The following is a 57,671-nucleotide window of genomic DNA, read 5'->3' as shown; positions in this document are numbered from 1 at the left end:
GAGCAGGCCCCGCACTCGCCCTGCTCGCAGCCGTTCTTGGCGCCCGCCAGCCCGAGCCGCTCGCGCAGCACATGGAGCAGGCTCTCGCCGATCCAGGCATCGGTGACCGGCCGATCGAAGCCGTTCACGCGCAGCGTGTAGGAGGCGGTGGGCCGCCCGTCGCCCGGCTGGGCGGGATGCATCGTCGGTTCGGTCGCCATCTGGGCGATCCCCTCGGCCGTCACTTCAGTGCCCTCCCCAGCGCCCGGCGGGCCAGCACCGCCACGGTACGCCGTAGCGCCACGGCCGCCGCCGTCGGCCCCTGCGGCGGCAGTCCCGACGCCGCGTCAGCGCCGTAGCCGTCCGGCACGCAGGCGGTGGCCACGTACTCGCCGAAGGCGGCCGCCGCGGCCGGGTCGATGGCCGTGGCGCCCTCCTCGCCGCGCGCCGACCAGTCGATGCAGCCCGCCACCCAGGCCTCCGCCTCCAGCGGGCGCAGCGGCACCGGGGCCACCGCGCCGACCGCGCAGCGCACCCCGCGCCGGGCCGGGTCGAGCACCAGGGCGACCGAGGCGGTGGCCCGGGCCGGGCCGCTGCGCCCGGTGGCCTTGAGGAACACCTGGGGGGCGTGCAGCAGCGGCACCCGCACCCAGGTGAGCAGTTCGCCCGGGCGGATCGGGTCGAGGCCGGTGAGCAGGTGGCTGACCGGCACGTCCCGGGTGCCGCCGACGCCGGCCAGGGTCACCTGGGCCTCCAGTGCGGTGAGCACCGGCAGGGTGTCGCCGGTCGGCGCGGCGGTGGCGATGTTGCCGCCCAGGGTGCCGACGTTGCGGGTCTGCGGCGGCCCGGCGGTGCGGGCCGCGTCGGCCAGCGCCGGGATCAGCGCGGCGAAGTCGGGGCGGTCCATCCGGGCCAGGGTCAGGCCGGCGCCGAGCACCGCGGTGCCGCCGTCCTCGTAGCGCCAGCCGCGCAGTTCGGTGATCCGGCCGAGGCCGAGCAGCGCGGCGGGGCGCAGCCGCCCGGCGTTGACGGCCTCCATCAGGTCGGTACCGCCCGCCACCGGCACGGCGGCGGGGCTGGTGCCCAGGGCTTCGACAGCCTCCGCCAGCGAGGTCGGCAGCATGATCGTCCGATTCACCTGGGTCCCACCGTGCTCCACTCTCCTGGCTGCGCTCGGGTCCGGGCCCAGCCGTACCGGTCGGCCGCCGAGCGGTCGGCCTGCCGCGCACCGCGCTCGCGGTACCGCCCGTAGAGTACGGGCCCGGGCTGCCGAACTGAAGCCGCAGGGGTCCGAAGGGAGGCTGCCCCGCCACCTGATCTTGACGACCCGGTGGTCCCAAAGGTTCCCCGCCGGCCGGACGGAGCGTCAGCGCACCGGCGGCGGCCCGTCGGACGGACGGCCCGGCACCCCGGGTCGCCGCTGCCACGGATGCGGCCCGGCCGGCGGGCGGTAGGCCACGCCGAGCGCGTCCAGCCTGGCCAGGTGGCCGCCGAGCCGCTGCTCGAAGCCCGGCCAGTCCCGCCGCGCCGGATCCCTGGGCAGCTCGGACCAGGCGACCTCGGCGAGTGCAGCCAAACGGGGGAACGCCCGGAAGTCGACGTCCCGGGGCTGGTCGGCGAACTCGGTCCACAGGTTCGCCTGAGTGCCGATCACCTGACGGGCGCCCGGCTCGTCCAGCTCGGGCGGGACCGGCTCGAACCGGTAGACGTCCGCCGCGGTGCGCACGAAGCCGACCGGGATCGGCTCGTCGGGCCCGTCGGCCTGCCGGTGGTCCAGGTAGACGTACTGCTCCGGGCACATCACCACCTGGTGCCCGGCCCGCGCGGCCGCCACCCCGCCGAAGTAGCCCCGCCAGGAGGAGACGGCCGCCTGCGGCGCGAGGCCGCCCTCCAGGATCTCGTCCCAGCCGATCAGCCGCCGCCCCCGGTCGGCCAGCCAGCGGCCGAAGTGCCGGATCATCCAGCCCTGCAGCTCCTCCTCGCCGGCCAGCCCCAGCTCCTTGATCCGGGCCTGCGCGGCCGGGCTGGCCCGCCACTCGTCCTTGGGGCACTCGTCCCCGCCGAGGTGCACGAACTCGGACGGGAACACCTCCAGGAGCTCCTCCAGCACGCCCTCGAAGAAGGCCAGGGTGGCGTCCGACGCGTTGAGCACGTGGGAGCTGACGCCCCAGTCCGTCCACACCCCCAGCGCGGCGGTGTCCACCACGTCGGTGTTGCCCAGCTCCGGGTAGGCGGCGATGGCGGCCTGGGTGTGCCCGGGCAGGTCGATCTCCGGCACCACCGTGATCCCCCGGTCGGCCGCGTAGGCGACCAGCTCGCGCAGGTCGTCCTGGGTGTAGTGGCCGCCGTGCGGCCGGTCGTCCCAGCGCTGCCCGTCCCGGAAGCCCACCATCGAACGGGTCCGCCAGGAGCCGGCCTCGACCAGCTTCGGATAGCGCTTCACCTCGAAGCGCCAGCCCTGGTCGTCCGTCAGGTGCAGATGCAGCACATTGAGCTTGTGCGCGGCCAGCAGGTCGACGTAACGCAGCAGCTCGGGCTTGGGCAGGAAGTGCCGTGCGGTGTCCAGCAGCAGGCCCCGCCAGCCGAACCGCGGCGCGTCGGTGATCTCGCCGAGCGGCAGCGCCCAGCCGGTGCGGCGCAGCGGCGCCCGCCGGAACGCCTCGGGGCCGAGCAGCTGGCGCAGCGTCTGGGCGGCCCAGTGCGCGCCGGCCGGGCCGCCGGCGGTGAGCTGGGCCCGCTCGGGGCCGATCGCGATCCGGTAGGCCTCCGGTGCCAGCGCCGCATGGGGGCACCTCCCAGCCGCCAGGCTGGGGGAGAGCCGCAGCTCGATGACGGGGCGGTCGGCCCGGGGCAGCGCCAGCCCGGTGGCGGCTCCCAGCTCGGTGCGCAGCCAGCGCTCGGCGGCCTCGGTGCCGGGGCCGCCGGCCAGGGTGCTGTCCGGCCCGAGCGGCAGGGTGCGGTGCGGGTCGAGCCGGACGGCCGATGGTGCGGGGATCAGGTCCATGGCGGGCATGCTGCCCCGCACGCCGCCATTGGTACAGACCAATACCGGCCTAGGTGGACCGGCCTACTTGCCCTTGTTGTCGCCGCCCTTGTCGCCGCCGGCGCCGATGCCGTCGTAGATCTCCTTGCACATCGGGCAGACCGGGTACTTCTTCGGGTCGCGCCCGGGCACCCAGACCTTGCCGCAGAGCGCGACCACCGGGGAGCCGGAGAGCGCGCTCTCCATGATCTTGTCCTTCTGGACGTAGTGCGCGAAGCGCTCGTGGTCACCGTCGCCGTTGGACACCTGCGGGACGGGCTCGACCAGGGTGCCGGTACCGAGGCCGCGCTCGGGCTCAAGAGTGCTCATGGGGGCCAAGTCTATGGGGGTCGCCCCGCAAACGGACCCCCGACTTCACCAAGCCCCGGGTCCGTCGGCGTGATCCTTGTCGCCGCCGCGCGGATTGGACACCATCGGCACAGCCCGTCACTCAGCGCTGCCACGACGGCCCAACGTTCCGGGAGGGACGGCAGATGCCGACACGCAACGTACTCATCACCGGGGGTTCGGCAGGGATCGGCCGGGCCTGCGTCGAGCGGTTCGCGCAGGCCGGCGACAACGTCTGGTTCACCTATCGGCTGGGGGCCGACCGCGCCACCGTCCTGGCCGAGAAGCTCAACGCCGAGGGGCCCGGCACCGTCCGGGCCTTCGCCTTCGACCAGGGCGACTGGGCCGACCACCAGCGGCTGCTCGACGAGTTGCCCGGCCCGGTCTGCGTACTGGTCAACAACGCCGCGGTCGGCTCGGCCACGGTCGCCCGGTACGCCGGCCCGAGCCAGCACGAACGGGACGAGGCGATGCTGCGGATCAACGCGCTCGGCCCGCTCTGGCTGACCCGCAAACTGCTGCCGCAGCTGATCGAGCAGGGCTGCGGCAAGATCGTCAACGTCTCCAGCGTCGGCGGCGGGGTGTCCCAGTTCCCCGGCTTCCGGCTGGCCGACGGCATGAGCAAGGCCGCCCTCGGCCACTTCACCCGGCAGCTCGCGGCCGAGCTCGCCCATGAACCGGTGGAGGTCTTCGCGATCTGCCCGGGCGCCGTGGAGACCGGCATGTTCGAGGCCAGCACGCTCAACGCACTGGACCCGGTCGGGCAGGCCGAGCTGGTGCACCGGCTGCCCCGCGGGCGGCTGATCGACCCGGCCGAGGTGGCCGAGCTGATCTTCTGGCTGGCCGGCCCGGACTCCACCCTGCTGCACGGCGCCGTGATCGACGCCTCGATGGGCCTGGGCGTGCACCCCGGCCTGCTCACCGGCCAGGCGCACTGACCCCCGTCAGAGAGGCATCCATGGTCTCCCGCACCGCGGCCGCACTGGCCGCCGCGACCCCCGCCATCGCCGAGGCCCACTTCCGGGCCGAGGCCTACCCCTACCACCCCGAGCGGCGCCCCGACGGCTACCTCAACCTGGGCACCGCCGAGAACCGGCTGCTCGGCGACCTGCTCACCCGGCTGGCCGCCGAGCTGCCCCCGTTCACCGAGCCGGACACCCGCTACGCCCCGCTGCACGGCACCCCGGTGCTGCGCGAGCGGATCGCCGAACTGCTCACCGGCAGCTACCGGGCGCCGGTCGACCCCGACCACCTGGTGCTGGTCAGCGGGGCCAGCGCCGCCCTGGACGTGATCGCCAGCGCGCTCTGCGATCCGGGCGACGCGCTGGTGCTGCCGGCCCCCTACTACGGCGCCTTCGACACCGACCTCGGCGGCCGCTCCGGCGCCCGGCTGATCCCGGCCCCGCTGGATCCGGCCGACGGCTTCGCGCTCGACCCGTCCCCCATCGACCGGGCGCTGCGGCTGGCCCGCCGCACCGGCACGGCGGTCCGGGCGATCGCGCTGGCCTCGCCGCACAACCCGCTCGGCCAGGTGTACTCGGCCGAGCAGCTGACCGGGCTGGCCGAACTGGCCGCCGAACACCAGGTGGCGCTGATCGGGGACCAGATCTACGCCCACTCGGTCTTCGGACCGCGCCCGTTCACCGCGCTGGAGGCGCTGCCCACCACCGCCGCCCGCCACACCGTGTGGGGCTTCGCCAAGGACTTCGGCCTGCCCGGCTTCAAGGTCGGCGTGCTGCACACCAGCGACCCCGAGGTGCTCGCCGCCGCCCGGGCGCTGGCCTACTTCGCGCCGGTCTCCACCGGCACCCAGGCGATGCTGGCCGCCCTGCTCGCCGACCCGGCCGGGACCGCCGCCTTCCTGGCCGAGAACCGCCGCCGGCTGGGCGCCTCCGCCACGGCCGCCGCCGACCAGCTGACCCGGCACGGCATCGCCCACCGGGCGGCCGAGGCCGGCTGCTCGCTCTGGATCGACCTGCGCGACCGGCTGCCGGAGCCCGGCTTCGCCGGCGAGCGCCGGCTGTGGCGCGACGTGCTGGACCGGCTGCGGGTCAACATCCTGCCCGGCGAGGCCTTCCACTCCCCCGAGCCCGGCTGGTTCCGGCTCTGCCACCCGCTGGACCAGGCGCTGGTGGCCGAGGCGATCTGCCGGCTCGGCACCCTGCCGGTGCTCGCCGGGGCCGCCCCGGCCGCCGCCGCGGTGGGCGGTGCCCGATGACCAGTGGCCCGCTGGACCGCTGGTACGAGACCGCCGGGGTGCGCACCGGGGTCCGCCGGATGTTCCACGAGGGCGCCGAGCAGGGGCTGGTCTTCTTCCCCGAGGCGCTGGTCCCGCACCTGGACCACCCGGCGGTGCTGGCCCTGGAGCCGGCCCGGCGCCGCGAGCTCACCGTCCGCCACCTGTACGGGTTCCTGCTGGCCACCACCCACCTGGAGACCCGGGTGGTGAACCGGGCCGCCGAGCGGATCGCCAACGGGCGGACCGGCCTGCCGCTGACCGCCGGCCTGCGCGAGGACGCCTTCAAGGTCTACTGCGACGAGGGCTACCACGCGCTCTACAGCCTGGACCTGGCCGACCAGATCGCCGCCGTCAGCAAGGTGCCGATCCCGGAGCGCGACTACGGGGGCTTCGTCGACCGGATGGCCGACTCGGCCCGCAGGCTGCTGCCCGACCGGCCGGAGCTGGCCGCCCTGCTGCAGGCCGTGGTGTTCGAGACCCTGATCACCGCGGTGCTCAACGAGGTGCCGAACGACGAGAGCGTGGTGCGCCCGGTCCGCGACCTGATGCGCGATCACGCCCGCGACGAGGGCCGCCACCACCGCTTCTTCTCGGCCTTCTTCACCGAGCTGTGGGCCGGTCTCGACCCGGCGGACCGCCGCGCCGCCGCCCTCGCCCTGCCCGACCTGATCCAGATCGCCCTCGGCGCCGACCTCGGCCCGGTGGTGGACTCGCTGCGGCTGGCCGGCCTGGACCGGCAGGCCGTCGGGGCGGTGCTGGCCCAGTGCTACGCGCCGGGCTTCGACACCCGGCGGATCCAGGAGATCGCCCGGTCGACGCTGCGCCTGTGCGCCTCGGTCGGGGCATTCGACCTGCCCGGCGTCCGGGAGGCCTTCGCCGCCCGCGGGCTCTACGAAGTGGACCTCGCGCCATGACGACCATCACCCCGACCCTCACCTACGGCTCCTACCTGCGCCTGGACCGGCTGCTGACCCTGCAGCACCCCCTCGCCGACCGGCCGGGCACCGACGAGGAGCTGTTCATCGCGGTGCACCAGGTGCACGAGCTCTGGTTCCGGCAGCTGCTGACCGAGCTGACCGCGGCCCGCGACCGGATGCTGGCCGGGCAGCCGCGCGAGGCCCGGCTGCTGCTGCACCGCTGCAGCGAGATCGACCGGGCGTTGCTCGCCACCATCGAGCTGCTGGACACCATGGCCCCGCCGGCCTTCCTGGACTTCCGCGGCGCCCTGGGCAGCGCCAGTGGCGCGCAGTCCGCGCAGTTCCTGGAGGTGGAGCTGCTCTCCGGCCCGGCCGCGCCGGAGCGGCTGGCCGGCCTGGACTGGCCGACCCGCGCCGAGCGGAGCAGGCTGCAGCGCCGACTGCGCGAGCCGAACCTGTGGGACGCCTTCCTCACCGTGCTGGCGACAGCCGGGCACCAGGTGCTGACGGCCGATCAGCGGCGGGCCGCGCTGGTCGCCACGGTCCGGGACCCGGCCGGCTCGGAGCTGGTCGACCTGGCCGAGGCGCTGCTCGACCACGACCAGGGCTGGGCGCTCTGGCGGGCCCGGCACGTGCTGGTGGTGGAGCGTCAGATCGGCCGGCGCTCCGGCACCGGCGGCAGCTCCGGCGCCACTCACCTCGCCGACCTTGCCCGCGGCCGGTTCTACCCGGAACTGTGGGAGTTCCGCAGTCGGCTCTGAGTCACCGTCAGCGCGTCAGGAGGCGCCCATGAACAGTCGAGAAATCCTCACCCGCCCGGCCCCGCCGGTCGACCACACCCTGCGCTACGGCCCGCTCCCCGAGCAGGTGGTCGACCTGCGGCTGCCGCCCGGCCCGGGCCCGGCTCCGCTGCTGGTGCTGCTGCACGGCGGCTTCTGGCGACCGGAGATCGACCGCGCCCACACCGGTCCGCTGGCCGACGCGCTGGCGGCGAGCGGGCTGCTGGTCGCCGTACCGGAGTACCGGCGCTCCGGCTGGCCGGACACCCTGGACGACGTCGCGGCCGCGCTGGACCTGCTCGCCGGGCCGCTGCCGCACCCGGTCACCGGCCGCACGGTGCTGGCCGGCCACTCGGCCGGCGGGCAGCTGGCGCTCTGGGCGGCCGCCCGGCGCCGGCTGCCGGCCGACTCGCCCTGGCACGGCGACGCGCTGCCGGACGCGGTGGTGGTACTGGCCGGCTGCAGTTCGCTGGAGCGGTGCGCCGACTGGCACCTGGGTGACGACGCGGTGCTGGGGCTGATGGGCGGCGATCCGGCCCGCTACCCGGAGCGGTACGCGGTGGCCGATCCGGCGGCGCTGCTGCCGCTCGGGGTGCCGGCGACCCTGCTGCACGGCGTCGAGGACGACCGGGTGCCGGTGGCGATGAGCCGCGACTACGCCGCGCTCGCCACGGCCGCCGGCGATCCGGTGGAGCTGCGCGAGCTGCCCGGTATCGACCACTTCCAGCTGATCGACCCGCTCACGGCGGCCTGGCCCGCCGTCCGGGACACCGTGCTGGCCGCCGCCCACCCGGTGCCGCGGCGGCGGCCGGTCAGTTGAGGGTCGGATCCTCGGGGTAGGTGGCGAGCATCGCCAGCGCCCCGGTCTGCCGGCGCAGCACCGCACGCCACAGCTGCTCCGGCTCGGGGCAGGAGATGTCGCCGGGCTCGGCGTCCACCAGGTACCAGGCACCCTCGGCGATCTCCTGCTCCAGCTGACCCGGCGTCCACCCGGCGTACCCGGCGAAGACCCGCAGCGCGCCCAGCTCGCCGGCCAGCACCTGGGGCGGCGCCTCCAGGTCGACCAGCCCGATCGCCCCGTGCACCCGGCGCCAGCCCAGCGGGTCCTGCGGCCCGGGCTCGCCGGGCACCACGGCGACGGCGAGCGCCGAGTCCAGCCCGACCGGGCCGCCCTGGAAGACCACCCGGGGCGCGCCGGTCAGCTCGGCCCAGCCGTCCAGCACATCGGAGACCTCCACGGGGGTGGGCCGGTTCAGCACCACGCCCAGGGCGCCCTGCTCGTCGTGGTCGAGCAGCAGCACCACCGCCCGGGCGAAGTTCGGGTCGGTGAGGACGGGCGTCGCCACGAGCAGCCGGCCGGTGTGCGTGTGGGCCGCGGTCATGCCCACATGATCCCGCAGTGTGCGCCCGTACGGGTACTGGAACACGGGTTCGGTAGCGAAAGCCCGCGCTCCGGTTCGACCACCCGTTCGGCATATGAGATTTTTGTGATTCCACCCGGAAAGAGCATGATCACACTGCGTGGGCGCGGGAACCAGGAATCCTCCTACTACCATCTACCGAAGGTGGCGCCCCGAGCCATGGTTGCAAACCCCGGATTGCGAGAACGATGACCGACGACGTCCTGCTGGTCCACGGCGGAAACCCGCTGGAAGGCGAGATCCGAGTCCGCGGTGCCAAGAACCTGGTACCCAAGGCGATGGTGGCCGCCCTGCTCGGGCAGGGCCCCAGCAGACTGCGCAACGTCCCTGACATCCGTGACGTCAAGGTGGTCCGCGGCCTGCTGCAGCTGCACGGTGTGACGGTGCGCAGCGGCGACGAGGAGGGGGAGCTGATCCTCGACCCGTCGCACGTGGAGAGCGCCAACGTCGCCGACATCGACGCGCACGCCGGGTCCTCCCGGATCCCGATCCTGTTCTGCGGACCGCTGCTGCACCGCCTCGGCCACGCCTTCATCCCGGGCCTCGGCGGCTGCGACATCGGCGGCCGGCCGGTGGACTTCCACTTCGACGTGCTGCGCCAGTTCGGCGCGGCCATCGAGAAGCACCCGCAGGGCACCTACCTGACCGCCCCGCAGCGGCTGCGCGGCACCAAGATCGAGCTGCCCTACCCGTCGGTCGGCGCGACGGAGCAGGTGCTGCTCACCGCCGTGCTCGCCGAGGGCGACACCGAGCTGCGCAACGCGGCCATCGAGCCGGAGATCGTCGACCTGATCTGCGTGCTGCAGAAGATGGGCGCGATCATCTCGATGGGCACCGACCGGACCATCCTGATCACCGGGGTGGACGAGCTGGGCGGCTACGAGCACCGGGCCCTGCCGGACCGCCTGGAGGCGGCTTCCTGGGCCTGCGCGGCGCTCGCCACCAAGGGCGACATCTACGTCCGCGGCGCCCGCCAGCTGGAGATGATGACCTTCCTCAACACCTTCCGGAAGGTCGGCGGCGCCTTCGCCGTGGACGACGCGGGCATCCGCTTCTGGCACCCGGGCGGCGAGCTGAACGCCATCGCGCTGGAGACCGACGTGCACCCCGGTTTCCAGACCGACTGGCAGCAGCCGCTGGTGGTGGCACTGACCCAGGCGGCCGGGCTGTCCATCGTGCACGAGACGGTGTACGAGTCGCGCCTCGGCTTCACCTCGGCGCTCAACCAGATGGGCGCACACATCCAGCTCTACCGGGAGTGCCTGGGCGGCACCCCCTGCCGGTTCGGCCAGCGCAACTTCCTGCACTCGGCGGTCGTCTCCGGCCCGTCCAAGCTGCTCGGCGGCGAACTGGTCATCCCGGACCTGCGCGGCGGCTTCTCCTACCTGATCGCGGCGCTGGCCGCCGACGGCACCTCCACGGTGCACGGCATCTCGCTGATCAACCGCGGCTACGAGAACTTCCTGGAGAAGCTGCGGGCGCTGGGCGCGCACGTCGAGCTGCCCAGCGAGCAGGAGCTGCTCGCGGTCTGAGCCGCCACCGCACACCGCGCTGCGGGGCCGTCCCGGCCGGGGCGGCCCTTCGGCGTTTTCCCGTGCCGCACCACCACGGGCGGCCCCGGACGATCACCCGTCCGGCCCCGGGCATGACGAAAGCAGGGCGGTTCCGAACGGAACCACCCTGCCTCAGGTGACGGCGAAGCCTCAGGCGCCCTTGGCGGCTTCCTTGAGCTTGGAGCCGGCGCTCACCTTGGCGCTGTAGCCGGCCGCGATCTGGATCGGCTCGCCGGTCTGCGGGTTGCGGGCGGTCCGAGCGGCGCGGTGGGTGCGCTCGAAGGTCAGGAAGCCGGGGATGGTGACCTTCTCGTCACCCTTGGCCACGACCTCGCCCACGACCTCGGCGAAGGCCGCCAGAACGGCGTCGGCGTCCTTGCGGGTCACCTCGGCGCGGTCGGCCAGAGCGGCCACCAGCTCACTGCGGTTCATGTGTACTCCTGTGGTCTGTTCGTTGCGGTGCGCGGGGGCCCCATCGGTCGTCCCTCCGGGGGGCACCCGGCCGGGCCGCTGGTCCGCGCACCGTGCTCGTTCAGGCGGCTGGTGGTAGGGGCCCGGCTCGCCCCGGGCCGCGCAGCGTGTCTGTCCTGCCACGTGCCTGCCTGGAGACGAATCCTGCCCTTACCGGCCCTGAGAAAGCCAATCGGGCCTCGGCCGTCCACCCCGAACGGCGCCCTCCCCACGCAGCGATGACGCTCCGTCGGCGTCGGCGGACCGACGTGGGCGGCGGCCGGGAACGACTCGCCGAGCGACCGGGGGACGTTCCGTACTTGTCGGACACGCCTCTCCCGCGCAGGGCTACGGTACGCCCTGACACGGACAAGCCCAAACACGCCCTTCCCCTTGTGTCGCAAGGGATCGGACCCGGTGGGCGCCGAAGGGGGCGGTATTCGGCCAGGTGATCGACCGGATACCGCCCCCGAGGGCTGGTTGTCCTAGAGCTTGACGACCGGGAAAGCCGCGGTGTCCAGCGTGCCGACGATGCCCGGTGTGGGACGGGACGGCGCGCCCGCGGTGCTGCCGCCGGCGGCCAGCGCGGCCTCACGCACGGCCGCGGCGACCGTCTTGGCCACATCCGGGTGGAAGACGCTGGGGATGATGTAGTTCGCGTTCAGCTGGTCGTCGCCGACCACGGTGGCCAGCGCCCGGGCGGCGGCGATCATCATCTCGGTGTTCACCGTGCGGCTCTGCGCGTCCAGCAGGCCGCGGAAGACACCCGGGAAGACCAGCACGTTGTTGATCTGGTTGGGGAAGTCGCTGCGGCCGGTGGCGACCACCGCGGCGGTCTGCCGGGCCACCGCCGGGTCGACCTCCGGGTCCGGGTTGGCCAGCGCGAAGACGATCGCGTTGTCGGCCATCGAGGCGATGTCGTCGCCGTCCAGCACGTTCGGGGCCGAGACGCCGATGAAGACGTCGGCGTCGGCCACCGCCTCCTTGAGGCTGCCGGTGCGGCCGGAGCGGTTGGTGTGCTCGGCGATCCAGCGCAGCGAGTCGTTGAGGTCCTCCCGGCCCTGGTGGACCACGCCGTGCACGTCGGCCACGGTGGCGTGCTCGACGCCGGCCGCCAGCAGCAGCTTGAGGATCGCGGTGCCGGCCGCGCCGGCGCCCGACATCACCACCCGGATGTCGCTGATCTCCTTGCCGACCACCCGCAGCGCGTTGGTCAGCGCGGCCAGCACCACGATCGCGGTGCCGTGCTGGTCGTCGTGGAAGACCGGGATGTCCAGCGCCTCGCGCAGCCGGGCCTCGATCTCGAAGCAGCGCGGCGCGGAGATGTCCTCCAGGTTGATCCCGGCGAAGCCCGGGGCGATCGCCTTGACGATGGCCACGATCTCGTCGGCGTCCTGGGTGTCCAGGCAGATCGGCCACGCGTCGATCCCGGCGAACCGCTTGAACAGGGCCGCCTTGCCCTCCATCACCGGCAGCGCGGCCTGCGGGCCGATGTTGCCCAGGCCCAGCACCGCCGAGCCGTCGGTGACCACGGCGACGCTGTTGCGCTTGATGGTGAGCCGGCGGGCGTCCTCCGGGTTCTCGGCGATCGCCATGCAGACCCGGGCGACGCCCGGGGTGTAGATCATGCTGAGGTCGTCACGGTTGCGGATCGGCAGCTTCGAGGACATCTCGATCTTGCCGCCCAGGTGCATCAGGAAGGTGCGGTCCGAGACCTTGCCGATGGTGACGCCGTCGATGGCGCGCAGCTTCTCGACGATCTCCTCGCCGTGCGCCACCGAGGCGGCGGCCACCGTCACGTCGATCCGCAGCGACTCGAGGCCGGAGGCGGTGACGTCGAGACCCGTCACCGAGCCGCCGGAGGACTCCACGGCGGTGGTGATGTTGCTGACCGCGCTGCCACTGGCCGGGACCTCCAGACGCACCGTGATCGAGTTGGAGACACTGGGCACCGTCGCCATCGACGTCCTTCTTCCTGGTTTTCAACACCGTGCTGGGCTCAACCGCGCAGGATTCAACAAACTGTTGACGCCGAGCCTCGCGCATCCTAGGCCTCGATCGTCGCACCTACCAGGGCGTAGCCAGAAATAATGTTCATTGATTGCACGGTGTCGACAACCGGGACCGCGGCGAAGCTGACACAGCAGCGGAAATCCTCCGGTGGGGATTGCCCTGCGGGGCCGATGGGTTACATTGGACGAGACACCGGCTCGATCCAAGCCCCCGGGCCCAACCTTCGTCCCTTCGAGGGACCACTTGCCGCGAGGCGAGCATGGCGGGTCGGTGTCACCAACGTACGACTGTGGCCCCCACCCGAGGTGGGGGCCACAGTCGTTGACGGGCTGTCAGCCCCGGCGGACCGCCCTACCGCAGCAGCGCCGGCACGCCCGCGCTGTCGGCCAGGTCGTCCGGCCCGGAGAGCACCGTGAGCCGCTGGGTGGCGCGGGTCAGCGCCACGTAGAGCACCCGCAGCCCGGCCTCCGACTCGCCGGCGATCCCGGTCGGGTCGGCCACCACCGTGGCGTCGTACTCCAGGCCCTTGGCCTCCAGGCTGCCCAGCGCCACCGCCCGGTCGCCCAGGCCCTCGATCCACCCGGCCGCCTCGGCCCGGCGGTCCATCGGCACCACCACGGCCACCGTGCCGTCCACCTCGCCGAGCAGCCGGACCAGCTCGGCCCGGGCCGCCGCGCCGAACGCGGCCGGGGCCGGGTCGGCGACCGCGGCGAACCGCGGCACGATGCCGGTCGAGCGCACCGCGCTCGGCGACGGCGTGCCGGGCGCGGCGAGCGCCAGCACCTTGGCCGCCACCTCGGCGATCTCGGCCGGGTTGCGGTAGTTGACGGTCAGGGTGTGGCGGCGGCGCGGCTTGGAGCCCAGCACCTCGTCCAGCGCGGCCTGGGCCTCCTGCGGGAACGGCCAGGAGCTCTGGGCGGGGTCGCCGACGATGGTCCAGGTGGCCATCCGGGCCCGGCGGCCGATCATCCGCCACTGCATCGGGGTGAGGTCCTGGGCCTCGTCGACGATCACATGGGCGTACTCGGTGCGCTCGACCGGCGCCCTCTCGCGCGTGCGCGCGCTGCGGTCGGCGTAGGTGGTCACCTCGTCCAGGCCGGTCAGCAGATCGACCGCGTCCACCTCGCGCACCTTGGGCCGGGCCGGCTCGCCGAGCAGCAGCTGCAGCTCGTCCAGCAGCGCCACGTCGTGGGCGGTCAGCCCGCCCGCGCCGCGGTCGTCCAGGTGGCGCCAGGAGGCGGCGAGCCGCCTGGCCTCCTCGGGGGTGACGGCGCGTCGGGCGGTCCGGTTGGTGTGCTTGGCGTTCCTGAGGGTGGCCAGCACCTGGCGCGGCGTCAGCGCCGGCCACCAGGCGTCCAGGAAGTCCAGGAAGGGCGCCTCGTCCGACACGTACTCGTCGAACGCCTCCTTCTCCTCCTGGCGCTGCTCGCGGCCGTAGTGGTCGGTGGGCTTGGGCAGGTCGCGGATCGCCTCCGCCCACAGCGCGTCGAGCAGCAGCCGGCGGGCACGCGGGCGCAGCAGGTTGAGCGGGGTGCCGCCGCTGCCGACCACATGGCCGCGCACCGCCCGCAGCCTGCCCGCGTCCAGCCGCAGCACCTCGCCGCGGGCCACCACCTTCAGCTCGGTGGGCGCGCGCAGCTCCAGGGCGGCTCGGGCGGTCCGGCGCAGCAGCTGCACCATCCTGGCCGAGCCCTTGATCCTGGCGGTCTCCGGGGTGTCGTAGCGCTCCGCCTCGATGCCGTCGACCAGGCTGCCGACCGCCCGGATCGCCACCTGCCCCTCCTCGCCCAGCGCGGGCAGCACACCCTCGGTGTAGGAGACCAGCAGCGGCGTCGGGCTGACCACCAGGATGCCGCCGGCGTAGCGCCGCCGGTCCTGGTAGAGCAGGAAGGCGGCCCGGTGCAGCGCGACCGCGGTCTTGCCGGTGCCGGGGCCGCCGGTGACCAGGGTGGCGCCGGCGGCGGGCGCCCGGATCACCTCGTCCTGCTCCTTCTGGATCGAGGAGACGATGTCGCGCATGGTGTGGCTGCGGGCCCGGCCGAGCGAGGCCATCAGGGCGCCGTCGCCGATCACCGCGAGCTCCTGGCCGTCCAGGGTCGGGGTCAGGTCGGGGCGCAGCAGGTCGTCCTCGACGCCGATCACCTTGCGGCCCTTGGAGCGGATCACCCGGCGGCGCAGCACCCGGCCCGGCTCCAGCGGGGTGGCCCGGTAGAACGGTGCGGCGGCCGGCGCGCGCCAGTCGATCACCAGCGGGCCGAACTCGGCGTCCAGCACGCCGAGCCGGCCGATGTGCAGGGTCTGCGCCACGTTCTGGTCGGTCGGGTCCAGCGGCGTGAAGGACGGGATGCCGTGCTCCTCCGGGGCATCGGCCTGCTGCAGGTCGATCCGGCCGAACAGGAAGTCCTCGAACTCGTTGTTGAGCCGGTTCAGGTGGGCGCCCGCCCGGTAGACCTGGGCGTCGCGCTCGGCGAGCGCGCCAGGGGTGCCGACCTGGACCCGCTTGGCGGCGTCCTCCAGGACGTACTCGGCCTCGGCGAGCTTCTCCTCCAGACGCTGGTAGACGGTGTCGAGGTGCCGCTGCTCTCCGGCGATCTCCCGTTCCCGCCGGCCCTCGGTCGCGGCCGCGGAGTCGGCGGTGCTGGTGTCGGCTGCGTGCGGTCTGCCGTGCGCTCCCAAGGGTGCCCCTGTCGTACGTCTTGCGATAGGTCAACCGCCATTCGAAGTCGGCGGACAGAAGATCCTACGGCACGGCTGCGGAAACACGAAGGCCGCCCTCCGGATGGAAGGCGGCCCGCATGCACATGGGATGGTGGAGATGCCGGGAATCGAACCCGGGTCCAGTGGAGTGGATTCAGGACTTCTCCGAGCGCAGTCCGCTGTGCTTTTCTCGGCCCTGGCAGTCACGCGGACAAGCCGCCAACAGGCCCAGCTACTGTTTGGTTTCCCAGCCGCCCCCGTAACCGGGGCGGACGGTTCAGTTCCCTAGATTAAGCCAGGATCCGAGTCGGGAACTCCCCGGTCTGACTCCTTGGCTACTCGCTGCTCAGGCAGCGAGCGCGAAGGTCTCGCGCTTAGAATTGGCGATTATTTTTTTGCGACAGATGGTTAACGAGATCATTGCCGCGTTCCTCGGCTCGCTTCTCCTGTTTCGACGTCCCCTGTCGAAACCGATCATCCCCATGTTCTTTTAAAAAGGTACAGCTTTCTGAGAAACAACTCCGGTCGGTGACCGGTGGTGCTGGCCCCATGGTACGCGCCGGGTGCGGGGCGGTCCAGCCGATTACTGCCTGGGGGTGACCGGGAGCCCGGTGGCCTGGGCCGGCTTCGGTGACGGCCCACCGGTCGGCTGGCCCGGGTGCGGCCCGGGGGTGCCCAGCTGCTGGGCCAGCCAGGGCAGCGCCTCGGCGAACGCGCCGGCCGCGAACTGCCAGACGTGGCGCCCGGGCTGGACGGTCAGCTGGGTCCGGATGCCGTCCTTGCGGGCCGCCGCGCTCAGCTGCCTGCCCTGCTCGATGTGGTTGCCCTCCTGGTCGCCGCTCTCGAACCAGCCGGAGGTGTTCTTGTACTTCGGGTGGTGGGCCAGCGCGGTCAGCGGATCGTGCGCGGCCCACGCGGCGGCGTTCCCGCCGTACAGCTTGTCGATGGTCTGCTGCTTGTTGCCGGTGTTCGGACCGAGGTCACCGGATATGTCCTCGAAATGCGCGAAGACATCGGGGTGCTCGACCGTCAGGTCGATCGCGCAGGTGCCGCCCATCGACCAGCCGACCACGCCCCACTTGTGCGGGTCGGTGGCGGTGCCGAAAGTCTTCTCGACATACGGCGGGATGTCCTTCACCAGATGGTCTTCGGCGTTCCCGTTGGGGCCGTCCACGCATTCGGTGTCCACCTTGAAACCACCGGTGGCGTCGGTGAAGACCAGCACCGGGGCGTACCCGCCGTGGGCGGCGGCGTAGGCGTCGGCGGTCTGCACCGCGTTCCCGGCCCGTACCCAGTTGTCGGGGGCCGCGTACTCGCCGCCGATCATCTCCAGCACCGGCAGCTTGGGCCGGGCCTTGCTGCGGAACCAGGCCGGCGGCAGGTAGACCAGCTCCTGGCGGTGGCCGAAGCCGCTCGCGGTGTCGGGGATGTCGACCTGCACGATCCGGCCGGTACTGGTCTTCCCGGTGAGCGAGCCGAGCTGGTCGAGTGTCACCTGCTGCGGCAGCGGCGCACCGGTGAGCTCACCGATCGCGTCGTCCAGGGTCGGGAAGTAGCCGGTGGAGGCGTTCAGCGCGTTGGCGCCGGAGACGACCGCGAGCAGCGCGGCGACCGGCGCCAGGCTCCGGTGCCACCAGCGGGCCCCGCGCCAGCCGAGCACCAGCACCACCAGCGCGGTCACCGCGACGCCCAGCCAGAGCCAGAACCCGAGCGGCAGCGGATCGGTGATGCCACCCGCTGTGACGGCGAGCAGCCCGAGCCCGGCGCTGAGCAGCACGCCCGCGCCGATCGCGATCGGCGCCCGGCGCAGCCGCCAGCGGCGGTCCCGCCAGCCGACCGCGACCAGCAGCGCGGCGGCGGCCGCCAGCTGCACGGTCCACGGGAACCAGCCGTCCAACAGGGAGACATTCATGGTTTTGGATCGTACTGATCGTCAACCACCGATTACCGAGTTCACCCGGTTGGCAGGCGGGCTTGGGACCAACCTGCTACAGACCGTCCACCAAATCCTCAACCCTGGCGGCGGCGGACCGCGGCCACCGCGCGGGCGGTCTCCCGGGCGTCCTGCTTCTCGCGCAGCGCCTGCCGCTTGTCGTGCAGCTTCTTGCCGACCGCGATGGCCAGCTCCAGCTTGACCCGGCCGTCCTTGAAGTAGAGCGAGAGCGGGACCAGGGTGTGACCGGTCTCCTTGGTCTTCGCCTCCAGCTTGCGGATCTCCATCTTGTGCAGCAGCAGCTTGCGCTTGCGCCGCGCCGAGTGGTTGGTCCACGTCCCCTGGAAGTACTCCGGGATGAAGACGTTGTCGATCCACACCTCGCCGCCCTGGGTGTAGGCGTACCCGTCGACCAGGTTGGCCCGGCCCTCGCGCAGCGACTTCACCTCGGTGCCGGTGAGCACCATGCCGCACTCATAGGTGTCGAGGATGGTGTACTCGTGTCGCGCCCGCTTGTTCTGCGCGATCAGCTTCTGTCCCTTTTCCTTTGCCATAGCCCGGTCATTCTCGCACCTCGGCGCGGTGAACGGCAGCCGCTTTACCGGGCCGCCCCGAGCCCGCCGAGCACCCGCAGCGCCAGCCGCTCGGCGGCCGCCGGGTCGGGCGCGGTGACGTCGGGGAGCAGGCCGGTGCCGTCCGGGGAGCGACCGGCCGGGGTGTAGTAGCGGCCCACGGTGCGTTCCAGGACCGATCCGTCGGCCAGTCGGCTGGGCTGCTGCACGGTGCCCTTGCCGAAGGTCCGGCTGCCGACCAGCACCGCCCGGCAGCGGTCCTGCAGGGCGCCGGCCAGCAGTTCGGCCGCGCTCATGGTGCCGCCGTCCACCAGCACCACCAGCGGGGTGCGGGTGTCGCCGCCCGACGCCGCGGTCAACTGCCGTCGCTCGTCGTCGACTTGGTAGGAGGCGACCGGGCCGCCGTCCAAGAAGACCGAGGCCGTGGCGACCGATTCGGCCAGCAGGCCACCGGAGTTGCCGCGCAGGTCGAGCAGCACCCCGTGGTGCGGAGTGCGGCGCAGTGCGTCCCGCACCTCGTCGGCCACCCCGACGGTGAAGGCGCGCACGCTGATCCGCAGCACCCCGGGGGCCGGCTGGTCCGCCTCGACGTCCTGGGAGGCCAGCACCGCGCGGTGCAGCGTCAGTTGGCGAGCCGCCGTGCCGGGGCGCCGCACGGTGAGGGTGACCGCCGAACCGGGGCCGGCGGCCGGGCGGCCGCGCAGCCGGGCCACCACCTCGGTGACCGGCAGCTGGTCCACCGGCGTGCCGTCCACCGCCAGCAGCCGGTCGCCGGCGGCGATTCCGGCCTGGCCGGCGGGTGAGCCGGCCGGCACCGCGGTGATCACCGTGCCGCCGTCCGGGCTCTGGCTCACCACCAGGCCGACACCCAGGTACTCGCCGTCCAGCCCCTGGGCGAACTCGGCGTACTGCTGGGCGGTGTAGTAGGCGGCCCAGCGGTCCGCGCCGCCGGCCGCCAACTGCTCGGCCTGCTGCGGCGAGAGCGTGCTGCCGCCGGGCGCCGCGTCCCACGAGTCGGTGCGGCCCGGCAGCGGAGCGGCCGTGCCGCCCCAGGCGCCGGTGGCCGACCCGCCGAACAGCAGCAACCCGAACAGCACGCTGAGCGTGGCGCCGTGGCGCACCCGACGCCACGGGGTTGCGGTCATGCCATCGGAGTGTAGGCCCCCGATGCGCTGCGTGGCCGCGTAACGCTCGAACACCACCGGGGGTGACGAACGGCCGTTACACCTTCAGGTACTTGCGCAGGGTCAGGAAGGCCGCGATCGCCGCCATGCCCATACCGGCCACGATCAGCAGCGGGATCACCTGCAGCACCGAGGAGAGCCCGATGAAGTGGATGAACTGCACCCGGGAGGCAAGCCAGTGCTGCACACCGAAGTTGGCCAGCAGCAGCAGTCCGGAGGCCAGGACCGCGCCTAGGAGTGCCGCGAACGCCGCTTCCGCGATGAACGGCATCTGCACGTAGAAGTTGGACGCACCGACCAATCGCATGATGCCGGTCTCACGCCTTCGGCTGAACGCCGACACCCGGACCGTGTTGACGATCAGCAGCAGCGCCACCGAGAGCATCAGCAGCATGATGACGAAGGCCGCCGTCTGCAGGCCGTTGAGCAGTCCGAAGAGGTTCTCAAGGATCTTGCGCTGGTCCTCCACGGAACGCACGCCCGGCTTGCCGGCGAACGCGCTCTGGATGATGTCGTAGCGGGTCGGGTCCTGCAGCTTGACCCGCCAGGACGCCGGGATCGCGTCCGCGCCCAGAACCTGGACCAGCGCGCTGTCCGGGTTCATGTCCTTCCAGTGCTTGTAGGCCTCCGCCTGGGTCTCGAAGGTCTTGGTCTTCACCACCGACGGGGTGATCTGGTCCAGGCCGGCGCCGACGGCGTCGATCTGGTCCTGGGTGGCGGCACCGTTGGCGCACTGCGGGGCGGTCTTGGCATCCGCCTTGGTGCAGAAGTAGATGCTGACCTCGACCTTGTCGTACCAGTACCCCTTCATGGAGTTGACCTGGTCACGGACGAGGAGACTGGCACCGGCGAGGGCGAGCGAGAGCGCGACGCTGACCACGACCGCGATGGTCATGGTGAGGTTGCGGCGGAGACCGACGCCGATCTCCGACAGGACGAACTGGGCGCGCATGGCTGTTCAATACTCCAAGATCAGGACTGACGGACCGACGGCTGACGCGTCGGGCGTACGGACCGGCGCTAGGCGCTAGTGCTGGTATCCGTAGACGCCGCGGGTCTGGTCGCGGACCAGCAGGCCCTTGTCGAGCTCGATCACGCGCTTGCGCATCTGGTCGACGATGGCCTGGTCGTGGGTGGCCATCAGCACGGTGGTCCCGGTGCGGTTGATCCGGTCGAGCAGCTTCATGATGCCCACCGAGTTCTGCGGGTCCAGGTTTCCGGTCGGCTCGTCCGCGATCAGCAGCATCGGGCGGTTGACGAAGGCTCGGGCGATCGCCACGCGCTGCTGCTCACCACCGGAGAGCTCACCGGGCATCCGGTCCTCCTTGCCGCCGAGACCGACCAGGTCGAGAACCTCGGGCACCACCTTGTTGATGGCGCTCTTCGGCTTGCCGATGACCTCCAGCGCGAACGCCACGTTCTGCGCCACGGTCTTGTTCGGCAGCAGCCGGAAGTCCTGGAACACGGTGCCCAGTTGACGCCGCATGTGCGGCACCTTCCAGTTGGACAGCTTGCCGAGGTCCTTACCGAGCACGTGCACCGACCCCGTGGAGGGACGCTCCTCACGCAGGCACAGCCGCAGGAAGGTGGACTTGCCGGAGCCGGAGGAGCCGACCAGGAAGACGAACTCGCCCTTCTCGATCTCCAGCGAGACCTCCGACAGGGCGGGGCGGTTCTGCTTGGGATACGTCTTGGAAACGTTGTCGAATCTGATCACGGCTGCATCACGGAGGCCATCCTAGGGGGAGTCCCTACCCCCGCAATCCGTGCGAGGGCGGGCGGTTGGAGCCGACCCAGGGCCGACTCCCCGGCTTGGGACCATACGCGACCGTCACCGCGCCGCGCAGTCCGCGCCCGCTCGAACAGCGGCGGATTGTCTGCTCTTGTGGCGAGATGACCGGAAAATTGGGGGCCAATTCACAGCCGCCCTGCTACACAGTGCAGCCTCCTTCAGCGGCCCGGGCGCCGGACGCGGCAGAACCTGGCAGAGTAGGGGGAGGACGCGAATGCGCGGACCCACCGGGCGGGAACCAACCAGTCGACCGGTGCGTTGTTACGGGCAGCGCGGTAGCAGGCAAGGAGGAGATCGCATGACGTGCGACCATCTGGTGTGCGCCAACTGCGCGGGCCGCGTGAGCGACGGCCGCTGTCCGGTCTGCCGCGCCCACCGCGCGCGCCTGCAGGAGGAGCAGCAGGGCATGTTCGCCGGGCTCTCCCCCGCAGCGCTGCTCGCGCTGCTGGCGGGGCTGCTCGCGGTGGTGGTGATCTTCCGGCAGGCGCTGGCGTGAGGACTTGATGAAAAAGGGGCCCCGGATCCGTCCGGGGCCCCTTTTGCTGTGCCTGATCAGTTACTCGGCGGTCTCACGCTGCTTGCGCCACCGGATGCCGGCCTCGATGCTGTGCTTGTTCGTTCATCGAGACCGGCAGCTCCGACCGCCCTTACTCGGCGGTCTCACGCTGCTTGCGCCACCGGATGCCGGCCTCGATGAAGCCGTCGATGTCGCCGTCCAGCACGGCCTGCGGGTTGCCGGTCTCGAACTCGGTGCGCAGGTCCTTGACCATCTGGTACGGGTGCAGCACGTAGGAGCGCATCTGGTTGCCCCAGGAGCTGCCGCCGTCCTTGAGCGCGTCCATCGCGGCCTTCTCCTCCTGGCGGCGCCGCTCCAGCAGCTTGGCCTGGAGCACGTTCATCGCCGAGGCCTTGTTCTGGATCTGCGAGCGCTCGTTCTGGCAGGAGACCACGATGCCGGTCGGCAGGTGGGTGATCCGGACCGCCGAGTCGGTGGTGTTGACGCCCTGGCCGCCGGGGCCGGAGGCGCGGTAGACGTCCACCCGCAGCTCGCCCTCGTCGATCGCGACGTGGTCGCTCTGCTCGACGACCGGGAGCACCTCGACACCGGCGAACGAGGTCTGCCGGCGGCCCTGGTTGTCGAACGGCGAGATCCGCACCAGGCGGTGGGTGCCCTGCTCGACCGAGAGGGTGCCGTAGGCGTACGGGGACTTCACGGTGAAGGTGGCGGACTTGATGCCGGCCTCTTCGGCGTACGAGGTGTCGTAGACCTCGGTCGGGTAGCCGTGCCGCTCGGCCCAGCGCAGGTACATGCGCATCAGCTGCTCGGCGAAGTCGGCCGCGTCCACCCCGCCGGCCTCGGCGCGGATGTTCACCAGCGCCTCGCGGGCGTCGTACTCGCCGGACAGCAGGGTGCGGACCTCGAGCTCCTCGACGGCCTTCTTGACCGAGGCGAGCTCGGTCTCGGCCTCGACCTTGGTGTCCGCGTCGGCCATCTCCTCGGCCAGCTCGAACAGGACCCGGACGTCCTCGATCCGGCTGCGCAGGGTCTCCACCCGGCGCAGTTCACCCTGCAGGAAGGAGAGCCGGCTGGTCACCTTCTGCGCGTTGGTGACGTCATCCCAGAGGGCGGGGGCGGCTGCCTCCTCCTCCAGGCGTGCGATGTCGGCCTGGATCTTCTCCAGGTCGAGGACGGCCTCGATCGACCCCATGGTCGTTTCGAGGTTCTTGAGCTCTTCGGAAGGATCGACGGCTGCCACGCCACCAGCGTAATGGTTGGCGAGGGGCACCGGGACCGGCCGGTGGCCCTAGACCGGCGCCAGGTCCTCTTTGGGCGGCCACGCGGGCAGCACGGCGGCGCTCGGCGCAGCGGCACCGTGCGGGTGCCCGCCGCTGTGCCCGAAGGCCGCCACGGCCGCCGCAAGGCCCGCCAGCAGCAGCACCGCGGCCACCAGCACCGCCAGGAACCGGCGCCGCCGGATCCGCTCCTGGCGGGTGCGGCGCTGCCCGGTGGGGGGCGCCGTCCGCTGGGCGCGCGACTGGGCGGCGTAGCCCGCCAGCTCCTCGGCCGACGGGCGGCGCAGGCTGGTGTGGGTGTCCCGGGTGTCACGGGCCGCGTCGGGGGCCGCCGGGGGCACCAGCGGCACCACCGGGCCGCGCCGGCGGCGGTGGGTGCCGGTGCCGGTCTCGGCCTCCGCGTAGACCGCCTCGGCCAGGGTGGTCGGCTCTCCCGCGGGCTGGCCGGGCGGTGCCCCCACGTCGTCCTGGCTGCGCTCGGCGGGCAGCGCCAGCGGGGGCAGTCCGGCCAGCGCGGGCAGCTGCTCGCGCAGCCGCTCGGCCAGCTCGGCGGCCCGCAGCCGGGAGGCCGGGGCCTTGGCCAGGCACTCGGAGATGATCCGCCACAGGCCGTCCGGCAGGCCGGGCACCGGCGGCACGCTCTCGGTGACGTGCCGGCGCAGCACCGCGCCGGTGTGGCCGCCGCCGAACGGCGTGAAGCCCGCCAGCAGCTCGTAGAGCACGGTGGCCAGGGCGTAGATGTCGACCGCGGCGCGCGGCTCCAGGCCCTCGATGATCTCGGGGGCCAGGTAGTCGGGGGTGCCGATGATCCGGGTGGCCCTGGTCCGGCGGGGTGCGTCGACCAGCCGGGCGATGCCGAAGTCGGTGAGCTTGGCCCGGGGGGCGCCGCCGGGGCCGGGCGGCGCGGCCAGGTCGAGCATCACGTTCTCCGGCTTGACGTCGCGGTGCACGATGCCGGCCGCGTGCGCGGCGGCAAGGCCGTCCGCGACGTCGGCGATCACCGCGGCGGCGGCCTGCGGGGCGAGCACGCCCTCGCGTTCCAGCCGGGAGCGCAGGTCGGTGCCGTGCACCAGCTCCATCACCAGCGCCAGGTCGTCGCCGTCCACCACCATGTCGCGCACCCCGACCACCCGCGGGTGGTCCAGGCTGGTCAGCGCGGCCCGCTCCTGGATGAACCGGCCGACCAGCACCTGGTCGCTGGCCAGGTCCTCGCGGAGCAGTTTGACGGCCACCGGTCCGTCCGGGCCCTCGCCCAGCCACACGGTGCCGGCGGAGCCCCGGCCGATCACCTGGTGCACGGTGTACCGGCTGCCGATCTTTCGTGCCAATGCTGCTCCGTGGGGGCGGCGGGAGCGCGTCCGGAACGCCGCGTGGGCCCCGGCCGTGCTCGACAGGTCTGTGCGTCGCGGTCCAACCTACGCGCCCGGGGGGCCGGGATGGGACCCCATGACCCGCCAAAGTCGACAAATTGTCAATCTTGGCCGACCTGCCGGCGGACCGTCAGGAAGCCGGGCGTCACTTCCCGGTGATGGAGTGCCAGGCGCTGCTGACCCAGTTGCTGGCCTGGTCGAACCAGCTGTGCACGTCGTTCCAGTACTGCGGCAGCGGGGTGAAGTTCCACAGCGCCAGCGCCGCGATCGCCAGGATCACCAGCACCATCAGGCAGCCCTTGAGGCAGCCCAGCCCGGGGATGTACATCCGGTTGCGGCTGCGCGGGCGCGGCTCCCGACTGCGGCGGGGCGCCGGCTCGGGCTCGCGCGGGGCCGGCGGCTCGTAGTAGCGCGGCGGCTCGGGCGCCCGGACCGGCTCTCCCCCGCCCTGGCGGCCGGGCGGTGCCGCCGGGCGACCGCCCGAACGGTCGGCGTAGCCCTGGGGGCCGCGCGGCGGCTCGGCGTACCGGTCCTGCCCGGCGTAGCCGCCCTGCTGCGGGCGGCGCGCCTGGTACGGCGGCGGGGCGGTCGGCGGGCGGTCCTGGCGACCCGGCTGGCCACCGCCCTGGTACCCGCGCGGGGCGGGCTGCGGCGGCTCGTACTCCTGGGTGGCGAAGACCTGGGTCTGCTGGTTGCGGTCGCGGGCGGCGCGCAGCTGGGTCTGCCAGGGGTGCGGGGCGTCCGGCTGGGCCGGGGGCTGCTGGCCCGGCGGCGGCTGGCTCAGCGACTGCTGCGGCGCCGTGCCCGGCATCACCCGGGTCGGCGGCATCACCCGGGTGCCCTCGGCCGGCAGCACCCGGGTGCCCTCGGCCGGCATCACCTGGGTGGCGGCGGCCGGGTCGTACTGCGGGGCGAAGGCCTGGGTCGGGTCGCTGCCGGTGCCGGTGCCGGGCACCTGGGCGGGCTGCTGCGGGGGCACCAGCAGGGCGCCGACCGCGAGCGCCGCGTCCACCGCGGCCGGCGCGGCGTGCACGCCCACCCCGGCGGCGACCACCCGCAGCGCCCGGGCCAGCGAGGTGGCGCTCGGGCGCTGCGCCGGGTCCTTGCGCAGGCAGCGCTCCGCCACGATCCACAGCGGCTCGGGCATGGCGGGCGGGCGGGGCGGCTCCTGGGTCAGGTGCGCCTGCAGGATCTGCAGCGCGCCGTCGCCCTGGAACGGCGGGCGGCCGGTGAGCAGCTCGTAGAGCATGATCCCGGCGCCGTAGATGTCCACGGCCTCGGTCTGCGGGCGGCCGGAGGCCGACTCGGGGGCGACGTAGCTCGGGGTGCCGACGAACTCGCTGGTGCGGGTGATGCCCGGGGAGTCGGCGAGCCGGGCGATGCCGAAGTCGGTGAGCATCGGGTGCAGCACCTCGCCCTGGCCGTCCGGCCCGGGCACGGTGGCCAGCAGCACGTTGGCCGGCTTGAGGTCGCGGTGCACCACGCCGTCCGCGTGGCTGGCGGCCAGCGCGTCGGCGATCTGGGCGGTCAGCAGGGCGGCGGCGATCGGGCTGAGCGGTCCGTTGGTGCGCAGGTAGCGGTACAGGTCCGGGCCGTCCACCAGGTCCATCACCAGGGCCAGCAGCTCGCCCTCCACCACCAGGTCGCGGACCCGGACGATGTTGGGGTGGTTGAGCCGCAGCAGCGCCGAGCGCTCGCGCAGGAAGCGCAGCACGATGTCCTGGTCGGCGGCCAGCTCCTCCTTGAGCACCTTGATCGCGACCGGCTGCCCCGGGGCCAGGTCGGCCATCCCCGCGTCCTCGCGGACCCGCCCCCGCCAGACGGTGCCCATGGCACCGCGCCCGAGGGTCTCCTCGAGCAGATACTTGCTGCCGACCGGCCGCACCTGGTGCTCTCCTCGCTCCGCTGAGCCCTGCCGCCGGGCGTCCACCCGCGCGTGCGGCAAGCCTAACGGTGCGGGCGGCCCAGCGGCCCGGCCGTGGGGCCCCGGCCGGAGGTTGGGGGAAGGCGACCGGTGCACGGGCGTTCGAGGCCGCCTTGACCTGATGCCCCGTCCGCTCCACCATGACCATGATCACAAGATCGTCAAATCCGGTACCGTGCGCGGACTGTCAGTCCCGGGTGGCAGGATGAGGCAAGCACCACTGCGGCACACTCCTGCGGTCCACCGCGCATCACGAGCAGAGGGGAACCCCGGGCGAGATGCAGATCCGGCTGACGGTCCTGTGGCCCCGTGCCGGCTCCGGCACGCCCGCGGCCAAGACCGATGTCCTGGTCACCGCCCCGGTCGGCACGGCGCTCGGCACCCTCTCGGTGGCCCTGGCCGGCGCGGTGGGAGTGCGCGGCCCGCGCAGTGCCACCCATGTGCACCTCTACGCCGGGTCCGAGCGGATCGACGACCGCACCCCGCTCGGCCATCCGCCGCTGCTCGACGGCGCCGTGCTCACCCTCGGCGAGCCCGACCCGGCCGCCGACACCGCCCACCCGTCCGACGCGGCCGTCGAGCTGCGGGTGGTCGGCGGGCCGGACGCCGGCGGCGTGCACCGGCTGACCGGCCGCCAGATCAGGCTCGGCCGCTCCAGCGAGGCGGACATCGCGCTGGACGACCCGGACGTCTCCCGGATGCACCTGGCGCTGCGGCTGGCCGACGACGGCACCGTCACCGTGCACGACCTGGGCTCCACCAACGGCACCGTGCTGGACGGCCGCCCGCTCGCCGAGGAGCCGCACCCGCTGCCCGAGGGCGCGCTGCTGAGGCTCGGCGAGTCCACCGTGCTGCTCGCCGCCGCCCCGGGCCCCGAGCAGTCCCGCCCCACCACCCCGGACGGCCAGGGCCACCTCCAGGTCAGCCCGCCGCCCCGCACCCCCGCCCCGGCCCTGGGAGCCCCCGCGGCCGGGCGCCGGGGGAGCCCGGCCGCGCCGCCCGCCGACGGGCCGCCGCCCGCCGCCCCGAGCAGCCGCGCCCGCTCCCTGCTCTCCCGCACCCTGGGCCGCGCGACCGCGCCCACCGCCCCGGCCGACGCCGCCCAGCAGCACCTGCGGGCCCGGGACCGGCAGGCCGCCGCCCTGCGCGAGCGGTTCCCCGACCCCGCCGCGCTGCTGCTGACCGCGCTCGGCCCCGGCCCGCGGCTCTGGGAGCGGCTGCCGGCCCACCCCGACGGGCTGGTGCTCCGGCTCGGCACCGGCGACCTGCCAGGTGGCCCCGGCACCGCGCCGGGCGACGTGCTGCCCGCCGTCCCGGTCACCGTGGACCTCACCGCGGTCGGCAGCCTCGGCCTGGCCGGCCCGCGCGAGCGGCTGCTGGGCCTGGCCCGCGCGCTGCTCGCCCAGCTGGCCGTGCTGCACCCGCCGAGCGGCCTGAGCGTCGTGGTGCTGAGCGCGGACGGCCGGCCGGCCGCCGAACAGCGTGCCGAGGACTGGTCCTGGGCCCTCTGGCTGCCGCATCTGCGCCCCACCCGCGGGCAGGACTGCCGGCTGCTCTTCGGCCTCGACGCGGCCCAGGCCGAGCAGCGGCTGACCGAGCTGCTGGCGGCCGTGGCCGGGGGGACCTCGATGGCCGGGGGAGAGTCGGCCGGCCCCACCGTGCTGCTGGTGGACGGCGACCCGGGTTCCGAGCCGGGCCGCGCGGCCCTGGCCCGCCTGCTGCGCGAGGGGCCGGGCGGCGCGGTGTTCCCGATCTGGCTGGCCGAGAGCCCCGACCAGCTGCCGGACGGCCTCGGTGCCACCGCCGTCCTCACCGGCGAGGTGGCGACCCAGCTCACCCTGCGCGGCCCCGTCCAGGTCGAGGCCGTCGCGCTGGACGCCGTCTCGCCCGCCTGGGCCCAGCGGCTGGCCCGGGCGCTGGCCCCGCTGCGGGAGACCGCGCCGGTGTCCCGGGGGCCGATCCCGCAGGCCCTGCGCCTGCTGGACCTGCTCGAACTGGACACCGTCACCCCCGCCAAGCTCTCGGCCCGCTGGGAGAGCCTGCCGAGCACCACCGGCACGGCCAGCGCGCTGCTCGGCACCACTCGGGACGACCTGTGCACGGTCGACCTGGCCACCGCCGAGCTGCCCGAGCAGCAGCACCTGCTGGTCGGCGGCGCCCGGGGCGCCGGCAAGAGCGAGCTGCTGCGCACCCTGGCCGCCTCGCTGGCGGTCGGCGAGCGGCCCGACCGGCTCTCCCTGCTGCTGATCGGCGGCCGCGGCCCCACGCTCGCCGCCTGCGCCGAACTGCCGCACGTCACCGGCTCGTTGGACGTCACCGCCGATCCCCGCCAGGCGCTGCTCACCGCCGAGGCGCTGCTGGACGAGCTGGAGCTGCGCGAGGAGCTGTTCCGCGGCCGTTCGTTCGCCGCCGCGTACGCCGAGCAGGCGCTGAGCGCCAAGGTCGTCGCCCCGCGCGGGACCGGCCCCACCGCGGCCGCGGCCGTCCCGCCCGCCGCCCTGGCCACCGTCACCGCCGCGCCGCCGCGCCTGATCCTGGTGGTGGACGACTACGACGCGCTGCTCGCCCCGCACTCCCCCGCCGGCCGCCCGCTCGCCCGGGCGCTGGCCGCCGTCGCCGAGCGCGGCGGCCGGCTCGGCATCCACCTGGTCGCCGCCACCGGCCGCCCCGAGCTGACCGCCGGCACCGAGGTCGACGACGCCGCCCAGTGGCGGATCGCCCTGCGCACCGACCACCCGGCCGACTCCGACCTCCTGGTGCACGTGGACGACGCGGCGGGGCTGCCCGACACCACCCCGGGCCGCGGCTACCTGCGCCGCCCCGACGGGGCCGTGCTCGCGTTCCAGACCGCCCGGATCACCGGCCGGATCCCCCGCACCGCCACCCTGCGCCCCACCGTGGTGGCGCTGGATCCCGCCCAGCTCGGCGCCCCGCCCACCCGCCGCCCGGTCCGCGAGCTGGGCAACGGCCCGACCGACCTGGCGCTGCTGGCGAGCGCCCTGCAGCGGGCGGCGCAGGGGTAGCGGCTACTGCGGCTGGTCGCCGGCCCGGTCGACGGCGGCGCGCTGCAGGACGGCGGACTGGCCGAGCAGGTCGCCGGCCTTGCCGTACACGCCGTCCTTGACGACCACGTAGCGCTCGCCCAGGAATTCGTAGCTGCTCGGATCGAAGATCCACTGCCACTGGACGCCCTGGTACTCCTCGGCCACTGCGACACCGTGCCGCCCCTCGGCGTCGGTGCTGTCGCTGACCAGGGTCACGCCGGGGATCTGCGCGGCGGCCCGGTAGAGCGCCGTGTAGAGCGCCGGCGGCGCGATCTGGCCGCGGAGCAGGCGGCCGATCTCGCTGAAGACGTTCATGTCCGGGCCGTACGCGTGATCGTTGGCCTCGTGCTGGTAGATCTGCTTCAGCAGGACGTCCGGTTCGGTGGGGAGGGTCGCCAGGTAGCTGTAGGTCGGCGCGTCCAGCGACGGGTCCTTGATCGGCTCTGTGGTGGACCGGGGGCTCAACCGGTCATTGGGATCGATCACCAGGCCGGGCTTGCTCCCGTCGGCGGAGGTCCAGCTCTCCGTCTGCCGCATCGGGTTGAGCTGCGCGGTGACCTGCTTGCCGTTCATGGTCATCGTGCTGTCCTGCAGCAGTGTCTTCACGTAGGCGAACTGGTCGTCGCGCACCGCCAGCACCGGCTTGGTGGCCGCCACCTCGGCCACCCGGTCCAGCAGTTCGGCCGCCGTGGCGGGTGCTGCCGGGGCCGCCTTGGCGGGCCCGCCGTTCGTCACACCGCCGCCGTTGGCCAGCACCAGGGCCAGTGCCAGCCCGCCCGCCACCACCGGCAGCGCCACCCAGCCGAGCCTGCGGCGCGGCCTCGGCGCGGCGGACACGGACGGGTCCGGAGTGATCTCGTTCATCAGGTGCTCCCTCAAAAGCCGTCGGCGGTCGGCGGAGAGCACCGGCTCGGCAGGCGGCGGAAGCATCCGCCGCAGCCGCTCCAGGTCGTCGTTCTCGTTCACCGGATCTGCTCCTGTATCGACCGGGCCACGTGACCGTGGCCACCCCGTACCTGTCCGATGCCGCGGTCGGGTTCCAGTTCCCGCACGGTCAGTTCGCGCAGTCTGCTCCGGGCCCGGGAGAGCCGGGAGCGGACCGTGCCGACCGGGATGCCGAGGGCCTCGGCGGCGGCCGCGTACTCCAGCCCGGACCAGACGCAGAGCAGGAAGACCTCCCGGTCGGCGCGCCGCAGCCGGGCCAGGGCCCGCCGTGCGGCGGCCAGTTCGGCGTCGGCGTCCAACCGGCCGGCCAGCTCGTCGGCGAAGTCCGGCACCGTCTCGCGGGCGGGCAGCCGTGCCAGCGCGGCCCGGTGCCGGCGGGCCGCCCGGTTGGTGTTGCGCAGCACGTTGGTGGCGATGCCGAACAGCCAGGGCCGCACGCCCTCGCCCTCCTCGTGCAGCTTCTCGCGCAGCCGCCAGGCCTCCAGGAAGGTCAGCGAGACGGCGTCCTCGGCGGCGGCCCAGTCCCCCAGGGCTCGGACCGCGTACCCGTACAGCGCTGACGCGTGCTCATCGAAGATCTCCCCGAACGCACTCTGGTCCCCGGCGCGCAGCCGGGAGCGTAATGACAGTTCCACACCCCTACCTGTCCGCTCGCGCCACCGGGTTCCCGCGGAGACGACGGAAGGGGCCGCACCCCCCCGGTGGGAGGGTGCGGCCCCTTCGGCTACCGCTCGGATCAGCCCATCGAGCCGGTCCGCAGCAGGGTGCGGATCACCCGCATGGCGACCGAGAGGCTGGACAGCTCGTAGGTGTCCGAACCCCTTATGTCGTCCAGCGTGGTCTTGGCCCGGGTCAGCAGGTTGCCGTTGAGCTCGGTCCAGGCCTCGTAGCGCTCGGACGGCGTGGCCTCCGGCGCCCCGCAGGCCAGCACGTCGGCGGTGAGCTGGGCGTGCGCCGCGAACAGGTCCTCACGGATCGAGGCGCGGGCCATCGAGGACCACCGGTCGGTGCGCGGCAGCTCGATGATCCGGTCCAGCAGGTGGGCGATGCCCAGGCGGTCGGCCAGGTCGTAGTAGAGCTCCGCGACCTGGGTGACGTCCTTGCCGGCCCGGTCCGCGACCACGGTGACGTCCAGGGTCGGGAAGGCCGAGGAGAGGCCCGCCACCCGGGTGGCCAGGCCGTCCGGGACGCCCGCCTCGGTCAGCTCGCCGTAGATCTTCTGGAACCAGGCCTGGTCCTCGCCGGTCAGCGGCTTGGGCAGGCTGCTCCACACCTGGTCCACCCGCTCCTGGAAGAACGCGATGGTCCCGGCGATGTCCAGCGGCTGGCGCCGGTTGTTGAGCATCCAGCGGGTGGCCCGCTCGACCAGGCGGCGCGAGTGCAGCCGCATCCGGGTCTGCACCGCGGCCGGCACCTGGTTGTCCAGGTCCTCGACCGAGTCCCAGATCTGCTCCAGGCCGAACACGGCCCGGGCCGCGGTGTGGGTGCGGGCGATCTCCTCGTAGGTCGCGCCGGTCTCCTCGCGCAGCCGGAAGGCGAAAGTGCAGCCACCGCGGTTGATCGTGTCGTTGACGATCAGCGTGGTGATGATCTCCCGGCGCAGCGCGTGGTTGTCCACCGCCTCGGTGAACTTGTCCCGCAGCTTGGTCGGGAAGTAGAGGTGCAGGGTGTCGCGGAAGTACGGGTCGTCGGGCAGCCCGGTGGCGAGCAGCTCGTCGGCCAGCGTGATCTTGGTGTAGGCGAGCAGCACCGCGAGCTCGGGCTGGGTGAGGCCGTAGCCGGCCGCCTGGCGGTCCTTCAGCTGCTTCTCGCTGGGCAGGAACTCCAGCGCCCGGTCGAGCTGCCCGTCGGCCTCCAGCTTGTTGATCATGCGCGAGTGCACATTGACCATGCTGTGCGCCTGGGCCACCGCGTTGGCCAGCACCACGTTCTGCGCGTAGTTGTTGCGCAGCACGAGCTCGCCGACCTCGTCGGTCATCTCGGCCAGCAGCTGGTTGCGCTGCTTCACCGTCATGTCGCCGTTGGCGACCACCTGGTTGAGCAGGATCTTGATGTTCACCTCGTGGTCCGAGGTGTCCACGCCGGCCGAGTTGTCGATCGCGTCGGTGTTGATCCAGCCGCCGGTGCCCGCCGGGCCGCCGGCCTGGGCGTACTCGATCCGGCCCAGCTGGGTGCAGCCGAGGTTGCCGCCCTCGCCGATCACCCGGGCCCGGATCTGGTTGCCGTTGACCCGGATCGCGTCGTTGGCCTTGTCGCCGACGTCCGCGTTGGCCTCCCGCTCGGCCTTGATGTAGGTGCCGATGCCGCCGTTCCAGAACAGGTCGACCGGGGCCTGCAGGATCGCCTTCATCAGCTCGGCCGGGGTCAGCTTGGCCGTCTCGATGCCGAGCGCCGCACGGACCTGCGCGGACAGCTGGATCGACTTGGCGCTGCGCGGGAAGACCCCGCCGCCGGTCGAGATCAGCGACTTGTCGTAGTCGTCCCAGGAGCTGCGCGGCAGGTCGAAGAGGCGACGGCGCTCGGCGTAGGAGGTCGCCGCGTCCGGGTTCGGGTCCAGGAAGATGTGCCGGTGGTCGAAGGCGGCCACCAGCCGGATGTGCTCGCTGAGCAGCATGCCGTTGCCGAACACGTCACCGGACATGTCGCCGATGCCGACCACGGAGAAGTCCTCGGTCTGGGTGTCCACGCCCAGCTCGCGGAAGTTGCGCTTGACCGACTCCCAGGCGCCGCGGGCGGTGATGCCCATGCCCTTGTGGTCGTAGCCGGCCGAGCCGCCGGAGGCGAAGGCGTCGCCCAGCCAGAAGCCGTACTCCTCGGCCACGCCGTTGGCGATGTCGGAGAAGGTGGCGGTGCCCTTGTCGGCGGCGACGACCAGGTAGGTGTCGTCCTCGTCGTGGCGGACCACGTCGGCCGGGTGGACGACCTGGCCGGCCTTCAGGTTGTCGGTGATGTCCAGCAGCGCCGAGATGAAGGTCTTGTACGCCGAGATGCCCTCGGCCAGCCAGGCGTCGCGGTCCGCCGACGGGTCCGGCAGCTGCTTGGCGACGAAGCCGCCCTTGGCGCCGACCGGCACGATCACGGTGTTCTTCACCATCTGGGCCTTGACCAGGCCCAGGATCTCGGTGCGGAAGTCCTCGCGCCGGTCGGACCAGCGCAGGCCGCCGCGCGCGACCTTGCCGAAGCGCAGGTGCACGCCCTCGACCTGCGGGGAGTAGACCCAGATCTCGAAGGCCGGGCGGGGCGCCGGCAGGTCCGGGATGGCGTGCGGGTCGAACTTCATCGACACGTACGGGTGCCACGCGCCGGTCGCGGTGCGCTGGAAGAAGTTGGTCCGCAGGGTGGCCTTGATCAGGTGCAGGAAGGACCGCAGGATCCGGTCCTCGTCCAGCGAGACGACCTCGTCCAGGGCGCCCGCCAGCTCCTCCAGGATGGCCTCGCCCAGCTCGGCCGCGCCGTGCTGATGGCTCGGGCTGAGCCGGGCCTCGAAGAGGTTGACCAGCAGCCGGGTGGTGTGGGCGTTGTTGCGGAGGGCGTCCTCCATGTAGTCCTGCGAGAAGGTGCTGCCGGCCTGGCGCAGGTACTTGGCGTAGGCGCGCAGCACCACGGCCTGGCGCCAGGTCAGCCCGGCGGTCAGGATCAGGCCGTTGAAGCCGTCGTTCTCGGCGCGGCCCATCCAGGTGGCGGCGAAGGCCTCCTGGAAGCGCTCGCGGGCCTCGTCGGTGAGATCCGCGGCCTCGCGCAGCTTCAGGCCGAAGTCGTAGACCCAGGCGGTGGTGGCGTCCGAGCGGCGCAGCGCGTAGGGGTGCTCGTCCAGCACCTCGACGCCCAGGCGCTGGAGCACCGGGAGCACCTCGGTCAGCGAGATCGGGCCGCCGACCCGGTAGATCTTGAAGCGGCGCTCGTCGTCGCCGGCGCCGACCGGCTGGTAGAGGTTGAGCCGGAAGTCGCCCTCGCCGTGCAGCGACTCGATCTGCTTGAGGTCGGCCACCGCGGTGCGGGCGGTGAAGTCGGCCCGGTAGCCGTCGGGGAAGGCGTTGGCGTACTTGGGGGCCAGCTCGGCGGCGCGCTCCTCGCCCAGCTCGATGTGCAGCTGGTCGTTGAAGCCGTCCATCCAGAACCGGGCGGCCTCGGCCAGCTTGGCCTCGATCCGCTCGACCTCGGACTCGGTCAGCTCGGCGAGCTCGCCGCCCGGGGCGACCCGGACCACGAAGTGCAGGCGGGTCAGCACCGACTCGGTGGCGTAGACCGTGTAGTCGATAGTGGCGCCGTTGAGCTCCTGCATCAGGATGTCCATCAGGCGCAGCCGGATGCGGGTGGTGTAGCGGTCGCGCGGCAGGTAGACCAGCGCGGAGAAGTAGCGCCCGTACTCGTCCTGGCGCAGGTACAGCCGCAGCTTCCGGCGCTCCTGCAGGTAGAGCACGCTGGTGGCGATCTGCTGCAGCTCGTCGGCCTGGGTCTGGAAGATCTCGTCCCGGGGGAAGGTCTCCAGGATCTGCAGCAGGTCGCGGCCGTCGTGGCTCTCGGCGGAGAAGCCGGAGTCGGTGACGACCTCCTGGACCTTGCGGCGGACCACCGGGATCCGGGTGACCGACTCGGTGTAGGCGGCGGAGGAGAACAGGCCGAGGAAGCGGCGCTCGCCGATCACGTTGCCCTGGGCGTCGAACTTCTTGACGCCGACGTAGTCGAGGTAGGCCGGGCGGTGCACGGTGGCCCGCGAGTTGGCCTTGGTCAGCACCAGCAGCTTCTTCTCGTGCGCCTTGGCGCGGACCGGCGCGGAGAGCCGGCCGAAGGACTCGCTGACCGGGTGGTGGTCGGTGTCGTGGCTCACCGGGTCGGAGCGCAGGATGCCCAGACCGGTGCCGGCCAGCGCCCGCAGCACCTCCTCGCCCTCGTGCTCGACCAGGTCGTACTCGCGGTAGCCGAGGAAGGTGAAGTGGTCGTCGGCCAGCCAGCGCATCAGCTCCCAGGCCTCGCCGACCTCCTGCTCGGGCAGGTGGGCCGGGGGCTGCTCGGCGAGCTCGTCGGCCAGGCGCAGCGCGGCGGTGCGCATCTTGGCCCAGTCCTCCACCACCTCGCGGACGTCGCCCAGCACCCGGCGCAGGTCGGCCTCGATGGCGCGCAGGTCGGTGCGGTCGCTCTCGCGGTCGATCTCGATGTGCATCCAGGACTCGACCGTGGCGTCGGCCGGCCACTCGGCGCCGCCGGCCTGGCTGCGCGCGCAGGCGTCGACGTCCAGGATCTCCAGCAGCTTGCCGGTGATGTCACGGCGGACCACCAGCTGGGGGTGGATCACCAGGTGGATGGCGCGGTTCTGGCGGGACAGCTCGTTGGTCACCGAGTCGACCAGGAACGGCATGTCGTCGGTGATCACCTCGACCACGGTGTGGCCGCTGGACCAGCCGTTCTCGTCCACGGTCGGGGTGGAGACCCGCACCTCCGCGGTGCCCTGCGGGCGCTTCAGGCCGAGGCGGTAGTGGGAGGCCGCCGCGCCGTACACATCGACCGGGTCCCGGTCGACGAGGTCCTCGGGTGCGGTGTGGAGGTAGTAGTGGTGCAGGTACGTGGTCAGAGCGCCGTTGCTCAGACCCTCGCCGGGCGCCGCTCCCCCCACCTGGCTGTGCTCGGCGGCCTCCGCCGCCTTGACGAGCAGTTCGGCCTTCGCCGCGTCCAGCTTGGTCTGCATGGCTGTTTGGCTCCTGTCGCGCGCCGTTGCGTGACTCGGTGGTGTCGGGTGTACACCGCCGGGCCCGCCCAATCCTCCCGCACCGATTGTGGAGAGGTACTCAAGGCGCGCGCTTAAAGAACACCTCGCCCGGGTATTAGAAGCCTTTTCGGCCTCTGGGATCGGTCCCGACGACGCCAGCCAGCCTAACCGTAGGAAACCAAGGTGTCAGGGGACAGGGAGGCACAATCCCGCAGGGAGAGTGCCCTTACCTGGACACATTGGCCACATTGGTCCCACCCGCCTCGCCGCGTCTCCTCGCTGACCAGTGGCGATGCGACGACGGCGGGGTCGGTGGTCGGTTCATCCGCGGAGCGCCGACGGGCTCACTGGGGCAGCGCGCGGGCCAGCTCCACGGCCTCCGTCAGGCTGTCCACCACCGGCACGCCGACCGGCTCCAGATTGGCGCGGATGTGCGACCCACCGGTGTAGAGCACCGCGTGCACGCCGGCCTCCCGGGCCGCCAGCGCGTCATCGGCGGCATCCCCGATCACCACCGTGCGGGCCGGGTCGACGGCCTCGCCCAGCGCCTGCAGATGGCGGACCATGGAGGCCGCCTTCTGCCCGTGCGAGGGGCCGGTGCGGCCGTCCACCCGCAGGAAGTGGCTCTGGATGCCGTACCGCTCGACGACCGGGCCCAGCCGCTCGTGCTCGTACATCGACAGCAGCGACTGGGTGTGGCCCTCGGCCGCCCAGCCGGCCAGCAGCTCGGGCACGCCGTCGGTCAACCCGGACACCCGGCTCAGCTCGGCGTAGCTGCGCTGGAAGGCCGCGTCCAGCTCCTCCCACTGGGCGCCGCTCGGCTGGAAGCCCAGCACCCGCTGGTAGAACCGCGGGATGGGGATCTCGTAGTTCTCCCGGTACTCGGTGAGGCTCAGCGGCGCGCCGCCGACCGTGGCGAAGGCCGCGTTGCTGGCGCCCACCACGGCCGCCATGTCGTTCAGCAGGGTGCCGTTCCAGTCCCAGACGATATGAGTTCGCACCCGGGCACGGTAACGGGCGAGACCGACATCCAGCTTGCGCGGGGGAGCACCTTGTCCGAAAAGGAGGTCAGCCCAGCAGGGCGGGGATCTCCTGGGTGGCGAACCAGAGCAGCTCGTGGTCCTCGGCGCCGTCCACGGTGAACTGGGCGTCCGCGTCGCCCCCGTCGGCGGCGGTGATCGCCCCGGCGGCGGTGGCCACGTCGGCCGTCACCTCGGCCTCGTCGGCGTCCGCGTGCACCGAGGCGGCCTTTGCCAGCTCGACCGGGGCGGCCAGCTCGACCCGGCCGAGCGAGGCCTGGTCCTGGTACTCGTCGCCGGGGAACGGCCGCACCGCCTTGTCCGGCACGTCCAGCGCGACCACCACCCGGCGGCGCGGCGCGCCGGGGTCGGCGGCCAGCAGCCGCAGCGAGGACTGGGCGGCCCGCACCAGGGCGGCGTACTCCAGCTCCTCCAGGTCGTCGCTGACGTACCACTCGCGCAGCGCCGGGGTGACCGCGTAGGCCGCGGACTGGTCCAGCTCGCCGCCGCTGTGCGCCTGCGCCAGTGCGGCCAGGGTGGTGGGCACATAGACACGCATCGGGGGCACGCTCGCTTCCTGGTGGCTCCTCGGGACACCCACAGAATACGGCCCGGACGATCACCCGTGAGCGTCCCAGGGTGTCCCCCTTCGAGCGCATCGCCGACGGCCGCCGGTTCGGCCGGGCTCGGCCTCGAACGCCCCTGCCACCCAGTGCCGGTGCGACGTCAAGCCGCCGTCCGGGGGACAGCGGCCGGCCGTACCCACCCGCCCTCCGGTGCGACCGCACCCCGGCCGATAGCACCGGTGACCGACCCGCACACCGAGCCCGGGGGTACCGACCATGACCGAGACTGCCACCGCCGCCGCCGCGATGGTGACGATCAATCCGCTGAGCCGCCGTCACCCCGTCCCGGCCGCGCCCCGCCCGACCCGGCACCGCCCGGAGCCCCGCACGCCCAGGCACCCGCTGGCCGGCTGCGCCCGCCCGGCGGCCGGCCAGGCCGAGCTGGCCCGGCGGTTCGCGCTGCGGCTGGTCGAGGTGCTCACCGGGGTCCGCCCGGTCGGCCAGCTGCTCCGCCACACCACCCATGACGGCTACCGCCAGCTGACCACCCTGGTGCGCCGCGGCCCGCTGCGCCCGCCCGCCGGCGCGGCCCGGCTGGGCCTGGGCCCGGTGCACGAGTTCGCCCCGGCGCCGGATGCGCTGGAGGTCTGCGTGCGGGTGGCGGCCGGCCGCCGGCACCACATGGTGGCCTTCCGGCTGGAGCGGCACCGGCGCACCGAGCACTGGCAGTGCGCCGCCGTGGAGGCCCGTTGAAACGTCGAGGGCGCCGCCCGGGAGAACCCGGGCGGCGCCCTGACGGATGCCTCAACTCACTTGCGGCGGCGGCCCTTCGCGGCCTTGCGGCGCTCGGCGCGGGTCAGCCCGTCGCCCTCGCTGACCGAGGCGGCCTCCTCGAAGTCGCCCTCCACCACGGTGTCCTCGCCGTCCACCGACGGGGCGGTGTAGTGCAGCCGCTGGCGAACCGGCGCCTCCAGGCCCTTGGCCTTGATCTCGGGGCGGGCGTCCTCGACCGCGACGGCCTCCTCGGCGTCGGCGCCGACCGGCAGCGGCACCTCCTCGACCTGCTGCTCGACCTGGACCTCCAGGTTGAACAGGTAGCCGACGGACTCCTCCTTGATGCCCTCCATCATGGCGCCGAACATGTCGAAGCCCTCGCGCTGGTACTCGACCAGCGGGTCGCGCTGGGCCATCGCCCGCAGGCCGATGCCCTCCTGCAGGTAGTCCATCTCGTAGAGGTGCTCGCGCCAGCGGCGGTCCAGCACCGAGAGCACCACCCGGCGCTCCAGCTCGCGCATGACCTGCTCGCCGAGCTGGTCCTCGCGGGCGCCGTACTGGGCCTGGATGTCCTCCTGGATCACCTTGGTGAGGAACTCCGGGGTGAGCGCGGCCGAACCGCCGGCCTCCTCCTCCAGCTCGGCCAGGTCCAGGGTGACCGGGTAGAGCTGCTTGAGCGCGGTCCACAGCTTGTCGAGGTCCCAGTCGTCCTCGAAGCCCTCGCCGGTGGCGGCCTGGACGTACGCCTCGACGGTGTCGTCCATGAAGTGGCCGACCTGCTCCTGCAGGTCCTCGCCCTCCAGCACCCGGCGCCGCTCGCCGTAGATGACCTCGCGCTGGCGGTTCAGCACCTCGTCGTACTTGAGGACGTTCTTGCGGATCTCGAAGTTCTGCTGCTCGACCTGGGTCTGCGCGGAGGCGATCGCCCGGGTGACCATCTTGGACTCGATCGGCACGTCCTCCGGCACGTTGGCCATCGACAGCACCCGCTCCACCATGCCGGCCTTGAACAGCCGCATCAGGTCGTCGCCGAGCGACAGGTAGAAGCGGGACTCGCCCGGGTCGCCCTGGCGGCCGGAGCGACCGCGCAGCTGGTTGTCGATCCGGCGGGACTCGTGCCGCTCGGTGCCCAGGACGTAGAGGCCGCCCAGCTCCTGGACCTCCTCCTGCTCCGTCTTGACCGAGGACTTGGCCTTCTCCAGCGCGGTCGGGAAGGCGGCCTGGTACTCCTCGGGGGTGTCCACCGGGTTCAGGCCGCGCTGGGCCAGCTCGGCGGTGGCCAGGTGCTCGGGGTTGCCGCCGAGCATGATGTCGGTACCGCGGCCGGCCATGTTGGTGGCCACGGTGACGGCGCCCTTGCGGCCGGCCTGGGCGACCACCTGGGCCTCGCGCTCGTGGTGCTTGGCGTTCAGCACCTCGTGCGGGATGCCGCGCTTGCGCAGCTCCTGGGAGAGGTACTCGGACTTCTCGACCGAGACGGTGCCGACCAGCACCGGCTGGCCCTTCTCGTGCCGCTCGGCGATGTCCTCGACCACGGCGGCGAACTTGGCCGGCTCCGACTTGTAGATCAGGTCGGGCTGGTCGATCCGCAGCGGGGTCTTGTTGGTCGGGATCGGGACCACGCCGAGCTTGTAGATCTGGTGGAACTCGGCGGCCTCGGTGGTGGCCGTACCGGTCATGCCGGACAGCTTGTCGTAGAGGCGGAAGAAGTTCTGCAGGGTGATGGTGGCCAGCGTCTGGTTCTCGTTCTGGACGTCCACCCCCTCCTTGGCCTCGATCGCCTGGTGCATGCCCTCGTTGTAGCGGCGGCCGGCCAGGATGCGGCCGGTGTGCTCGTCGACGATCATGACCTCGCCGTTCATCACGACGTAGTCCTTGTCCAGCTTGTAGAGCTCCTTCGCCTTGATGGCGTTGTTCAGGAACCCGACCAGCGGGGTGTTGACCGACTCGTAGAGGTTGTCGATGCCCAGGTAGTCCTCGACCCGGGTGACGCCCTCCTCCAGCACGCCGACGGTGCGCTTCTTCTCGTCGACCTCGTAGTCGCGGTCGCGCTTGAGGCGGGTCACCAGCTTGGCGAAGTCGGTGTACCACTTGGTGGCCTGGTCCGCCGGCCCGGAGATGATCAGCGGGGTGCGGGCCTCGTCGATCAGGATCGAGTCGACCTCGTCGACGATCGCGAAGTTGTGGCCGCGCTGGACAAGTTCGTCCTGCGACCACGCCATGTTGTCGCGCAGGTAGTCGAAGCCGAACTCGTTGTTGGTGCCGTACGTGATGTCCATCGCGTACTGGCGCTTGCGCTCGGCGGGCGGCATGTTGGCCAGGATCACGCCGACCTCCAGGCCCAGGAAGCGGTGCACCCGGCCCATCCACTCCGAGTCGCGCTCGGCGAGGTAGTCGTTGGTGGTGATCAGGTGCACGCCCTCGCCGGTGAGCGCGTTGAGGTAGGCGGGCAGCGTGCCGACCAGGGTCTTGCCCTCACCGGTGCGCATCTCGGCGACATAGCCGAGGTGCAGCGCGGCGCCACCCATGATCTGCACGTCGTAGTGGCGCTGGCCCAGCACGCGCTTGGCGGCCTCGCGGACCGTGGCGAAGGCCTCGGGAAGGATGTCGTCCAGGGACTCGCCGTCCGCCAGACGCTGCTTGTACTCGGCGGTCAGCGCCCGCAGCTCGTCGTCGCTGAGGTTGACGAAGTCCTCTTCGATGGAGTTGACCTGGGCAGCAATCCGCTGCAGCTTGCGAAGGGTCTTCCCTTCGCCGGCGCGCAGGATCTTGTCGAAGACGGACACGTGAGCGGGCTCCTTGCCTGGATCGGCTCTGGCGACTGCACCGGCGGGTTCACCCCGCCGCACGGGCCATCGTATGCGAGGAGGCCAATCCCCCGGGAGGTCCGTCAGCACGGCATTCCCGTGTCACCCCTGGGGGCGGATCGCGCGATAGCCACCAGAAAGGGCACAAATCGGTCATGAAAACCGCTGTCCCCGACGCGCGCCGCCCCGGGATACTCCCGCCATGAACGACACCGACGACACCATGCCGCCCCCGGGCACCCTGGAGACCGAGCGGCTGCTGCTGCGCCCGCCCCGCCCCGCGGACGCGCCGGCGATCTTCGAGGCCTGCCAGGACCCGGAGATCCAGCGCTGGACCGTGGTCCCCTCGCCCTACCGCCGCGAGGACGCCGAGTTCTACGTCCACAAGCTCGCGGTCGACGGCTGGGCCGGCGGGCGGAACCCGGTGTGGTGCGTGTTCGAGAAGGCCACCGGCACCCTGGTCGGCACCCAGGGCCTCTCGCACCGCGGCCCGGGCCGCGCCGAGATCGGCTACTGGGCCACCGCCGCGTCGCGCGGCCGCGGCTTCACCCTGGAGGCGATCCGCGCGGTCTGCCGCTGGGGCCTCGCCGAGCGCGGCCTGCGCCGGATCGAGTGGACCGCCTACGTCGGCAACGAGCCCTCCCGGGCGCTGGCACTGAAGGCCGGCTTCACCATGGAGGGCATCCTGCGCTCCTACGGCGAGCAGCGCGGCGAGTTCCACGACGTGTGGATGGGCTCGCTGCTGGCCGGCGAGCAGGAGCGGGCATGACCGCCGACCAGCTGCCGCCGACCGTCGCGCTGCACGCCCCCGGGCTGCTGCTGAGCCCCTGGCCCGCCCAGGTCGACGACCGGGACGTGGCCGACCTGCGGATCGGCCTGTCCGACCCCGAGCAGGCCCGCTGGAACCCCCGGGCACTGCTGGCCGATGAGGGCGACCAGCCGGTCCTGGACTGGCTGGACCGGCTCCGGGCCCGGGTCGCGGACGGCACCCTGGCCTGCTGGGCGCTGCGCGATCCGGCGGACGGGCGGCTGCTCGGCCACCTGGGGGTCCGGGAGATCGACCTGGAGGCGACCGGCGGCGCCCGGGTGGGCTACTGGACCATGCCGGCGGCCCGCGGCCGGGGCGTCGCCACCACCGCGCTGCGCCTGGCCTCGACCTGGGCGTTCGGCGAACTCGGCGTGCACCGGATCGAGTTGGCCCATGCGCTGGGCCATGAGGCGTCCTGCTCGGTGGCCCGCAAGGCCGGCTACCCGCTGGAGGGCGTGCTGCGCCAGGCGATGCCGGACAGCTACGGCAACTGGCACGATCTGCATCTGCACGCCCGGCTGGCGAGCGACCCCGAGCCCGCGTGACCCCGGCGCGAGCGGCGGCGACCGGCCCGCGTTGTCGGTGCAGGCCCCTACGCTGGCCGGCATGACCGCTGTCGCACCGCCGCCGACCGTGACCCTCAGCGCCGACCAGGCCCGCCGGATCGCCCTGCGGGCCCAGGGCCTGCTCGGCTCGCCGGACCGGCGGGCCGGGGTCCGCGGTGTGCTGCGGCACCTGGGCGCCGTGCAGCTGGACACCATCTCGGTGCTGGCCCGCTCGCACGAGCTGGTGCCGTACGCCCGGCTCGGCGCGGTCGGGCGCCCGGCCGTCGAACACGCCTACTGGGGAGCCGGCGCCTCCTTCGAGTACTGGTCGCACGCGGCCTGCGTGCTGCCGATCGAGGAGTGGCCGCTGTTCGCGTTCCGGCGCCGGGCCTACCGCGACCGCGGCAACCTGTGGAGCCACCAGGTCAGTGAGCAGGCCTACCGCGCCGTGCTGGACCGGCTGCGCGCCGAGGGTCCGCTGACCAGCACCGAGCTCGGCGGCGCCAAGCGGACCGCCGAGTGGTGGGACTGGTCGGAGAGCAAGGTCGCGGTGGAGCGGGCGCTGGCCTTCGGCGATGTGGTCTGCACCGAGCGGCGCGGCTGGAAGCGGGTCTACGCACTGGCCGAACACGCCGTCCCCGCCGAGCTGTTCGAGCGCGACCCGAGCGACCGGGAGTGCCTGGCCCGGCTGGTCCGGCAGGCCGGCCGGGCGCTCGGCGTCGCCACCCGTGCCGACCTGGCCGACTACCACCGGCTCAAGTCCGCCCAACTGGACGCGGTGCTGGCCGAGTCCGGGCTGCTCCCGGTCGCGGTGGCCGGCTGGGGGCCGGACGGCGCCGAGGGCCCGGCCTGGGCCGATCCGGCGGTGCTGGACCGGGCCGAGGCGGGCGGGCGCCACCGCACCACCCTGCTCTCCCCGTTCGACTCGCTGGTCTGGGACCGGGCCCGCACCGAACGGATCTTCGGGATGGCCCACCGTCTGGAGGCCTACACCCCCAAGTCCCAGCGGATACACGGCTACTTCGCGATGCCGCTGCTCACCGGCGGCCGGCTGGTCGGCCGGGTGGACCCGGCCCGCGAGGGGCGCACCCTGGTGGCCCGGCGGATCTCGCTGGACTCGGCGCGCCATCTCCCGGCGCTGGCAGGGGCGTTGCGCGAGGCCGCCGAGTGGGTGGGCTGCTCAGCGGTGCGCGTCGAGGAGTTGCACGACGAGGCGGTGCGGCCGGCACTGGCGAAGCTGCTCGCCGATTGAGCGGCCGGGCGGGCCCGCCGGCTGAGCAACCTGCCCGCGGGCGCCAACTGCCCGGCTGGTCAGCCTATTTCGAGGATCTTCTCGCGCATCGCGTAGACCACGGCCTCCATCCGGGAGTGCAGCTGCAGCTTCTCCAGGATGTTGCGCACATGGTTCTTCACGGTGTTCTCGCTGATGAACAGCTCCTTGGCGATCTCCCGGTTGTTCATGCCGGTGGCGACCAGCTTGAGCACCTCCAGCTCCCGGTCGGTCAGCCGCGGTGCGGGCACCAACTCCCGATCGTCGGAACGCCGTTGGATCATCGACTTGAACTCGGTGAGCAGCTTGGCCGCCATCGAGGGGCTGATCTGGGACTGGCCGTCGGCCACCGCGCGGATCGCGGTGGCCACCTCGTCGGTGGAGATCTCCTTGAGCAGGTAGCCGGTGGCGCCCGCCTTGATCGCCTCGTAGAGGTCGGCCTCCTCATCGCTTATCGTCAGCATGATGATCTTGGTGCTGGGAGCCACCTCCTTGATGGAGGTGCAGGCCTCGATCCCGCTGCGGCGCGGCATCCGGACGTCCATCAGGATGATGTCGGGCAGCAGGTCGGCCGCCTTCAGCACGGCCTCCGCGCCGTCCCCGGCCTCGCCGACCACCCGGATGTCCGGCTCCTCGGCGAGCACGATCTCCAGCCCGCGCCGGAACAGCGCGTGATCGTCCACCACCAGGACGCGAATGGGCTCGCCGCCGCGTGGCGCGAACTCCGGTTCGGTGCACCCGCCGCCACTGCCGTCGAACCGCTGCGCCATCCGCCCTCCCCGTCGCCGAAAGCTCTGGGGCTCATCATTCCACGGCCCGCGAGGGCGTCGTCACCGCTCGTCCCCCCAATGGGCGCCTGCGGCACCGCACCCGGCGGCCGACCTGTCGTCGACCGCCGGGTGCCCGTCCGTCCCGTTCGGTCAGCCGGGCTCAGCGTTCGGCGCTGTTGATCGCGCCACCGGCACCGCTGACCTCGTCATCCGGCTCCAGACCGTTCGTCTGCAGGTGGATGACGCCGAAGTCGTAGCCGCGGCGCCGGTAGACCACGCTGGGCAGGCCGCTGTCCTTCTCCACGAACAGGTAGAAGTCGTGGCCGACCAGCTCCATCGCCTCCAGCGCCTGGGCCAGCGCCATCGGGTGCGCGACGTGCGTCTTCTCCCGCACCACCAGCGGGCCCTCGCCCTGGACCTCCAGCGAGCCCATCTTCATCCTGGGCACCGCCTGTTCGTTCAGCTCCTCCATGCTCGCCGTACCCGGCTGCGCCGCGATCCGCGCCGTCGCCTGGGCGACGCTCAGCGGCGTCGTGCGGGCCCCGTGGTGGACCTGGCGCCGGTCCTTGAGCTTGCGCAACTGCGTGTCGAGCTTCGCCGAGGCCAGATCGAGCGCCGCGTAGGGATCGCCGGCGGCGGCCTCGGCCCGGATCACCGGACCACGGGTACGGACAGTGATCTCGACCCGGTCGGACCGCTCGGCCTGACGCGGGTTGTGTTCCTTGGACACCTCGACGTCGAGGCTGATCACCTTGCCGTCGAACTTCTGGACCTTCTCCAGCTTCTCGGCCACGTGCTCGCGGAACCTCTGGGGCACCTCGGTCTTGCGGCCCTTGACGACGATGTCCACGCAGAACTCCGATCCCTCGTACTGGCGCCGACCCGGACTACCGGGCCGGGCATGAGACCCAGCCTGACCAGCCGAACTACCGCCGGCCCCGCCGACCGATCGAGGATCGGGCGGGCTGGGCCTTCACCCACTTCCTCCCCACCAGAGACGCTTGAAACCCCTGGGAGCCTCATCTCACACCCAGTGTGGGCTTTTCGCCTCTCCAGCGGGACCTTAGGCGTCAGTGGATCCGGCCAGACAGCTGTTCACCCCTGTCTACCCTCCAACGAGTGAAGCGAGGGTAAATATCTGGACAAGTCCGCCCGGACGGCCCACCCTGGCCCCATCACCGAGGGTCACCGACCGGGAGGCTCCGTTGCTGACCGCCGCGCTGGACGTCCTGCTGCCCACCCCGTGCACCGGCTGCGGTGGGGCGGCCGGCCCGCTCTGCCCCGACTGCCGGGCGCTGCTCGACGGGCTGCCGGCCCAGCCCGCCGGCCCCTCCCCCGCGCCACCGGGCCTGCCCCCGCTGCACGCCTGCGCCGCCTACCGGGACCCGGTGCGCGGGATGCTGCTGGCCCACAAGGAGCGCGGTGCGCTCAGCCTGGCCGCCCCGCTCGGCGCGGCGCTGGCACGCGCCGTCCAGGCCGCGCTCACCACCGCCGCCGCGCCTCCCGCCGAACCGGTGCTGCTGATCCCGATGCCCTCGGCCCGGAGCGCGGTGCGGGCCCGCGGCCAGGACGCCACCCGCCGGCTGGCCCGCGCCGCCGCCCGCAGCCTGCGCCGCGCCGGCCTGCGCTGCCGGGTTGCCCCGGTGCTCCGCCAGGCCCGCCGGGTGGCCGACCAGAGTGGTCTGGGCGCCACCGCCCGACTGGCCAACCTGGACCACGCGCTGACGGTCCGCCACCCGGCGGCGGCTCACCTGACGGGGTATCACCTGGTGCTGGTGGACGACCTGGTGACCACCGGGGCCAGCCTCGCGGAGGCCGCGCGGGCGCTGCGGGCGGCCGGTCTCGAGCCACTGGCCGCGGCCACCGTGGCCACCACCGTCACCGGCGGCGGGCGGGTCCGCCACCCTCCGCTGCCCGGGCTGCCGGCGCTGCACCGGCTGCCCAGGGCGGTGCACCGGCGCGGCCCGGGCGGTCGGCCTCAGTCCGGGTAGGAGGGCAGCGCCCAGTCCTTGCCGACGATCCGCCACTGCGGCTGCGCGGGCCCGAACAGCCCGTACACCGTGTGGTCCTGGTCCTTGGCGTCGCCGAGCACCGTGTCGGTGCGGGCCTCCGAGGCCGCGACCACGGTCATGTTGTCCGCCAGCAACGCGTTGTCGAGAGTGCTGGAGCCGTCGGTGGACAGGTAGTGCAGCTGCATCAGCCCGTCCGCCTCCTTGCCGAGCACCAGCAGGGTGTCCGGGTCGGCCCAGGAGACCGAGGCGACATCGGACAGCTGGGCGGGCGCGACCTGGCGCAGCGCGGTGATCGCCACGGTCGGCGTCTGGGCGGTGCCGGCGCGGTCGATCCGGCCGATCTCCAGCGTGTGGGTGCCGCCGCTGCGCACCAGCAGGGCCACCCGGGTGCCGTCGGAGGAGACCCGCAGGCCGTCCACCGCCTGCCCGTCCGCCAGGCTGTCCATCGAGACCGTGACGGTGACCTGGCCGCGGTTCATCAGCACCCGCGGGGCCGCCGGGTCGCGGTCGACCACAAACAGGTCGCCGTAGCCGTCCCAGCTGGGCGAGGCCAGGCCCTCGTCGGGGTGCGGGGCCCGGCTGGTGATCACGGCGGGGCCGAGCGCCTTGTCGGCGTCGTCCAGTCCGGGCACGTAGAGGTCCTTGCCGTCACCGCTGACCACAGCGGCGGCGCCGCCGTCCCGGCGCACCGCGTACGGGCCGACGATGCCGCCGGTCGGCTGCAGCGCGCCCGGCAGACGCGCCTCGCCGAGCACACCGGACACTGGCGCCAGGGTGCCGACGATCGGCTGCAGCCGGGCCAGCTGGCCGGTCTCGGCATTGCGCACGTAGGCCCCCCGGCCGCTGCCGGCCAGCACCCCCGGCGCGTACGGCGAGTTCTTGGCCGCCGCGGTGGTGAGGTCGGCCGAGCCGTGCTTGGAGACCACGGTGACCTTGTCCAGCGAGCCCGAACCGGTCAGGCTGGCCAGCGTGAAGTAGAGCTGGGCGGCCATCTGGTGGCACTGCTGCTGGCTGACCTGGCAGTCCACCCCGTCCACCTGGAGCTTGGGGTTGCGCGGGTCGTCGGTGTTGACGGTGTCGGCGGGACGGGTGCCGTCGAAGGCGCTACGGACCGCCTGCGCCAGCCAGTCGGAGGCGCCCTGGCCCAGCGCCCGTGCCGCGGCCGAGGCCGGGTCGATCCGGCGCCGCACATAGACCGGGTCGGGCACCAGCACCGACAGGTCGGAGCCGGCGGCCTGCGGGTCCGGCTTGGTGAGGAAGTAGCGGTCGACCTGCTCGTAGGCGTTGCGGAAGCTGGTCGCGTCCAGCACCAGGCCGGTGGGCAGGCTGGCGATCCGCCACTGGGCGTGCGCCGCGGCCTCCTTCGAGCCGTCCTTGGCGTCCTTGGCCGCGTTGACCAGGGTGAAGTTGCCGGTGAAGGTGTCGTCGGTGGCGTGGTAGGTGTGCTTGGTGTCCAGGGTGCCGAGCTGGTGCGAGGAGATGGTCAGGACGGTCTGCCCGGTCCCCGTGTCGGTCGGCGGCTTCGGCAGGGTGGTGCTGTTCAGCACCACCGCGCCGCTGTCCGGCTGCCAGGTGGTCAGCGCGTCACCGGTCAGGTACTCCTTGGCCGTCTTGTAGTCGGCCTCGTCGGCACTCGACGCGTCGAGGAAGTTCTGCAGCACCTCGGCGGGCGTCAGCCCGTCCCGCGGCGGCATCGGCAGCACCCGCACCTGGACGCCCTCGCCGGCGCCGGCGCCCTGCGGCGGGGCCACCGCCTCGGGGCTGCCGCTGTCCGGCATGGTGGCGCACCCCGCCGCCAGCAGCACGGTCAGCGCCGACCCGAGCGCCCCCGCCCAGCGCCGACCGGAAACGCCGCTAGCGCTCGCCACCCCTCGTCCCCTCCCCATCGGTCCCGTCGGCGCCCAGCCCGGCGCCGCCGCCCTGCTGCCCGATCGTCCCCTGCTGCGGTTCGGGCTGGGCCCGGCCGCAGTCCACCACCACCTGTGCCCCGGTGGCGCCGTACCCGGCACCCGCCGCGCGCAGGTCGGACGGGTTGGCCACCGGCGGCGCCTTCGGCAGCCGCTGCGGCCCGAGGCCCTCGCTGACCGCCAGCACCCCGCCGAGCCCGGGGCCCAGCCCGCCGCCCGCGCCGCCCGGGGTCTCCGGGATCACCGACATCTGACCGCTGGCGGTCAGCGCGGTGGCGCCGGACGGCAGCGCCCGCTGGTACGGAGTGCCCTGGGACCGCAGGCCGCGGTTGTGCCGGGAGTCCTCCGGCTCCAGCCGGAACGGCGCCCGGCCGATCTCGCCGCCGCGGGTGCGCGGCAGGGTGAGCCGGAAGTGCGAGCCACCGCCGGGCTCGCCCCAGGCCTGCAGCCAACCGCCGTGCAGATGGGCGTCCTCGACCGCGATGGACAGGCCCAGGCCGGTGCCGCCGGTGGTCCGTACCCGGGACGGGTCGGCCCGCCAGAACCGGTGGAACACCCGGGAGGCCTCGCCCGGCTTGAGGCCGATGCCGTAGTCGCGCACGCCGACGGCGACCGCGCCCTCGGCGGAGCCGAGCCGGATCACCACGTCGCGGCCCTCGCCGTGCTCCAGTGCGTTGACCACCAGGTTGCGCAGGATCCGCTCGATCCGGCGCTGGTCCACCTCGGCCACCACCGGCTTGTCGGCGTCGCGCAGCACCACGGCGCTGCCCTTCATCCGGGCCAGCGGGTCGGCCGCCTCGACCACCCGGTTCACGATGTCGCGCAGGTCCACCGGCTCGGCGTCCAGGATCGCGGCGCCGGCGTCGAACCGGCTGATCTCCAGCAGGTCGGCCAGCAGCGACTCGAAGCGGTCCAGCTGGCCCTGCAGCAGCTCGGCCGAGCGGGCCGCCATCGGGTCCAGGTCCTCTCGGGAGTCGTAGATCAGGTCGGCGGCCATCCGGACGGTGGTCAGCGGGGTGCGCAGCTCGTGCGAGACGTCCGAGACGAACCGGCGCTGCACCCGGGAGAGCTCCTCCAACTGGTGGATCTGCGCCTGCAGCGCCCCGGCCATCCGGTTGAAGGACTCCCCGAGCCGGGCGATGTCATCCGTCCCGGTGACCTTCATCCGCTCTTCCAGGTGCCCGTCGGCCAGCCGCTCGGCGATTCCGGCGGCCATCCGCACCGGGGTGACGACCTGGCGGACCACCAGCCAGGCGATGCAGCCCATCATCATCACGATGAACAGGCCGGCCGTGGCCACCGTGCCGGTGACCAGGGCCAGGGTCTGGTCCTCCTGGGCGAAGGAGAACGCGAAGTAGAGCTGGTACGACTGGTGCACCGGGCCGTTCAGCTGCTTGCCGATCACCAGGCCCGACTCGGAGACGGTCTGGCCGTTCGCGGTCACCCGGTGGATCGTGGTGGCCTGCTCGTGCGGCACGTTCGGGTTCTTGGCCACGTCGGCGGCCAGCTGCGGCGAGATGCTGGTCAGCGAGATGTTCTCGGAGGCCCGGGCGCTCTCCGGCGGGCGGGGGTTGCTGTCCACCTGGCTCTGGTCGGTGGACGGCACGATGCCGATCACCACGTAGTTGCCCTGGCCGCCGCTGGCCAGGTTGGCCACCTGCTCGGTCAGCCAGTTGCTGGGCTCGCCCAGGCTGGGGTCGGTGGCGGCGTTCCTGGCGAGCTCGTCGCGGAGCATGTCGCTCTGGTTCTGGGCGGTGGTGAAGCCGCCGTTGGCCTGGCTCAGCGCGGCGTGCTTCTTGCTGTCCAGCAGGCCCTGGCGGACCTGGGCCATCACCACCACACCGAGCACCACGACCAGCGCCACCGAGAGCGCCAGGGTGGCCGCGACCACCCGCAGCTGGATCGACCGCCGGTAGAGCGTGGCCAGCCGGTAGAACGGGCCCCGCAGTCGGCGCAGCAGCAACCCGAAGGGGGACGCCGTCGACACCGGGCCCGCACCCCCTGTGTACTCCTCCCCGGCCGATGCCCCGGCCGGGGAGGGCTGAACCTGGTCCGTCACGTCAGCTGGGCCCGGCCTTGTATCCGACACCGCGGACGGTGACCACGATCTCCGGGCGCTCCGGATCCTTCTCGATCTTCGAGCGGAGCCGCTGCACGTGCACGTTCACCAGCCGAGTGTCGGCGGCGTGCCGGTAGCCCCAGACCTGCTCCAGCAGCACCTCGCGGGTGAACACCTGCCAGGGCTTGCGGGCCAGCGCGACCAGCAGGTCGAACTCCAGCGGGGTCAGCGGGATGCCCCGGCCCTCCCGCTTCACCGAGTGGCCGGCCACGTCGATCACCAGGTCGCCGATGGTCAGCTGCTCGGGGGTGGGCTCCTCGGCCCGCCGCAGCCGGGCCCGGACCCGGGCCACCAGCTCCTTGGGCTTGAAGGGCTTGGTCACGTAGTCATCGGCGCCGGACTCCAGGCCCACCACGATGTCGACGGTGTCGGTCTTCGCGGTCAGCATCACGATCGGGACCCCGGACTCCGACCGGATCTGCCGGCAGACGTCGATCCCGTCACGGCCGGGCAGCATCAGATCGAGCAGCACCAAGTCCGGCTTGACCTCGCGGAACGCGGCCAGTGCCCGGTCTCCGTCCGCGACGAAGCTCGGCTCGAAACCCTCACCACGCAGCACGATGCCGAGCATCTCGGCCAGTGCGGTGTCGTCATCGACGACCAGGACGCGACCTTTCATGCGCCCATCCTCTCATTACGGGACTGTGACCTGCCGCACACCCGTGCCAATTCGTCCACCGACCTCCCGGCGAGACCGCCCATATCCACCCAAACTCCAAACTTCACAGGCTCCGTCGGCTCCGTTGTCGATCAGCAACCCGGCGCCCCTGGGGCGCTTGCCCACACCATGGCACGATGGGCGCACAAATGCGCCACCCCACCATCCTGGGGCACTCGCCCCGCGCCGAGGAGCAGTGATGACCGACACCCCGGGCTGGGTCTCGCCCGGCTCGTCCCAGGCCGACCCCGCCGATGCCCGGTCGGCGGTCGGAGCACCGGCCGGACCGGACTCGGCGTCAGCTCCCAGCCCGGCCGCCGCTGCCCGTTCGACCGACGCCGCCCCGGTGGATGCCGTGCCGTCCGATGCGGCGGCACCCGCGCCCTCGGCGCCGTCCGCTCCCGCCGCTGCCACCGCTCCTGCCGCACCGTCCGCTTCCGCCGCCGGGCCGTACTCCGGCGCCTACGGCGACCCGGGTGCCCGGATCCCGCAACGCCAGCCCGCCCCGGGCTGGGGACAGCCCGGCTGGGGCCAGCCGCAGTGGAACGCCCAGCCGCCGAGCCCCAAGCCCGGTGTGATCCCGCTGCGCCCGCTGGGCGTCGGCGAGATCCTGGACGGCTCGATCTCCACCGGCCGCAAGCACTGGCGCACCGTGCTGCCGCTGTCGCTGGTGGTCGCCGTACTCAGCCAGGGCACCGCCACCGCGTTCGACTGGTTCAGCCGGAACGACTCCCAGTCCACCGTCGCCCTGGTGCTGCTCGGCGCCGGCGCGCTGGTCACCGCCCTGTGCGGCCTGGTGCTGAGCGCGCTGCTCACCATGGTGGTCAGCAAGGCGATCCTGGGTGAGCCGGTCACCGCCGGCTCGGCCTGGCGCGCCGCCCGCCCGCAGATGTGGCGGCTGCTCGGCCTGACCCTGCTGATCGGCCTGATCTGCGCCGGCATCGCGGTACTCGGCATGGTCCCGGCGATCATCGCGGGCCTGAGCGGCAGCGACAACTCGGGCCTCGACGTGCTGTCCCTCTTCTGCGCACTGGCCGCCCTCGCGACCGTGCTCTGGATGTACATCAAGCTCAGCCTGGCCGCCCCCGCGCTGATGCTGGAGAAGCAGGGCGTCAAGGCCGCCATGGCCCGCTCCAGCAAGCTGACCCGGGGCAACTGGTGGCGGATCTTCGGCATCACCGCGCTCGGCTTCGTGCTCACCACGATCCTCTCCGGCATGATCGCGATACCGTTCACCGCCCTCGCCGGAGCCACCGGCAACAGCGTGCTCACCTCGCTGGGCGGCGACCCGAACCACCAGCAGCCGTTCGCCGCCCTGCTGCTGATCGCGATCGGCGGAGTGCTGAGCTCCACCCTGACCGCGCCGGTCCAGGCCGGCATCAACGTGCTGCTCTACGTCGACCAGCGGATCCGCCGCGAGGCCCTCGACCTGGAACTGGCCCGCGCCGCCGGGCTGCCCGAGTACGGCGGCACCGGCTGGGCCGGCCGCTCCGACCAGCAGCCGAGCGGGGCGGCCTGACCCGATGAGCAGTTGGGGGGACTGGGCACGGGGCGCCGCCGACAGCGGCGCGCCCGTGACCGTGGAGCGCGATCCGGCCCGCGAGGCCGCCCGCGAGGAACTGCTGCGGCCCGAGTACCACCGGCACGACCCCAGCCTGCTGCAGCGGATCATCAACTGGATCGGCGACCAACTCGGCCACCTGCTCGACAAGTTGGGTGGCGCCGCCGGTGACGGCTGGACCGGTCTGGTCGTCTTCCTGGTGCTGTTCGCGCTGCTCGGCGCCGCGCTGTGGTGGCGGCTCGGCCGCCCCGGCCGCACCGCCACCACAGCGGGCGCCCTGTTCGCCGCCGACGGACCGCGCAGCGCCGCCGAGCACCGCGCCGCCGCCCAGCGGCACGCCACCGCCGCCGAATGGTCGGCCGCCGTCCGCGAGCAGATGCGCGCCCTGATCCGCTCACTCGAGGAGCGCACCCTGTTGAACCCGCGCCCCGGCCGCACCGCCGACGAGGCCGCCCGCGAGGCCGGCCGCCAACTCCCCGAGCACGCCGCCGCACTGGCCGACGCCGCCCGACTCTTCGACGACATCGCCTTCGGTGACCGCACCGCCGACCAGACGGCGTACCAGCGTCTGCTCGAACTCGACGAACAGCTGCGTCGAACCCGCCCGCTCCTCCAGGTCGGGGCCGCGTGACCACCAACACCCCGCTCTCCCCGACCGCGCGTCAACTCTGGTTGCGCACCCGCTGGTTCCTTGCCGGCGGCGCCGTCCTCCTGCTGGCCGGCCTGCTGGTCGCCGGGCTCGGCGACAACACCTCCTACCCCTCGCTCGACCCGCGCTCCCCGGACGCCGACGGCACCCGGGCCGCCGTCCAACTGCTGCGCCAGCGCGGCATCACGGTGACCACCACCGGCAATCCGGCCGACCTGGCCGCCGCCGAGGCCCCGTCGGGCGGCGACACCGTGGTGGTCCCGCTGCCCGACCTGCTGACCGCGGACCAGCTCGACGCCCTCAGCCGGGCCGGACACCGCCGACTGGTCCTGGTCTCCCCCGGCCCCGTCGCGCTCGGCCACCTCGCCCCCGGCGTCCAGGCCCTCGGCACCACCGACGACCCGCTGGCACTCAGCTCGGCCGGCACCGACGCCGACTGCACCCTGGCCGAGGCCGAGCGGGCCGGCTACGCCGAGGGCGGCGGGCGGCTCTACCAGGCCGGCGCGGGCACCACCGCGTGCTACCCGCGCTCCGGCCACCCCACGCTGGTCCGCACGACCGGCGGAAGCGGCGGCGAGGTGATCGTGATCGGTTCCGGCCGGTTCCTCACCAACCAGCGCCTGGCCCAGGACGGCAACGCCGCCCTGGCCCTCGGACTGCTCGGCTCCCAGCCGCGGCTGACCTGGTACCTGCCGGACTACTCGGCCGCCGCGGCGACCGCACCGCAGGGGCAGAAGAGCTTCACCCAGCTGATCCCGGCGGGCTGGCACTGGGCCTTCCTGCAACTGGCCATCGCCGCCGGTCTCGCCGCCCTCTGGCGCGGCCGCCGGCTCGGCCCGGTGGTCAGCGAGAACCTGCCGGTGGTGGTCCGGGCCTCCGAGACCACCGAGGGCCGGGCCCGGCTCTACCAGCTCGCCAAGGCCCGCGGCCGCGCCGCCGACGCGCTGCGCCGGGCCGCCCGCCGCCGGCTGGCACCGGTGCTCGCCGTGCCGCTGGTGCACGGCGAACCCAACGGCGACGCCCTGCTCGCGGCCCTGGCCACCCGCCTCGGCGAGGGCCGGACACCGGGCGGGCTCACCGCGCTGCTGTACGGCCCGCCGCCCACCGACGACGACGCCCTGCTGCGGCTCGCCGACGACCTCGATGCCCTGGAAAGGCAGGTACGACAGCCGTGACGGCCGACTCGGTACAGACGGACACCATCGACCCCCGGCAGGCTCTCAGCGCACTGCGCGCGGAGATCGGCAAGGCCGTGGTCGGCCAGGACCCCGCGGTCACCGGTCTGGTGGTCGCGCTGCTCTGCGGCGGCCATGTGCTGCTCGAAGGCACTCCCGGCGTCGCCAAGACCCTGCTGGTCCGCGCCCTGTCGACGGCCCTCGACCTGGAGACCAAGCGGATCCAGTTCACGCCCGACCTGATGCCCGGCGACGTCACCGGCTCGCTGGTCTACGACGCCCGCACCGCCGAGTTCTCCTTCCAGCCCGGGCCGGTCTTCACCAACCTGCTGCTCGCCGACGAGATCAACCGCACCCCGCCCAAGACCCAGGCCTCGCTGCTGGAGGCCATGGAGGAGCGGCAGGTCACGGTGGACGGCAAGCCGCGCCCGCTGCCCGAGCCGTTCCTGGTCGCCGCGACGCAGAATCCGCTGGAGTACGAAGGCACCTATCCGCTGCCCGAGGCCCAGCTCGACCGGTTCCTGCTCAAGCTGGTCCTGCCGCTGCCCGACCGCGACCAGGAGTTCCAGGTGCTCAGCCGGCACGCCGGCGGCTTCGACCCGCGCGACCTGGCCGCCGCCGGGGTGCGGCCGGTCGCCGGTCCGGCCGACCTGGCCGCCGCCCGGGCCGCGATAGCCCAGCTGACCGTCTCACCCGAGGTCCTCGCCTACATCGTGGACCTCTGCCGGGCCACTCGGCAGTCGCCCTCGCTGGCGTTCGGCGTGTCGCCGCGTGGTGCCACCGCGCTGCTCAACACCTCTCGGGCCTGGGCCTGGCTGGCCGGCCGCGACTACGTCAGCCCGGACGACGTCAAGGCCCTGGCGCTGCCGACGCTGCGCCACCGGGTGCGGCTGCGCGCCGAGGCCGAGATGGAGGGCGTCACCGCCGACTCGGTGATCCAGGCCGTGCTCGCCCAGACCCCCGCACCCCGCTGACCTCGCCGTCCACCTAGGAGCTCCGCCGTGGCCCTGACCGGCCGAACCGCCCTGCTGGCTGCCCTGGGCAGTCTGATTGTGGGACTGCTGCTCCCCTCCTGGGCCGGCATCGGCGCGGTCAGCGGCATCCTGCTGCTCGCCGTGCTGCTCGACCTGCTGCTGGCGGCGCCGGTGCGTTCGCTGCAGCTGGCCCGCAGCGGCGACAGCACGGTCCGGCTCGGCGAGCCGGCCACCGTCGAACTGAGCGTCAGCAACCCGGCTGGGCACCGACTTCGCGCCCAGCTGCGGGACGCCTGGGCGCCCTCCGCCTTCGCGCCGGGCACCGAGCTGACGGCCGGTCGGCACCGGATCGACGTGCCGTCAGGCGAGCGACGGCGGGTCAGCACCGCACTGCGGCCGACCCGCCGCGGCGACCACCAGTCCCAGCGGGTGACGATCCGTTCCCTCGGCCCGCTGGGGCTGGCGGGCCGTCAGGGCTCCCACCAGGTGCCGTGGACGGTCCGCGCCCTGCCCCCGTTCGCCAGCCGCAAGCACCTGCCCTCCCGGCTGGCCCGGCTGCGCGAACTGGACGGCCGGACCTCACTGCTGACGCGTGGCCAGGGCACCGAGTTCGACAGCCTGCGCGAGTACCTGCCGGGCGACGACGTCCGCTCGATCGACTGGCGGGCCACCGCCCGCCGCCACACCGTCGCGGTGCGCACCTGGCGGCCCGAGCGGGACCGGCACATCCTGATCGTGCTCGACACCGGCCGCACCTCGGCCGGCCGGGTCGGCGACGCTCCCCGGCTGGACGCCGCACTGGACGCGGCCCTGCTGCTCACTGCCCTCGCCACCCAGGCCGGGGACCGGGTCGACCTGCTGGCCCACGACCTGCGCCAGCGCACCGCCGTGCTCGGCCGCACCGCCGGCGACGTGCTGCCCGCTTTCACCAACGCGATGGCCCTGCTGGAGCCGGAACTGGTGGAGACCGACCTGCGCGCGCTCACCGCGGCCGCCCTGCGGCTGGCCCCGCGGCGCTCACTGATCGTGCTGCTGACCGGTCTCGACACCGGTCCCGCCGAGGACGGCCTGCTGCCGATGCTGCCGCGGCTCACCCAGCTCCACGAGGTCGTGGTCGCCGCCGTGGCCGACCCCCGGCTCGACGAACTCGCCGCTGGTCGCGGCACCGTGCAGGCCGTCTACGGTGCGGCCGCCGCCGCGCAGACCCAGGCCGACCGCCGCGCGGTCGCCGACCGGCTCACCCGCCTCGGGGCCACCGTGCTCGACGCCTCGCCCCACACCCTTCCGCCGGCCCTGGCCGACACCTACCTGGCGCTGAAGGCGGCGGGCCGGCTCTGACATCCGCGTGCCCCGCATCGGGCCAGGTCGGCCACGCGTTCGCCCTGATCGCGTGCGGGCTGACAAGGCGTACGCCTCCCGGAAGAACCGGACGTACCTGCGCCGCAGCGGGATCCGCTGCACCATCCCGGACAAGGCCGACCAGGCGCGCACCCGCCAGAAGCTCGGCTCCCGTGGCGGTCGGCCTCCGCATCTCGATGCGGTGGATTACCGCGAGCGTCATGCGGTCGAGTGCGGGATCAACCGACTTAAAAGGCACAGGGCAGTGGCCACGAGGTACGACAAGCTCTCCGTCCGCTACGAGGCGACTGTGCTGGTCGCAGCCGTGAACGAGTGGCTGTGACCAGCGCCGTCGCAACGACCCTCAGACGATGTCGAATTCGTTGCCCTCGGGGTCCTGCATGGCGGCGGCGTAGAGCCCCATGTCCGGCTCATCCTTGATCCGCAGCACGGTGGCACCAGCTTTGACCAGCCGTTCCACCGTAGCCTTGACCCGCTGCGTGCGGACGTCCAGCGGAACGTCACGGCCCCCACCGACCTTCAAGTCGAAGTGCCACCGGTTCTTGGCGACCTTCGGCTCCGGAACCTGCTGGAACCACACCCTCGGTCCAAGTCCCGCGGGATCGATGATCGACTCCGGAATATCCCCGGCTCCGGCCGGCAACTCTGCCTCGGGCACCCCCATCGCCGCCCAGTAAGCACGCCATGTGGCGTGCCCGCCCGGCGGAGGCTCAGGCACGTAGCCCAGGGCCTCGGCCCAGAAAGTCACCATTCTCTGCGGATCGGAGCAGTCGATCGTCAGCTGCAGCGTCATCTCCATGCTCGGAGCATCCCAGGCAGGTCTGACAGACGATCCACTTTCGCAACAGCCTCTAGTAGCTGATCGTCCTACCGGTCGGCGCGATTCCTATGTGCCCTCGGCGAATACGTCCTTATGCACTGGAAACGCAAAGAAGCCCCCACCGCTGTGTTTGATTAAACACAGCCCCGGTGGGGGCTTCTTCTGAAGAATTGTTCGGCGGCGTCCTACTCTCCCACA

At 73.0% G+C, this 57,671-nt stretch carries 46 protein-coding genes, 1 other RNA gene and 1 pseudogene (1 of these 48 running past the window's edge); 19 read left to right on the top strand and 29 right to left on the bottom strand.

Annotated features, from left to right (window positions below):
- From P3T35_RS22495 to P3T35_RS22480, 4 genes and pseudogenes are all read right to left on the bottom strand, one after another.
- Positions 1-146 (bottom strand): annotated as a pseudogene (locus tag P3T35_RS22495) ((2Fe-2S)-binding protein) (its annotated part extends 358 nt beyond the left edge of the window); the annotation flags it as partial.
- Positions 147-220: 74 nt separating this feature from the next.
- The gene (locus P3T35_RS22490) at positions 221-1,102 is read right to left on the bottom strand and encodes an FAD binding domain-containing protein (RefSeq protein ID WP_101385165.1); all 882 of its coding nucleotides are present in this window, start codon (positions 1,100-1,102) and stop codon (positions 221-223) included.
- A 243-nt stretch (positions 1,103-1,345) separates the two neighbouring features.
- Positions 1,346-2,983 (bottom strand): beta-N-acetylhexosaminidase, encoded by a 1,638-nt coding sequence (locus tag P3T35_RS22485; protein ID WP_101381601.1) that lies wholly within the window; start codon positions 2,981-2,983, stop codon positions 1,346-1,348.
- Between the two features lie 63 nt (positions 2,984-3,046).
- Positions 3,047-3,331: a DUF3039 domain-containing protein gene (locus P3T35_RS22480; RefSeq protein ID WP_101381600.1), complete on the bottom strand. Its 285-nt coding sequence runs from the start codon at positions 3,329-3,331 to the stop codon at positions 3,047-3,049.
- Between the two features lie 164 nt (positions 3,332-3,495).
- On the opposite strand from P3T35_RS22480, the gene P3T35_RS22475 reads away from it, so the two are divergent.
- Genes P3T35_RS22475 through P3T35_RS22455 form a run of 5 tightly spaced genes read left to right on the top strand, consistent with a single transcriptional unit; the run spans position 3,496 to position 8,104 of the window.
- Positions 3,496-4,287 carry an SDR family oxidoreductase gene (locus P3T35_RS22475; RefSeq protein WP_101381599.1) on the top strand — a complete coding sequence of 264 codons (792 nt, stop codon included), beginning with the start codon at positions 3,496-3,498 and terminating at the stop codon, positions 4,285-4,287.
- A 20-nt stretch (positions 4,288-4,307) separates the two neighbouring features.
- Positions 4,308-5,567, top strand: a complete 1,260-nt coding sequence (locus P3T35_RS22470; RefSeq protein ID WP_101381598.1) for an aminotransferase class I/II-fold pyridoxal phosphate-dependent enzyme — start codon at positions 4,308-4,310, stop codon at positions 5,565-5,567.
- Positions 5,564-6,502, top strand: coding sequence for a diiron oxygenase (locus P3T35_RS22465; protein WP_101381597.1), 939 nt, complete (start codon positions 5,564-5,566; stop codon positions 6,500-6,502). The genes P3T35_RS22470 and P3T35_RS22465 overlap by 4 nt, the downstream gene beginning before the upstream one ends.
- Complete coding sequence (locus P3T35_RS22460) at positions 6,499-7,266, top strand: tryptophan 2,3-dioxygenase family protein (protein WP_101381596.1); 768 nt, start codon at positions 6,499-6,501, stop codon at positions 7,264-7,266. Before P3T35_RS22465 ends, P3T35_RS22460 begins: the two co-directional genes overlap by 4 nt.
- Positions 7,267-7,294: 28 nt before the next feature.
- A complete protein-coding gene (locus tag P3T35_RS22455) occupies positions 7,295-8,104 on the top strand; it encodes an alpha/beta hydrolase (protein ID WP_101381595.1) in 810 nt (269 codons plus the stop codon).
- Here P3T35_RS22455 and P3T35_RS22450 read toward each other — a convergent pair.
- The gene (locus P3T35_RS22450; protein WP_101381594.1) at positions 8,097-8,666 is read right to left on the bottom strand and encodes a YqgE/AlgH family protein; all 570 of its coding nucleotides are present in this window, start codon (positions 8,664-8,666) and stop codon (positions 8,097-8,099) included. The two genes, P3T35_RS22455 and P3T35_RS22450, sit on opposite strands and share 8 nt — an antisense overlap.
- A 227-nt stretch (positions 8,667-8,893) precedes the next feature.
- On the opposite strand from P3T35_RS22450, the gene murA reads away from it, so the two are divergent.
- Positions 8,894-10,237 (top strand): UDP-N-acetylglucosamine 1-carboxyvinyltransferase, encoded by a 1,344-nt coding sequence (gene murA, locus P3T35_RS22445; protein ID WP_101381593.1) that lies wholly within the window; start codon positions 8,894-8,896, stop codon positions 10,235-10,237.
- 171 nt (positions 10,238-10,408) lie between these two features.
- On the opposite strand, the gene P3T35_RS22440 is transcribed toward murA, so the two are convergent.
- The 9 genes from P3T35_RS22440 to ftsE all read right to left on the bottom strand — a co-directional run bounded on the left by P3T35_RS22440 (position 10,409) and on the right by ftsE (position 20,824).
- Positions 10,409-10,690 (bottom strand): HU family DNA-binding protein, encoded by a 282-nt coding sequence (locus P3T35_RS22440; protein WP_035848732.1) that lies wholly within the window; start codon positions 10,688-10,690, stop codon positions 10,409-10,411.
- Positions 10,691-11,193: 503 nt separating this feature from the next.
- On the bottom strand, positions 11,194-12,669 hold the full coding sequence (locus P3T35_RS22435; protein WP_101381592.1) for an NAD-dependent malic enzyme: 1,476 nt from the start codon (positions 12,667-12,669) through the stop codon (positions 11,194-11,196).
- Positions 12,670-13,072: 403 nt separating this feature from the next.
- On the bottom strand, positions 13,073-15,313 hold the full coding sequence (locus P3T35_RS22430) for a UvrD-helicase domain-containing protein (RefSeq protein WP_280707503.1): 2,241 nt from the start codon (positions 15,311-15,313) through the stop codon (positions 13,073-13,075).
- 215 nt (positions 15,314-15,528) lie between these two features.
- Positions 15,529-15,900: a transfer-messenger RNA gene (gene ssrA / locus P3T35_RS22425) on the bottom strand.
- 101 nt (positions 15,901-16,001) lie between these two features.
- Positions 16,002-17,330, bottom strand: coding sequence for an alpha/beta hydrolase-fold protein (locus tag P3T35_RS22420; RefSeq protein ID WP_101381590.1), 1,329 nt, complete (start codon positions 17,328-17,330; stop codon positions 16,002-16,004).
- Between the two features lie 98 nt (positions 17,331-17,428).
- Complete coding sequence (gene smpB / locus P3T35_RS22415; RefSeq protein WP_101381589.1) at positions 17,429-17,905, bottom strand: SsrA-binding protein SmpB; 477 nt, start codon at positions 17,903-17,905, stop codon at positions 17,429-17,431.
- Between the two features lie 44 nt (positions 17,906-17,949).
- On the bottom strand, positions 17,950-19,068 hold the full coding sequence (locus P3T35_RS22410; protein ID WP_101385164.1) for a S41 family peptidase: 1,119 nt from the start codon (positions 19,066-19,068) through the stop codon (positions 17,950-17,952).
- A 76-nt stretch (positions 19,069-19,144) separates the two neighbouring features.
- On the bottom strand, positions 19,145-20,059 hold the full coding sequence (gene ftsX / locus P3T35_RS22405; protein ID WP_101381588.1) for a permease-like cell division protein FtsX: 915 nt from the start codon (positions 20,057-20,059) through the stop codon (positions 19,145-19,147).
- Positions 20,060-20,134: 75 nt separating this feature from the next.
- The gene (ftsE, locus tag P3T35_RS22400) at positions 20,135-20,824 is read right to left on the bottom strand and encodes a cell division ATP-binding protein FtsE (RefSeq protein WP_101381587.1); all 690 of its coding nucleotides are present in this window, start codon (positions 20,822-20,824) and stop codon (positions 20,135-20,137) included.
- A 373-nt stretch (positions 20,825-21,197) separates the two neighbouring features.
- On the opposite strand from ftsE, the gene P3T35_RS22395 reads away from it, so the two are divergent.
- Positions 21,198-21,395, top strand: a complete 198-nt coding sequence (locus P3T35_RS22395; protein WP_101381586.1) for a hypothetical protein — start codon at positions 21,198-21,200, stop codon at positions 21,393-21,395.
- Positions 21,396-21,546: 151 nt separating this feature from the next.
- On the opposite strand, the gene prfB is transcribed toward P3T35_RS22395, so the two are convergent.
- The 3 genes from prfB to P3T35_RS22380 all read right to left on the bottom strand — a co-directional run bounded on the left by prfB (position 21,547) and on the right by P3T35_RS22380 (position 25,948).
- Entirely contained in the window at positions 21,547-22,656 is a 1,110-nt protein-coding gene (prfB, locus tag P3T35_RS22390; protein ID WP_101381585.1) for a peptide chain release factor 2, read from the bottom strand.
- A gap of 48 nt (positions 22,657-22,704) precedes the next feature.
- Positions 22,705-24,021, bottom strand: a complete 1,317-nt coding sequence (locus tag P3T35_RS22385; protein ID WP_101381584.1) for a serine/threonine-protein kinase — start codon at positions 24,019-24,021, stop codon at positions 22,705-22,707.
- Positions 24,022-24,208: 187 nt separating this feature from the next.
- Complete coding sequence (locus P3T35_RS22380) at positions 24,209-25,948, bottom strand: serine/threonine-protein kinase (RefSeq protein ID WP_101381583.1); 1,740 nt, start codon at positions 25,946-25,948, stop codon at positions 24,209-24,211.
- Between the two features lie 317 nt (positions 25,949-26,265).
- Between P3T35_RS22380 and P3T35_RS22375 the strand changes: the two genes are divergently transcribed.
- Positions 26,266-29,010 carry an FtsK/SpoIIIE domain-containing protein gene (locus P3T35_RS22375; RefSeq protein WP_101381582.1) on the top strand — a complete coding sequence of 915 codons (2,745 nt, stop codon included), beginning with the start codon at positions 26,266-26,268 and terminating at the stop codon, positions 29,008-29,010.
- 3 nt (positions 29,011-29,013) lie between these two features.
- Here P3T35_RS22375 and P3T35_RS22370 read toward each other — a convergent pair whose 3' ends face one another.
- From P3T35_RS22370 to P3T35_RS22350, 5 genes are all read right to left on the bottom strand, one after another.
- Complete coding sequence (locus P3T35_RS22370) at positions 29,014-29,997, bottom strand: CU044_5270 family protein (RefSeq protein WP_101381581.1); 984 nt, start codon at positions 29,995-29,997, stop codon at positions 29,014-29,016.
- Complete coding sequence (locus P3T35_RS22365; RefSeq protein ID WP_101381580.1) at positions 29,994-30,611, bottom strand: RNA polymerase sigma factor; 618 nt, start codon at positions 30,609-30,611, stop codon at positions 29,994-29,996. The genes P3T35_RS22370 and P3T35_RS22365 overlap by 4 nt, the downstream gene beginning before the upstream one ends.
- Positions 30,612-30,712: 101 nt before the next feature.
- Positions 30,713-35,659, bottom strand: coding sequence for an NAD-glutamate dehydrogenase (locus P3T35_RS22360; RefSeq protein WP_101381579.1), 4,947 nt, complete (start codon positions 35,657-35,659; stop codon positions 30,713-30,715).
- Positions 35,660-36,024: 365 nt separating this feature from the next.
- Positions 36,025-36,681 carry an HAD family hydrolase gene (locus P3T35_RS22355; RefSeq protein WP_280707431.1) on the bottom strand — a complete coding sequence of 219 codons (657 nt, stop codon included), beginning with the start codon at positions 36,679-36,681 and terminating at the stop codon, positions 36,025-36,027.
- 67 nt (positions 36,682-36,748) lie between these two features.
- The gene (locus P3T35_RS22350; RefSeq protein ID WP_101381578.1) at positions 36,749-37,258 is read right to left on the bottom strand and encodes a hypothetical protein; all 510 of its coding nucleotides are present in this window, start codon (positions 37,256-37,258) and stop codon (positions 36,749-36,751) included.
- 283 nt (positions 37,259-37,541) lie between these two features.
- On the opposite strand from P3T35_RS22350, the gene P3T35_RS22345 reads away from it, so the two are divergent.
- Complete coding sequence (locus P3T35_RS22345) at positions 37,542-38,018, top strand: Rv3235 family protein (protein ID WP_101381577.1); 477 nt, start codon at positions 37,542-37,544, stop codon at positions 38,016-38,018.
- 56 nt (positions 38,019-38,074) lie between these two features.
- On the opposite strand, the gene secA is transcribed toward P3T35_RS22345, so the two are convergent.
- Entirely contained in the window at positions 38,075-40,825 is a 2,751-nt protein-coding gene (gene secA, locus P3T35_RS22340) for a preprotein translocase subunit SecA (protein ID WP_101381576.1), read from the bottom strand.
- A gap of 223 nt (positions 40,826-41,048) precedes the next feature.
- On the opposite strand from secA, the gene P3T35_RS22335 reads away from it, so the two are divergent.
- From P3T35_RS22335 to P3T35_RS22325, 3 genes are all read left to right on the top strand, one after another.
- Positions 41,049-41,615 (top strand): GNAT family N-acetyltransferase, encoded by a 567-nt coding sequence (locus P3T35_RS22335; protein ID WP_280707427.1) that lies wholly within the window; start codon positions 41,049-41,051, stop codon positions 41,613-41,615.
- Entirely contained in the window at positions 41,612-42,199 is a 588-nt protein-coding gene (locus P3T35_RS22330; RefSeq protein WP_101381575.1) for a GNAT family protein, read from the top strand. The genes P3T35_RS22335 and P3T35_RS22330 overlap by 4 nt, the downstream gene beginning before the upstream one ends.
- A 61-nt stretch (positions 42,200-42,260) precedes the next feature.
- Positions 42,261-43,451 carry a crosslink repair DNA glycosylase YcaQ family protein gene (locus P3T35_RS22325; RefSeq protein ID WP_101381574.1) on the top strand — a complete coding sequence of 397 codons (1,191 nt, stop codon included), beginning with the start codon at positions 42,261-42,263 and terminating at the stop codon, positions 43,449-43,451.
- 59 nt (positions 43,452-43,510) lie between these two features.
- Here P3T35_RS22325 and P3T35_RS22320 read toward each other — a convergent pair whose 3' ends face one another.
- Both P3T35_RS22320 and raiA read right to left on the bottom strand, forming a co-directional pair.
- The gene (locus tag P3T35_RS22320) at positions 43,511-44,239 is read right to left on the bottom strand and encodes a response regulator transcription factor (RefSeq protein ID WP_101381573.1); all 729 of its coding nucleotides are present in this window, start codon (positions 44,237-44,239) and stop codon (positions 43,511-43,513) included.
- Positions 44,240-44,399: 160 nt separating this feature from the next.
- On the bottom strand, positions 44,400-45,089 hold the full coding sequence (gene raiA, locus P3T35_RS22315; RefSeq protein ID WP_101381572.1) for a ribosome-associated translation inhibitor RaiA: 690 nt from the start codon (positions 45,087-45,089) through the stop codon (positions 44,400-44,402).
- 355 nt (positions 45,090-45,444) lie between these two features.
- Here raiA and P3T35_RS22310 point away from each other — a divergent pair, with 355 nt between their 5' ends.
- Positions 45,445-46,230: a phosphoribosyltransferase family protein gene (locus P3T35_RS22310; protein WP_280707422.1), complete on the top strand. Its 786-nt coding sequence runs from the start codon at positions 45,445-45,447 to the stop codon at positions 46,228-46,230.
- Here P3T35_RS22310 and P3T35_RS22305 read toward each other — a convergent pair.
- The 3 genes from P3T35_RS22305 to mtrA all read right to left on the bottom strand — a co-directional run bounded on the left by P3T35_RS22305 (position 46,218) and on the right by mtrA (position 50,896).
- On the bottom strand, positions 46,218-48,119 hold the full coding sequence (locus P3T35_RS22305; protein WP_101381571.1) for an LpqB family beta-propeller domain-containing protein: 1,902 nt from the start codon (positions 48,117-48,119) through the stop codon (positions 46,218-46,220). The two genes, P3T35_RS22310 and P3T35_RS22305, sit on opposite strands and share 13 nt — an antisense overlap.
- Entirely contained in the window at positions 48,106-50,106 is a 2,001-nt protein-coding gene (gene mtrB / locus P3T35_RS22300; RefSeq protein WP_280707500.1) for an MtrAB system histidine kinase MtrB, read from the bottom strand. The genes P3T35_RS22305 and mtrB overlap by 14 nt, the downstream gene beginning before the upstream one ends.
- 112 nt (positions 50,107-50,218) lie before the next feature.
- Positions 50,219-50,896 (bottom strand): MtrAB system response regulator MtrA, encoded by a 678-nt coding sequence (gene mtrA / locus P3T35_RS22295; RefSeq protein ID WP_101381570.1) that lies wholly within the window; start codon positions 50,894-50,896, stop codon positions 50,219-50,221.
- A gap of 238 nt (positions 50,897-51,134) precedes the next feature.
- On the opposite strand from mtrA, the gene P3T35_RS22290 reads away from it, so the two are divergent.
- Genes P3T35_RS22290 through P3T35_RS22265 form a run of 6 tightly spaced genes read left to right on the top strand, consistent with a single transcriptional unit; the run spans position 51,135 to position 56,975 of the window.
- Entirely contained in the window at positions 51,135-52,454 is a 1,320-nt protein-coding gene (locus tag P3T35_RS22290; protein WP_101381569.1) for a glycerophosphoryl diester phosphodiesterase membrane domain-containing protein, read from the top strand.
- 4 nt (positions 52,455-52,458) lie between these two features.
- Complete coding sequence (locus tag P3T35_RS22285) at positions 52,459-53,127, top strand: DUF4129 domain-containing protein (protein WP_101381568.1); 669 nt, start codon at positions 52,459-52,461, stop codon at positions 53,125-53,127.
- Complete coding sequence (locus P3T35_RS22280) at positions 53,124-54,320, top strand: DUF4350 domain-containing protein (RefSeq protein ID WP_101381567.1); 1,197 nt, start codon at positions 53,124-53,126, stop codon at positions 54,318-54,320. The genes P3T35_RS22285 and P3T35_RS22280 overlap by 4 nt, the downstream gene beginning before the upstream one ends.
- Positions 54,317-55,294, top strand: a complete 978-nt coding sequence (locus tag P3T35_RS22275; RefSeq protein WP_101381566.1) for a MoxR family ATPase — start codon at positions 54,317-54,319, stop codon at positions 55,292-55,294. The genes P3T35_RS22280 and P3T35_RS22275 overlap by 4 nt, the downstream gene beginning before the upstream one ends.
- A gap of 27 nt (positions 55,295-55,321) precedes the next feature.
- Positions 55,322-56,632, top strand: coding sequence for a DUF58 domain-containing protein (locus P3T35_RS22270; protein ID WP_101381565.1), 1,311 nt, complete (start codon positions 55,322-55,324; stop codon positions 56,630-56,632).
- A 7-nt stretch (positions 56,633-56,639) separates the two neighbouring features.
- Positions 56,640-56,975, top strand: coding sequence for a transposase (locus P3T35_RS22265; protein ID WP_280707415.1), 336 nt, complete (start codon positions 56,640-56,642; stop codon positions 56,973-56,975).
- 21 nt (positions 56,976-56,996) lie between these two features.
- On the opposite strand, the gene P3T35_RS22260 is transcribed toward P3T35_RS22265, so the two are convergent.
- Positions 56,997-57,452, bottom strand: coding sequence for a VOC family protein (locus tag P3T35_RS22260; RefSeq protein ID WP_101381564.1), 456 nt, complete (start codon positions 57,450-57,452; stop codon positions 56,997-56,999).
- Positions 57,453-57,671: the final 219 nt, after the last annotated feature.

It is taken from the genome of Kitasatospora sp. GP30 (assembly GCF_029892145.1).
GTDB classification, from domain to species: Bacteria; Actinomycetota; Actinomycetes; order Streptomycetales; family Streptomycetaceae; genus Kitasatospora; species Kitasatospora acidiphila.
Note: the sequence above shows the minus strand (reverse complement) of the source record. Positions and strands in the feature narration are given on the sequence as shown.

Bases quoted from the DNA above. Each gene is read 5' to 3' on its own strand.
- P3T35_RS22475 (WP_101381599.1), top strand. From the start codon at position 3,496: ATGCCGACACGCAACGTACTCATCACCGGGGGTTCGGCAGGGATCGGC.
- P3T35_RS22320 (WP_101381573.1), bottom strand. From the start codon at position 44,239: ATGGCGCAGCGGTTCGACGGCAGTGGCGGCGGGTGCACCGAACCGGAG.
- P3T35_RS22460 (WP_101381596.1), top strand. From the start codon at position 6,499: ATGACGACCATCACCCCGACCCTCACCTACGGCTCCTACCTGCGCCTG.
- murA (WP_101381593.1), top strand. From the start codon at position 8,894: ATGACCGACGACGTCCTGCTGGTCCACGGCGGAAACCCGCTGGAAGGC.
- P3T35_RS22410 (WP_101385164.1), bottom strand. From the start codon at position 19,068: ATGACCGCAACCCCGTGGCGTCGGGTGCGCCACGGCGCCACGCTCAGC.
- P3T35_RS22435 (WP_101381592.1), bottom strand. From the start codon at position 12,669: ATGGCGACGGTGCCCAGTGTCTCCAACTCGATCACGGTGCGTCTGGAG.
- P3T35_RS22395 (WP_101381586.1), top strand. From the start codon at position 21,198: ATGACGTGCGACCATCTGGTGTGCGCCAACTGCGCGGGCCGCGTGAGC.
- P3T35_RS22485 (WP_101381601.1), bottom strand. From the start codon at position 2,983: ATGGACCTGATCCCCGCACCATCGGCCGTCCGGCTCGACCCGCACCGC.
- P3T35_RS22440 (WP_035848732.1), bottom strand. From the start codon at position 10,690: ATGAACCGCAGTGAGCTGGTGGCCGCTCTGGCCGACCGCGCCGAGGTG.
- P3T35_RS22420 (WP_101381590.1), bottom strand. From the start codon at position 17,330: ATGAATGTCTCCCTGTTGGACGGCTGGTTCCCGTGGACCGTGCAGCTG.
- P3T35_RS22285 (WP_101381568.1), top strand. From the start codon at position 52,459: ATGAGCAGTTGGGGGGACTGGGCACGGGGCGCCGCCGACAGCGGCGCG.
- mtrA (WP_101381570.1), bottom strand. From the start codon at position 50,896: ATGAAAGGTCGCGTCCTGGTCGTCGATGACGACACCGCACTGGCCGAG.
- P3T35_RS22450 (WP_101381594.1), bottom strand. From the start codon at position 8,666: ATGACCGCGGCCCACACGCACACCGGCCGGCTGCTCGTGGCGACGCCC.
- P3T35_RS22360 (WP_101381579.1), bottom strand. From the start codon at position 35,659: ATGCAGACCAAGCTGGACGCGGCGAAGGCCGAACTGCTCGTCAAGGCG.
- P3T35_RS22330 (WP_101381575.1), top strand. From the start codon at position 41,612: ATGACCGCCGACCAGCTGCCGCCGACCGTCGCGCTGCACGCCCCCGGG.
- P3T35_RS22480 (WP_101381600.1), bottom strand. From the start codon at position 3,331: ATGAGCACTCTTGAGCCCGAGCGCGGCCTCGGTACCGGCACCCTGGTC.
- smpB (WP_101381589.1), bottom strand. From the start codon at position 17,905: ATGGCAAAGGAAAAGGGACAGAAGCTGATCGCGCAGAACAAGCGGGCG.
- P3T35_RS22260 (WP_101381564.1), bottom strand. From the start codon at position 57,452: ATGGAGATGACGCTGCAGCTGACGATCGACTGCTCCGATCCGCAGAGA.
- P3T35_RS22455 (WP_101381595.1), top strand. From the start codon at position 7,295: ATGAACAGTCGAGAAATCCTCACCCGCCCGGCCCCGCCGGTCGACCAC.
- P3T35_RS22325 (WP_101381574.1), top strand. From the start codon at position 42,261: ATGACCGCTGTCGCACCGCCGCCGACCGTGACCCTCAGCGCCGACCAG.
- P3T35_RS22350 (WP_101381578.1), bottom strand. From the start codon at position 37,258: ATGCGTGTCTATGTGCCCACCACCCTGGCCGCACTGGCGCAGGCGCAC.
- ftsX (WP_101381588.1), bottom strand. From the start codon at position 20,059: ATGCGCGCCCAGTTCGTCCTGTCGGAGATCGGCGTCGGTCTCCGCCGC.
- P3T35_RS22490 (WP_101385165.1), bottom strand. From the start codon at position 1,102: ATGCTGCCGACCTCGCTGGCGGAGGCTGTCGAAGCCCTGGGCACCAGC.
- P3T35_RS22345 (WP_101381577.1), top strand. From the start codon at position 37,542: ATGACCGAGACTGCCACCGCCGCCGCCGCGATGGTGACGATCAATCCG.
- P3T35_RS22335 (WP_280707427.1), top strand. From the start codon at position 41,049: ATGAACGACACCGACGACACCATGCCGCCCCCGGGCACCCTGGAGACC.
- P3T35_RS22465 (WP_101381597.1), top strand. From the start codon at position 5,564: ATGACCAGTGGCCCGCTGGACCGCTGGTACGAGACCGCCGGGGTGCGC.
- P3T35_RS22375 (WP_101381582.1), top strand. From the start codon at position 26,266: ATGCAGATCCGGCTGACGGTCCTGTGGCCCCGTGCCGGCTCCGGCACG.
- P3T35_RS22470 (WP_101381598.1), top strand. From the start codon at position 4,308: ATGGTCTCCCGCACCGCGGCCGCACTGGCCGCCGCGACCCCCGCCATC.
- P3T35_RS22290 (WP_101381569.1), top strand. From the start codon at position 51,135: ATGACCGACACCCCGGGCTGGGTCTCGCCCGGCTCGTCCCAGGCCGAC.